Below are 57671 nucleotides of genomic sequence, written 5' to 3' on the forward strand. Positions count from 1 at the left end.
TGAGCGACTGGAAAAAGTATACGGCGATCAGGCCTACAACGGTGTATTCAAAAAAGCACTTGGGGAATGGAGTATTGATTTTGAAAAAGCTTCGCGAGCGGAGNCAGCGAAAGGGTTTGTTCCAGTGGCAAAACGGTGGGTGGTGGAGCGGAGTATTGCTTGGACAAACTTCTTCCGTCGGCTAGTAAAAGACTACGAACACACGCTGAGTTCATCAATAAACTGGCTTTATTTGGCTAACATTCAGCTCATGCTACAGAGAATACCCTCAGAATCAAGCACCTAATTCCCCAACACGCTCTAAATCAACAAATCCATGAGAATCAATCTAGTAGTAGCCCTTGTGTTAACCATTCTTGGCGGTAGTGCCGCTATGGCGCAGCCTGGTCAGCGGAAGATGCTCCTCAATAGTCTGGGTGGCATCCTGCCGGTTAAAGCTCAGGTATCCGTAGAGACCTACCTGGGTAAAGTCAGTGTACGCGTGGTCGATTCAGTTATGGCCAACAATACGGCTGGTTCGGAAGTAACCCATGCCAAAATCCGCAATCAGCGTTTTCACAACGGCAGCATTGAACTAGAACTGGCCGCTAAGCCACTGGCTACGGCGGGTGAAGCTGCCCGGGGTTTTGTAGGCATCGCCTTCCGCATGGCCGACGACGAGTCCAAATTCGAGTGTATCTACCTGCGCCCCACCAACGGTCGGGCCGAAGATCAGGTTCGGCGGAATCACTCGGTGCAATATGTTTCTTACCCCGACTATCCCTGGCAGCGATTCCGGAAAGAAACGCCGGAAAAATATGAGTCGTACGTGGACTTAGTAGCGGGCGAATGGACGAAGATTCGGATTGAGGTGCAGGGCGATAAAGCCCGGCTGTATGTACACGGGGCTAGCCAACCTACCCTGATTGTCAACGACCTAAAGCATGGCCCCAACCAGGCGGGGGCCATTGGTCTGTGGATAGGCTACGGCACGGATGCTCATTTTGCGAATTTGGTTGTCACGCCAAAGTAGTAATTATCAACTGTCTTATCCGGGACTTATTGGGACGTTTTACCGAACGAAGACTTGCTCGGAGCGGGCTACTAGAATGATAAATTAAGTTGGTAAGCCCTGCAGTCGCCATGGTATTAAATGGAGTCTATTCTAGGAAAGCTATCGTTAAAAATAAAGCGGCAACGTTGCTTCGCTACCGCTTTAGGAGACTGGCCAGGGACCACCCACCTACCGGTGGTCGACTTTTTTCGCTTCGCCACTAATGGCCCGACCCGTTGCTTTGGTCGCTTTCGTAACAGCGCTTCCCGTTGCCTTTGTACCCTTAGTTACGGCTCTTCCGGTGGCTCTGCCAGCGGTGCCAACCGCGTGTGCTCCATCAGCAACACCGGTTTCCACTTTATCACCAGCGCGCCGAACATCTTGTCTGGTTTTTTCCTTACGGGCCGCCCGTGTAGCGGCATGATCATCCTGGGCAAATGCGCCGGTTGTTAATACCGCGCAAAGAGCAAGTGATAAAAGCAGTTTCGTTTTCATAACTTTTTTGTGATGGTAGCGGAGCCTTACTCCAGATACGTTGATTGCGTTGGCAGAATAACGTTTTTCGTTGGTTGTTTGTTTTTTGAGCTAAACTAGATGGGTATTGGAGGTATCAATTGTAGACTTACCTTATTGGTTTAGCGTCCATTATGCAAGGCGTTTACCCGCGTTCAGCAACGTTTCGTCGTCTTTGGCGAAGCAGAAGCGCAGGACCTTGTCCTAGTTTTTCCGGTTGTAAAAAACCGATACTGGAATCGATGCAACGTCAATTTCCCGTGTCAGACAGATGCGCTGCGCCTGGGCCAGCTTCCGGCGGGTGTGCTGCTGCGGGTCAGTACGTCCACCCAAAACCAGACCGTGAAGCTGCTCAAAGCGGAGTAGAAATTATCTTCGACAGACTGGTTCACCAAAGAAGCCGCGCCCCTTTCTGGGAACGCGGCTTCTTGGTGATTCGGACCTTTAATTGACCGATTGCAACACTGACCCGTCCTAGGTTGTATTGACTGTTGTCCTCCCCTAAACCTGACCGGCCTTTACTTGGCAACTAAGTAAAGCATGATCTGGTCTGCTATCCAGTTAAAGGGAGCAAGTATAATAGAGTAAGTGTAGCCTACACTAGACACACGAATAGACCTGATAGTATCAATAGTCCGTCCAGATAGGCATAATACCAATAATCAGATACCCAATACGGAATAGACTGAACAGTTCCAGCTAACAGCAACATGGGCGTACCTATGCCTATTATAGATCGAAATGTCATTCCATGTAGATACAGCATCACTAGTGACACCGTGAAGCAGCCCGCCAAACCATAAAATATATAAAGTGCCCGCTGGTAGGTCATCATCGACACGAGAGTCAGCCATCTCGACCGCCTGTCGTCATCTCGATCCCGGTAATCGAACCAAAAGCATAGACAATAAAGGAATAAAAATCTGTTTATCGCCCACAGGCTCATCGTAGCAGTCCAGGCAGTAGTAGCCACAAGAAGTGGTAACACCGCCGTCACGAAGGTCCAGACAAAAGCCAGGTAGGCTGTTTTGAGAATAGCAATCTGACGCAGATATCGAAATGGACGGTGGTTAATTTTAGGTGCCGTATAGAGAAAGGTAGCTACGATAACAGGCATAAAATAGAATAGATAGGGTAGCAATTGACTCAACAAAGCCAGCAAGAGCACGGAGGAACCAATAAATATCCCCAGTAGGGTAGGCTTATGACGCCTATTCCATTGGTTGCGCTCACGCTGGTTTAACGCTGTGGGCGTCAAATACCAGTGCAGGGCATAGCTGCTTAAGGTACCTAGGAAAATAAAGAGCAGGAAAAGAACAGGAAGTTTGAGGTGAAACAAACGGGCCGTTATCCAACACATCACCACCGCACCTAGGGCTATATAGCTATTACTAAACAGAAAAAGCTGAAGAAGGGTAATAGAAAGTTTACGCGCTTGCCTGAGCATTATTTTTTGTTGACGATAGGGGAACATTAAACGGGCGTTTTACACCTTTTCCAGTTACGTTTAGAGGAGCGTATCAATACGTATTAGTACCAGGAAACCAGTTTGATCATTCGTTTCCGCTCAACGTACCTTATTTCCAAGGCGTCTGCTTCCTTTTCCTGGCATAGGCAAATCGTTTGCTTAGGAAGTTTCTGACCGAAATGTGTTTTTCCAGGTGCGTGTATTCACGCAAACCCATCTGATAGGCTGAAAACAAATCAGTGTAATCGAGAATACGAATAGTCGACTCGTCGGCCGACACAACCGTCAGCATATCAACCTGTTTACGCGTCATTAGATCAATGGCGTCCTTCAATGAACTGGTAGACGAAATAGACGGGTACTGCCTATCGGCCATCACGACGTGCAGAGGGGCGGTTTGATCGGGGTACGTGATGAGGGCTGACAAACTCACGATGCCACGGATGTGGTGATCGTTATCCATTACGGCAAACCGCTGGCATTTAGTGGCGGCTTGCCGAAGGTATTGATAGACCTCAGGCAGGGTACTTATATCGGCAAAGAAAACCTCACAACGGGTAGCCACATCCCCGACGGTCCATTTTTCCAGCCAGTCGGGCTCGTATGAATCAGGCGTTTTTGTGCCCCGTCGCGCTATCTTCTCGGTCATGATGGTATTCTCCATCATCAAAAATGAGATACTGTACGAGCCGACACAGGCGGCCAGCAGGGGCAGCAGACTGTTGGTCTGCCGGGTTGTCTCCAGGGCAAAAATAATGGAGGTCAGCACCGCCCGGCTGGCTCCGGCAAACAGGGCCGACATACCGACCAAAGCGGCCAGGGGCAGGTTGATATCAAGGCCAGGGAATACCAGTTCGACGGCATGACCCGCCAGCGCTCCTATAGCCCCGCCAATGGTAAGCAACGGGGCCAGGGTACCGCCCGATGTGCCGCTACCCAATGAGATGGCCCACGAAAGGAGTTTGAACAGACACAAAGACAGCACAAGGGATACGGGCATTGTCCCCGACAGAATATCGCTAATATTACGGTAGCCTACTCCCAGGGTTTTAGGAGAAATGTAGCCAATAAGGCCTACCGCCAGCCCACCCAGCGCGGGCCACCACATCCAGTGAAGGGGTAATTTTTCAAACCCATCTTCAATAAAATAGACCAGCTTGGTAATAGCTACCGATAGAACGCCAATCAGCAGGCCAATAGCACTGTAGGCCAGCAAAGCGGCATTGCTGGCTTCGGGTATGATTTCGGACACGGCAAAAACCGGCTCGGTGCCAAATAGCAGGTGATGACCGGCGGCTCCTGTAATACAGGCCAGCGCAACGGGAATGATTGACCGGGCCGAGAACTCGAATAACAACAACTCGATGGCCAGGAAAATAGCGGCTAAGGGCGTACCAAAAATAGTGGCCATCCCAGCCGTAGCCCCGGCAGCCAGCAACGTTTTTCGTTCGCTATCGCTGATGGTAAGAAGCTGGCCGATGGTGGACCCCAGGGCGCCACCCGTCGCAATGATGGGACCCTCTGCTCCGAAAGGTCCCCCTGTTCCAATGGAGATGGCCGCTGAGAGGGGTTTTAAAAAAGCGATAATTGGTTTAATCCGGCTTTTATTGACCAGAATCTGTTCCATGGCTTCAGGGATGCCATGCCCCCTTATGGCTTTGGAACCATAAAAAGCCATCAGGCCCACTAGTATCCCGCCCACTGCCGGTAAGGCAATGACCCACAGGCCCAGTGTTGCATCAGCCGGGCTGCTCTCGGCCAATGACCACCGCCCAAAGAACGAAAGGTTGGTAACTAAATTGATAAGGCCAACCAGCAGGCGGGCAATCAGCGCTACACCACCCGCCAGCCCTACGGCCAGCATAGCTATGTATAGAATGCGCTTTTTTGAACCGGTTCGCTTTGGTTTTAGCGGCTCCCCATTGAGAAACTCTCTCAATGAAGTAGAAATGGGAATGGGTGCTGGCCCTATATGGTGGTGATGCATATGCGAAAATGACAAATATGATTTATATCATAGTCAATTCATTAAAGCATAAAATAGTTTGCCTAGATTTGTGATTTGAATAATACTACAAATAAACCTATGCTGAAGCTGATAGCACGGAGGCAATACCGGATCGTTCGGTATGTGCTGTATCGTCAGACGTTAATTGAACCCGCCGATCATTTCTGGACATTCGTCGGGGCGTTTACGGCCATTGCTTCGTTTGGATTATTGAATAAGTCGCAGCTGCTTCCCCAGGATGGCGTGTTTCTGATTGGGTCGTTCGGGGCCTCCTGCGTGTTGATCTTTGGAGCCACTCATAGTCCGCTGGCTCAGCCCCGAAACCTGGTAGGGGGGCATTTGCTGGCTTCGGTGATTGGGGTGAGCATCTACAAGCTGCTGCCCGATCAGCTCTGGCTGTCAGCCGCCCTGGCCGTTTCGCTGTCCATTGTGGGTATGCAGATCACCAAAACCATGCATCCACCGGCGGGCGCTACGGCGCTGATTGCCAACATTGGTTCCGATAAAATAAAAGCCCTGGGTTTTTACTACGTACTGACACCCGTGTTGATGGGGGTGGTGATTTTGCTCGTTATGGCACTAATCGTTAATAATATCCCCCCGAACCGGTCCTATCCCAGCCAGTCTATTCGCCTGACAAGACGCCTGGGCCGGTGGCATAAGCCGCTGAAAAACCTGCGCCACCGGGCAGCTTCCCGGAAACGAGCGCGCGCACGAGCCCTGTCATGAAAACGAATAAGATGCCTTGTGATTTAAGCAGTTGCCTCCTCTGTAAAAACAGTCTGGCAGGCTGGCTTCCTCTGATCGATGGAAATCGGCAGATGCTGTCCTTCAAAAAAAAGGAAGTGATTTTTTCGGAAGGGAGTCAGGTGGCGGGGGTCTACTTTGTGTATGAGGGTACCGTGAAAATTCACAAGGCGTGGAGCCAGCAAAAAGAACTGATCCTGCAGTTCGCCCGAAAAGGCGACATGATTGGCTATCGGGCGCTGGGCAACGACCAGATTCTGCCCATCACCGCCACCGCTTTAGACGAGGTTACCCTCTGCTTTGTAGCCTTACCTTTTTTTGAACTCTCCCTCCAGTCCAACCATTCGCTCACCTACGCACTGATGAGGTTTTACGCCAACGCCCTGCAGGAAGCCGAAAAACGGATGCGGAATCTGGCCCTGATGGACGTAAAAGGCCGGGTAGCCGAAACGCTGCTGATGCTGCAGCATAAATTTGGCGCGGACGAAACGGGGCAGATCGTGATGAACCTGACCCGGCAGGATATGGCGGCCTATGCCGGCACCACCTACGAAACATTTTTTCGTACGCTTAACGAGCTAAAATCCGAGGGGTTGATTCAGCAGACCGACAAGAGTTTGATCCTTCTGAATGCCGGGAAACTGGCTATGCTGACGCATACGGACCCTTAATCCCCGATGCTGCTTACCGGGGTTCTCGTTACAAACGGGCGGATTTATACGGTAAGCAACCGCTCCAGCGGCCTGGCGCAGCCGCGGACGGTGGGTTTTATAGTTAAATAGGTATGATTTGATAATCAGCGTCTTATCAAAAAAATATCTGAAAAATGAACCAAAAAACCGCCATTCTGACTAATCTACCTGGGTAGAACAGTTTATCAAATAGGAAATCCTTATTGATAAGCACTATTTTAATGTACTGATAATCAACTTTCACCAAGACATATAGTTGCTTAGCGTACAAAGCCGGCCGTTTGTAACGAGAACCCCGTAAGTGGACATCATTAAGAACCTAAACCGAAAGAGGCTATAAATTTTAACCTGATATGCTTAAGAAACGGACCTTCTCTCAGGAGCCGTTGGCTGATGCCCTCCTAGATGGGGTAGCCTGTGGGGTCATTATTTGTCAGCCCGTACCCGGAGCTACTCCTGATTACGTGATTCGCCTAATCAATACGGCCGCTGAGCGCGTAACGGGTTATAACCGAATGCTAGTAAAAGATCGCCCACTGACGCTACTTGTCGATCAACAGCAAGTCAATACATTGTCGTTAGCGAGTTCATCTGCCTCCAACTCAACCCACTTCCTTCCGATCTGGCTCAAACATCGGAATGATCACCGGTTTCTGCAGTCTGTAGCTATTGCCTGTCAGGATGAACAACTAACGCTGACGTTTCCTCTGGTCGGTCAGGAGTTTAGCTTGTTCGATGTGATGGCAGGTGTTATTCAGCAGTCTCCCAATGGTATCGTCGTTTACCGGGCTAAACGTGATGGGGCTACACAGGCCATTGTAGATTATCAGACCATCTTTTATAACGCTCGTGTCCTGGACATAACCGGGTACGAAGAAACGGAACTTCGGGAGTTAGGTCTTTTTGAGCGTCAGCCGGATGCACGTCGGCTAGCTGCCAGTTTTCAGGCCCTCGTCGAGCAGGGGGAACCGATTGACTGGGAGTATTATAATCCACGCCTTCAGCGCTGGTTTGAAGTGCAGTGTAAGCCGATGGGTGATGGTTTTTTCACCTTGTTTCGCGACCTTACCCAGCTTAAGGAAGCCCATAAGCAGCTGCAGCAGCAGGCTGAATTGCTGACCCGGATTCTGGACACATCCCTGAGTGGTTTGTTGGCTTGCGAAGCCTTACGCGATTCGCAGGGAAGGATAGTTGATTTTCGACTGACGCTGGTAAACCAGGCAGTTCGCGCTATGGTGCCTACTGGCCAATCCCTCGAGGCAGGACGCCGGTTATCTGACTTTTATCCAGCCAATGAGCAGCCGGCACTCTTCGACCGGTACGTACAGGTCGTTGAGACGGGCGAACCGTTTACGGCTGAGTTACATTACAAAGTCGTCAATGAATGGTATCACATTGCGGTGGCGAAACTAGGCGATGGCTATGTAGCCTCCCTGACCCAGTTGACGGCTAACAAGCAAACCGAACAACTGTTGCATCAACAGGCCCAACTGCTACAGAGCGTTCTTGATACAACTTCCACGGCGGTAGTTACCTATTATCCCCTCCGGGGTGAGGAGGGGCAGATTGTTGATTTCCACTTTGGACTGGCAAACCAGGCTGCCTTATCGATCCTCGGCCTGACTCATGCCCAATTACAGGCTCGTACGCTTCTGGAGTTAAGCATGGCGCTCGAGAGTAATACTGCCTTTGTCGACTATATAGGAGTGATTCAAACAGGCCAGCCATTCACTTTCGAACGGTATTTCCGCAACCGCTGGTTTCTGACTACCGCTGCGCGCCTTGGGACTGATGGGCTCATAACGTCTACTATCAACATCACCGCCATTAAACAAGCGCAGGAGCAGATTGAGCAACTCAATCATCAGCTTCAGCATTCCAATGCCCGTCTGAATCAGTTTGCATCCGTGGCTTCGCACGACCTGCAGGAGCCGCTTCGCAAAATCAATTCCTTCGGCAATATCCTTATCGACCAGTACGGCCCGGCCCTGGGCGATGGGCTAAATCTGTTGATACGGATGCAAACAGCCGCCAGCCGAATGCAGACGCTTATCCGCGACTTATTAACCTACTCGCGGCTGTCGATGGGCTCACCGGTTGACTATCAGTCCATTGATTTAAATCGCATCCTGGGTGAAGTACTTGTTGATCTGGAAATTGCTATAGACGAAAAAAATGCAGTCGTGGAGGTGGTTGACCTTCCTACGATAACGGGCGACGCACTGCAACTGCGGCAGGTATTTCAAAACCTGTTAAGCAATGCCCTTAAATTTACCAGGCCCGGCCAGCAGCCCCGCGTAACCCTGATGAGTAAATGGGTGAATCGGGAAGATTTACCTCTGGGCCTTCCTGTTAGTGGCTGGAATCCTAACCCACCTGCTTACTGGCAGATTACGGTGGCCGATAATGGCATTGGCTTTGATGAAAAATATCAGGACCGCATTTTCAGTGCCTTTGAGCGGTTGCACAGTAAAAGCAGCCCTTATGGTGGATCAGGTATCGGCCTGGCTATCGTACGGCAGGTAATGGATAACCACCTGGGGGCCGTGAGGGCGCATAGCGTTGCGGGTGAAGGAGCTACATTTACCTTGTACCTGCCTGCTTGTCCCTAATCAGAATAAACTATAGATTTCGATAGGTCTTAATGGTCGTAACAGTGCTACGGTCCAAATCCTTGGTTGATGTATAGCTCTTAACTTGAGGAACCGGGAATATTCGTACGGGCCAGCTCATCGACAATGACCAGTTCGGGGTGCGTGTTGATAACGGCCTGCACATCCATCTCGTCGAGTTCCCGCCCTTTGTAAAACAGTTTACGTCCTTGGATAACCGGAAGTCCCGCTACCAGGGCCATCGTTTCGGCCCGGTTGTGCGTTCGATAAAGCCAATTTTTACGTCGCTACCACTCCATAGCAGCGCATGAGCCTCCTGCAACATCCGGTAAGATTTTCCCACGCCCGCGCTCATGCCTTGAATTTGCCACGTCGGGACTCGCGAATCAGGGTCAAAAATCGATCAGCGTTTTGATCGTTAGGATTCATGGTTTTTCTAGAATACAGGATTGCACTGGTACGCCGAAGCAGGAGGTTAACAGCTATCCCGCTTCGGCGACCAACTATGGAGAAGATGCTTCAGAATGAAACAGCTAAACTCGTTGTTAAGCTCGTGTTTTGACGACAAAAACCACTGGTTGTTTCAAAAATAGGGGTCTTGCTGTCATATATTTTCCCTTCAATGCGAAACAGGGCCTGTGGTAAAATGTAGTAGTCGTAACCCAGCGAGTAGCCCATCGACTGAAAACCGAGAATGTCAGTAATCACCGCTTTTTTGTCATCGTAGTACTCAACTCGTCCGTTCAGGTAGCTTCGGTCCGATGTCTTGTACCGCGCAATCACGACGGGAGAATACCAGATATATGCTGCCCCGCCCTCAACCCGGTCCACACTGCCCGTGCGCACGACCGGCTTGCGGTCACTGCCAATGTCGAAGCCCAGAATCACGCCAAACCGCCCGGCGGGGTTAATGATGGTATAAAAGTTGTTGAAGAAGCGACCCTGCTTGAGCGAGTCGGGCCGGTCGCTGCCCAGAAATGTGCTCCAGTTCAGCGTCACCTTATCGGAGGGCCGGAACTGCACCTGCGTACTAACTGACGGTCCGCTGTAGCCCGACACTTTGGCGATGCGCTGCCAGCCGTTGAGCACTGACCCTAGCAGGGTCCATTTTCCGTTGGTATAGGTCAGTTTGACACCGGTCAGGTAATACGGTGAATTTTCGGCCAGGATGCTGCGCGTCAACGTCCAGCAGTCTTTGGAAACGGCACTCTCAAAACCGATGTGCGAGCCAAAAACGCCCGCATTGAGCCATAAATCGTGGGTTCTACTCAGCTTTACGCCGACGCTCGCTTCGTACACATTTTTCAACAATGGTTGCTCGGCGGCATAATTGTATTGCGCGTAAGTACCAACCTGTAGGGCCAGATTCCCGCGTACCCGGTCGGTAACATATGCCAGTTTGAGGTACGCATGATTGATGTTGAATTCCCGGTTTCGCTTGTGGTTGTATAAGAAAGAGGGCCGCTCCTGGGCCGTTTTGGGGGCCGTAAGATCGAACGTATAAAAGGCTTCTACGTAGCCCGTCAGCGTCAACGCCGGGGCTGTAGGTGCCGGGGCCGTGCTGCCCGTACTATCAGCAGACTGGGCCACAGCTACGGATGAAGCAGCACAAAGGCAGGCCGCAGAAAAAAATAAAAGCTTGTTCATGTTCGTGATGCGATACCCTGGTCCGGACCTAGCCGGGGTTACTGACTAGTTTAAGGCGTCGAGCGCAACATTTAACTTGAGAATATTGACGGTTGATGGACCAAACAGTCCCATCAGCGGACCTTCGGTTTGTTCATCAAGGGGTTCTTCTTCCAAATGGGCGGATTTATACGGTAAGCAACTAAAGGCTTAGTTTTGATTAAAGAGTTGGAAGAAGAACCCAGTTACTGGTGAGTAGTAAAGGCCGGTTGCCCCTCGCCATGACCACAATCTTGGCATTGGGGAAGGCTAGTTCTTGCTGGGCATTGATTTGTTCGTACTGTAACTGCTTATCCGACAATCCAGTCGATAAAATCAGCTGGTAATCGGCAATACCCCGCGCTTCGACGCGTTTGCGCTTGGCTCCCTGGCGCTCTTTCTGCAACACAAACTGCATCTTCTGAGCGTCCTGCTCGGCGTTAATCTTGGATTCGATCGCCTTCTTGACCGAGACGGGTAGGTCATTGTTGCGGATGAGCAATTGCTCGAGCAGCAGACCCCGCTTACGGAAATCCGCTTCTATGGACTGATAGATCCGGCGTTGAAGCTCATCGCGTCGGGTCGAATAAAGGGCTACGGCATCGTAATAAACCGCATTGTCCCGAATCCGGGCCCGGGTGATGGGCCGCACGATCTTGTCGTAGTAATCCAGGCCCACTTCCCGGTACAGTCGGGGGGCATCGGCGGCCACAACCCGGTACAGGACAGTTAAGTCAATGACCACCTCTAGCCCATCCGCCGTCAACACGCGTATGCCATCATCCCCCTGTTTGGCTCCTTCATCATGAATAACCGACATCGTGTAATTCTGGGTTTTTATATCAAATTCGTTTATCTGGGCCAGGGGGTTAACCCGTTCAATCCAGCCGGCAGGGCGCTTGGACCCACCTGACCGAAAAGCGAAACGACCCCGACCCGACCCGTTGATACGGGTCGGATGCTGGCGGTGATTAGTCCCCCGGCCATCAAAACAAGGCCAATCACTTTGCTGGGGCCCGAAAAGCGCGAGATGCTCAGCGAAGGCGTTTGAATGGCGAAACCAGCCAGAGGGACCAATAAGCCAAGAATAAAGAGGATCATCATGGTCTATTAGCGAAAGGATTATCAAAAAAAGCCTTTCGGGGGCTGGTTAGTCCCTTAGGTGGTAAGTCGTTTTAAGGGCACATTTTCAACCGGGCGGATCACCAGAGGCACCTTCTCTACTTTCACCGAACTACTGTCCAGGCCAAACCACCGGTCTTCGGGCGTAGTGAAGCCTTTAACGGTGAAGTAGATAGTCATGATGAACCGTTCATAGACAGACAGTTCGTTTTCGTAGGAAAGAAACTTCTCGAGCACCACAAACCGGAAATCGCCGATCACGTTCTGGCGGCTGAGCGATTCATAGCGGCTGGTGATATCCACCTCTTTGTTCCTGACCATGTCCTCGATCACCTTCCGAAAGAACAGGTTAATGCGCTGCTCTACCCGAAATCCGAGTTTGAAGGTCACTTTGTAGGCATCGTCCACGGCAATGGTGTTCACTTTATACTCCATCGTGTAGGGGTCATCGGTGATGTCGACGTGCACGAACCAGTAGATGTCGGCCCGTTTGGGGCGCTTTTGAAAGATGGAATAAATGATCTTTGACTCAATCTCGGACTGCCGGGCCGCATTGCTCATAAACACCAGGTGGGTGGCGTACTTGGGTACGCTGATGTCGCGACTGAGTTCTTTAATGGACTGCGTATACTGTTCGATGCGCACGTATTCGGTCAGTCGCAGCTTAATCTGGAAGGCTTGCAGCCAGATATACATGACCCCTCCAATGGCCGAGCCGATCAGAACAGAGACCCAACCTCCATGGGGGAACTTAATTAGGTTGGCCACTAAGAATCCTCCTTCCAAAGTTAGATAGAAGGTCAGAAACAAAACAACCCCCCACGCCTGGTACTTGTGGGTATACAGGTAGTACGACATCAGCATAGTCGTCATCAGCATCGTCAAGGTAATGGCCAGCCCGTAAGCCGCTTCCATATTGGCCGATTCCCGAAAATAAAGCACCACCCCCACGCAGCCCCCCCAAAGCAACAGATTAACACTTGGCACATAAAGCTGCCCCTTTAGGGCACTTGGATAGCGCAGCCGAACCTTGGGCCAGAAGTTGAGCCGGATGGCTTCACTTATCAGGGTGAAGGAGCCGCTGATCAAGGCCTGGCTGGCAATGACGGTGGCGGCCGTGGCGATGATAATACCAATCGTTAGGAACCAGGGCGGCATGATTTCGTAGAAAGGGATGCGCTCGGCCAGACGCTGTCCTTCCTGGCCTAACAGCCAGGCCCCCTGGCCAAAATAGTTGAGCAGCAGGCATGTCTTGACAAATACCCAGCTCAGGCGGATGTTACCCCGCCCGCAGTGGCCCATGTCTGAATACAAGGCTTCGGCCCCCGTGGTGCACAAAAACACCGATCCCAGCAGCCAGAATCCACCCGGGTACTGGGTCAGCAGCCACCAGGCATAATACGGGTTCACGGCTGAAAGGATCTGGGGAGTCTGCACAATCTGAAGGGCACCTAGTGTGCCCAACATGATAAACCAGACCAGCATAATGGGGCCGAAGGCCGTGCCTACCACCCCCGTACCAAAGGCCTGAATCAAAAACAGCACCGTTAGTATGGCAATGACGATCTCAATAATGAGTCCGTGGGTAATGTCGGGATACAGCAGGCGGAGCCCTTCAACGGCTGATGAGACCGAGATGGGGGGCGTAATGATGCCATCGGCCAGTAGGGCTGCCCCCCCGATAATGGCCGGTAGGGTAAGCCAGCGGGCATGCCGACGAATTAGGGCATAAAGCGCAAAAATACCGCCTTCCCCCCGGTTGTCGGCCCGCAGAATTAAAATGACGTACTTCACCGTCGTTTGTAGGGTGAGCGTCCAGAATACGCAGGAAATCGCTCCCCGGACGAGGTCGGCCTGGATGACGGTTGACGTACCAATAATGGCCCTGAGGGTATACAGTGGAGAGGTGCCAATATCGCCGTAGATGATGCCCATGGCGACCAGCATGCCGGCCGCCGTTACCTTATCAAGGTGTTTTTTATCACTCATAAAACAGGATGAATCAATTAAAGAAGGGATGAATAAAAAGCCCCCTGGAGCCTGCCTAGTTAAGAAGGGACGCCAACCAGGGGAACAGGGACACCAAGTGGCGGGTGTCAACCGGATGGACGCCGAATCGCCTCCATCACCAACAGCACGGCTAAGGCCAGCAGATTGGCGGTAACGCCGATGGTCCACCGTTGCTCGCTGCGGGCAAAGACCATCAACACCGTGGCCAGCAGGTTGACCCGAATCACCACTAGGCGAGAAAGGCTGTGCAAGAGGCCCAAAGCCACGGTTGGCCGGTTGGCGGGAGCTGGTTTGGCCTCTTTATGCGGGCGGGGTAAAGGATCAGGAATTAGGAGGTAGACCCCAGCAGCTCCAAACAAGGCCAGTAGCACCGGCAGGTAATCACCTGTCTGGTAAACAGTCCTGGCAATCAATAAGCCAAGCAGGCAGCCGACGAAAGCGGCCGATAACAGGTAAATCCGGATATACCGCCAATCCTGCTCGCGAAGGCCTAGGCGTTTACCCAGCAGGGCCAGCGCCCCGCTTCTCAGAAGAACCAGAATAAACAAGACACTAAGCAGCATACCCAGCCATTCGGGCCGGGAAGCGAACCGATCAGGTTGATGGTCGGGACCAACGTGCACCGGTAGGCGAGAGGGCAATTGATGCCACTGCCCCCAAACCCATAGTAGGGGTCTGCCCAGCAGTAAGCTACTCATCAACCGGTAAATGGTTTTCATAACAACGACCCAGGTCATTAGGGCGGAATGGGGTAAAAAGCCGTTAGGCCACAGCTAGCTGGAAGAAGAACGTGGCGCCACTCCCCCCGTCGGGGTACAGGCCGATCCGGCCACCCATGGACTGGATAAATTCTTTGGATATGGACAGGCCCAGGCCCGTTCCGCTGAAAGAACCCGGCAAGCTCGGAGCTTTGCCATAGCGCTCAAAGACGCGCTCATGAAACTCTTCGCGTATGCCGGGTCCATAATCGCGCACCCGGAATTCAATCTGGTCGCCAATCTGCTGGGTCGTTATCTCAACCCTCGATTGATCGGGGCTATGGCGAAGGGCGTTCGATAAAAAATTAATCAATACCCAGGATGCCTTGTCGGGATCGGCCTTGACGGCGGGTAAGTTGGGCGACAGGCTGACCGCGAAGTGAATGTCTTTTTGCTCGGCCTGCATGGTTAGGGCACTGGTGGCGGCCCGGACCAACTCGTCGGGGTTTACCGCCTGCATGTGAAGCTGGATCTGGCCCGATTCCACCTGCGCCATATTCAACAGTTCGCCCGTAATAGTCAATAACCGATCGGCCGAGTCCCCTACGTGGTTGACGAGTTGTTTTTGTTCGGCATTCAAGAGACCCACCCGCTGATCCTGGAGTAGCTTTAAACTCAGCTTGATGCTCGATATCGGTGTTTTAAGCTCGTGGGAAACTGTAGCAATAAAGTTAGTTTTGGCCAGGTCACGTTGTTGGTAGGAAGTGACATTCTGCAGCACAATCAGGTAGCCCGCCGGCATGGCATTGGTTTCCCCCGGCGGGGCTACCTCCACTGCGTGAATCTGTTTGACAAAATAACTGTCGGGGCCGTTGCCACTCGCCGGATCGGTTATCTTCAGCAGGTTATTACCCGTTGGGGGGCGGGGTAGCCCCTCCGTCATAATGTCACTGATCAACAGGCGCATCAAATCGTTAGTGGCGGCCAGATCGGGCGCGTACTGACCCACCGCCCCCTGGCGGTCTACCCCCAGGAGCCGCCCCGCCACTGGATTGATGAACAGGATGCGCCGCTGTTCATCGAGGCCGATCAATCCGTCGGGCATTATCTCGACCAGGGTATCGACTCGTTTTTTTTCAAACAGGACCCGGGCCAGGCTGGAGTGTTCGAACTCGTGGAGCTTTTGGGCCATGGCGTTAAAGGATTGAGCCAGTTCCCCCCACTCATCCCGTGAGCGCACCGTCAACCGCTCCTCAAAATTGCGACTGGCAATCTGTTTGATGCCCTGGGTTAGCTCGCGCAGCGGATTGGCAATGTAGCCCGGTATGCTGATGACGAACGAGAAAACAACCAAAAAGCCCAGTGTGCCCATAAAACCAAGCCAAACCATGGCATCCCTGGCAGTCTGATCAGCCGTGTGGCTTTTGCGCACGATAGCCTGCCGGTTCAACTCATTAAGGGAGAATAAGCTTAGTTGCATCCGGCCCAGAATCCGCGCGTCCAGGGCCTGCCCTTTGAGTCGGTTAAACTCGCGGCGGATGTCGCTGGTCGCTTGCTGTTCACCCACCTCGGTAACATTGGCTTCCTGTTGCTGGAGGCTGGCCTCAAAGTCCGTCAGGGCATCGGGTCTATCCAGCTCGGTTAATGCCTTTTGCATGTCGCTGACGAGTTGAAGGGAAACCGAGTTGTCTTTTAAGATGGCCCTTGAATCCCGGGCGAGCCGGTTGAGATAAAAGGCACTTAATCCCCCTAACAGGAGAATAATGCTAAACAGGAAACCCAGCGAGAGGGCTATTTTGGTTTTGAGCGTCATTACATTATCAGACCAGGGGCCCTTCACGAGCCCAACCCGCTTTTAGGAGTCGTTACCTTTAGGATTGATAAAGCATGGACAAAAATTCATCCAGTTTTTCTCTTCCGGGCCAATACAAGGAATAACGGTCTAAAAGACAATTCGTTACGACATCTCTTTAGGCGGGAAATTCAGGAGAAGGTGCCCGTGAGGATACCATTTTGACACGGTCAATTCTCAATTTGACATGGTTGGGGGTTACAGTCCGTACTGATCGACTTTTCGGTAGAGCGTACTCAGGCCAATCCCGAGCAGACGGGCGGTTTCGGTTTTGTTGCCATTGGTATGACGGAGGATCTGGGCAATATGCTTTTTTTCTACCTGGGCCAGATCAAAAGCCCGCCCGTTGGTTAGCGTCGCTGACGACTGGACATCCAGCGGTAGATGTTCGGGTAACAGTTGGGGTCCGTCGTTGAGGATTACTGCCCGTTCGATGACATTCTTAAGCTCGCGGATGTTTCCTTTCCAGGAGTAGCCCATCAGCACCGCTAAGACTTCTGTGGTTAAGGACATGGGCTTTTTGCCAATTTTTGCCGTATCCTGGCGGGCAAACTGCTCCGCCAGCAAGGGTATGTCCTGGGGCCTCATCCGAAGGGGGGGCAATTCAATTGAAAACACCGAAAGGCGGTAAAAGAGATCGAGCCGAAACTGACCCCCACCCGCTTCCTGTTCGAGGTACTTATTGGTGGCCGCTACTACGCGCACGTCTACTTTAGTAGGCTTGGTATCGCCTACCCGGGTGAATTCCTGGGTTTCGAGTACTCGCAACAGTTTGGCCTGCAAATCCAGGGGCATATCCCCAATCTCGTCTAGAAAGAGGGTTCCTTTATGGGCCTCGTCGAATAAGCCTTTCTTGTCCCGCGTTGCACCGGTAAAGGCCCCGGCCCGGTAGCCAAAGAGTTCACTTTCCAGCAGGTCTTTGCCTAAGGCACTGCAGTTGACGGCCACAAAAGGGAATGTCCGGCGGGGGCTTTCCTGATGGATGGCCTGAGCAAACACTTCTTTGCCCGTACCCGTCTCCCCCGTCAATAGAACGGTCGTATCGGTGACAGCCACCCGACGTGCCAATTCAATCGCCTGTTGGATTACTGGCGACTGGCCGAGTATTTTGTCAAAGGCATACCGGCGCTGTACCTTTTCTTCTAAGTGTTTGATTCTAAATTGCAGGTTGGCCTTCACAATGGCCCGACTAACCAGGGGTATGATTTTATCGTTGTCATCACCTTTGGTAATGTAGTCGAAGGCTCCATTCTTCATTGCCTTTACCCCATCGGCAATGGTGCCGTAGGCCGTCAGGACAATGATTTCAGTGGCCGGGTAGCGTTGTTTGATCTGGGCCGTCAGGTCAACACCATTGGCGTCGGGTAACTTTACATCGCAAATGACAAGTTGAATTTCCTGATCCTCCAGCAGGCGCAGGCCACTGTGAGCATCATCGGCTTCGAGCACTTTGTAGTCTTCCAAACTCAGGATCCGGGCCATTAACTGCCGGAGTTTGGGTTCGTCGTCAATGATTAGAACTGTGTTGGGCATATACGTCCAGTAATGGTAGATAAAGGATCTATGTAATAACGATGATTCGTGTCTTATTATAGTTTATTTATAAAAAATGGACTTGCTACCTTTTATTGGACAAAAAGCTAAGAAATAGTAGTCCAGTAAAAGGTAGCAAGTCCAATCTTTTCATGATGATGAAATTTATAAATCAATTTACAAATGAAATCAAAATTAATAGGTGCATTCTTATGCTCTATGATTAAAGTGAAAAGGGTGCTAGCGTAGGCGAGCATCAATTCAATCCGTCGCTTACATTCGTTAGAAAGTGGCGCTTGTTGCCTAATGGGGACGAACTGCCGCTGGCAGTTTTACATTTGAGTCGGGCTTTACCGTAGTAGGTCGACCCATTTTTTACTACGTTTGTAGAGCCGCAGTTGGGACTGTTATGTTGGTGCCCGGGTGGACATACCATTGCGGGTCACGGTGCTGGGTAACCCAGTCCTGGGCGAGCGGGTCACGGTGGAAATCCAGGGGGCGGAAGGCCAGCGGCTAGAGCTGGAATTGGGCGACGAGTGGGGCCACCGGGTGAGTGATCAGGTAGTAGAGCGTGCCGGTTTGGTGGAGCGGCAGGTGCTGTCGCTGGGTCATCAACCAGCGGGTGTTCTGCTGTTACGGGTAAGTACACCTAGCCATCATTAAACCATAAAGTTACTTAAACTGGACTAGTTGCCGTGAGCGGCCTTTATTTCTGACGATCATTGCAAAGAAAGTTTTGCTTTAAAAAAGGCACGGCTTTTTGCTACATATGCTACGGCTGCAGTTGACAGTTGTTAAAAGATGGTAAAGCCAAAATCAGGTGATTGGAACAACTCGGAAACGGTTTGTCACCGGAAGAAACACAATGGCTTGACAGCGGGTATCATGGATGGTATGTAACCAGCGAAAGCTGATTTAATCAGCCCAGTCAGTGGCCCTTACTCGGATAAGCTGAACCAATCTACATGCGGTTCAATCCTGTTGTCATCCATCGTTTTTGGTCAGTTGGGCTTTATCTTTACCCGGGTAGATGCCGGCCAATCGGCCCAGATTGGGCTATTTGTGTGTTTAAGTGCCTAATGATTGTGTTCATGTAGTAGACACTATCCCAGAAATTCGGTCGGTTTAGGCCAAGTATTACCAACATATCTTGACTAACTTTCTGTTGACAACTGAGCGGAAATAATATCGTTTAATCAGTGACATCATGCCCATTATCATCCGCTAAACAGGCACAGTCTGCTTGAGATACATCGTTTTGGTGAGCAGTACGAAACACTAGATCAGGTGGTTTTAATAAGTCAACTCTCACCAGTAGTATACGGATGGGAGCATACTCAACGTATTGAACAGATCCGGGGGTCAATTTTTGATTATTGACCGTGTGATCCCTCAGGCTCAGCTGGTAACTTAATATTCTTAGCCGTGTACCGAACCACAAAAAAGGTCAGGGTATCCTTACCGGTATTGACCAACCCGTGAAACTTCCACGGATCAATGTACAAAACATCCCCTGCTTTGGCCCTTGATTTCTTTCCGTCAAGGCGCCATTCCCCTTCTCCCCGTACCAAATACAAGTATTCTTCCATCGCATGACGATGCTCAGGGTGTGCACTTTTTCCGGGCAGCACGTGAGCCAGCGCCACCAGACCGTCCTTAGTGCCGTAGCTTTCGGCTTTATCCGTATAGAGCAGCATTTGCCCCCAACTGTTATTGAGCACTTGGGCATCGCTTTGGTGCATGATCTGCGTTTGCAGTGTTCCTGATTTTGCCTGCGCGGTAGTATCAGTAGAAAATAAAAGAGAAATGCACCCAATCAGGTAAAATACACCAGTAATTCTAAATCGAAATTTCATAAAACAGAAGTTGGGGTTCAGGGAGAGAACACTCGTTAAATCAGCTTCTAAAGATATAGAAAACGCTGCCAGCTCCGATTTATAAATCAGGATCAGCAGCGTTTTTTAACTAGGGCGGAGTAGTCAACTGAATACTCCGCACAGGCTCACCCGTAGCCTTACACGCCCCTGATTTCCCACCCCTTACGGTACGTACGACGCAGGTACTTGTCAGCAGCCGGATAGTTAGAGAACTTCATCCGGGCGGAATCCCATGTCAACAATTGGCCCGGTACCCGTATGGCCACTGTACCCAGCAAAACGGCCTCTGCCATTGGACCCGACTGCGCAAAATGCGATTCTGTTTTTTCACCGCCCAGGCAGGCATCCACAAAATGATGGTAATGGTTTCGCTCTTCTAAGGCAGGGTTGCTATGCGCTTTCATGGTGCCCGTCGGGATAATCACGGGCATTTTTTGGTGGGGAATCAGCAACGCCCCTTCGGTACCAATCAGCATGGCCGATTCGGCCGGGTATTCCCCTGCGGTGAATAAATCCCTGATTTCCTGGGGGGGATAAAATTCCCCATCGAACCACTCCACCGGTAAGGTATCAGACTCGGTTAGCTCGTTGCCCGGAAACACCCAGCTAATGTGGTTACCCTGGGGCCAGGTATCAGCCCGACGTTCGGTAGACGCTTCCCATGATTTTTGTACTTCGGCCTGCACCGACAGGGGAGCTTTCATGCTCAGGCCTTTCCAGACGGCGTCAAAAATATGGCAGCCAATATCCCCCGACCAGCCCGTACCGAAGTCCTGCCAGGTGCGCCAGATGGCAGGGTGATAGATGTCTGGTGCATAGGGCCGGACAGGGGCAGTGCCAAGCCACTGATCCCAGTGCAAATACGCCGGAACCTCCTGACCCTGGGCCGGGCGAGGGCCCACGAGCCGATACTTTGCCACCGCTCCGGGTCGGTTCGAACATAAATAGGCATGCTTTACTTTACCGATAATACCCTGCCTAAGCCATTGTACGGCGGTTCTGTCGCCAACGCTAGACGCTACCTGAGTACCTAGTTGCGTGATTACGCCAGCTTTCACAGCCGCTTTGGTAAGCTCCCGCACTTCGGCCACGTCATGGCACATTGGTTTTTGACAGTACACATGCTTTTTTAGCCGGATAGCCTGGTAAGCAATGGGAAAGTGATTGTGATCGGGCACGGTTACATTGACCGAATCAAGGGCATTAGCTTCCAGCCGGAGCATTTCCCGCCAGTCGGTATACGTCCGGGCACCGGGTACTAGTTCAGCGGCTCGTTTCAGGTGATTCTCATCCACGTCGCAGAGCGCTACAATGTCTACCTCCGGATGTTTTTTAAACTGGTTCAGGTCTCCCCATCCCATACCGCCTACGCCGATACAGGCATGTCTGAGTTTGGCAGTACGGCCAGAAGCCTGTGCGGAGGCACTTAGTAAGAGCGGAGCAGCCATGGCGGCCGTAGCGGCCTGCACCAGAAATTCGCGACGGGAATCCTGACTAGATTTATAGTTCATTGATCTACAAGGTTTAGGTAAATCGTTACCGGGCGTTTTTCCATAAAGGAAAAACGCCTGGTTTTATCCTTACGCCGTTCTGATAATCAGTGAATTTTGGCTTTTTAGACGTCGTATAAAGCCAGTCCCTTGTCCTAACGTAGTGCCGGATAGTATTTCCTAAGGATAACGGTCGTGAGCTGGGCACAAAAAAACATCAGGCTATTGAAGTAGCCTGATGTAAACACAAAGTTCAGTAGAAAAGCTTTACTCAGATATCCGAATACTCGGTAGGATACAGGAAGTACTGCGTATTTTTAGACGTGTTGTTTTTGTATTGTTCGTCGGCTATCAGGACTTTCCATTCCGGTGAATCGACAAAGGCTTTCCAGTGGGCATCGCGATCGGCCTGGTTGACGAAAGTAGTCATGTACATCAGGTTGGGCATGTGGCTGCCGGTAATCACTTCACCATAAAACACCGCATTGAAGTTCAATCGCTTAAAAAGGGCGACTTCGCCACCCGTATTAAACATTTTCACCTTATTCAGGTAATATTTTTCTGTGGGTCCTTCATAGCTGCGTAGCTCGTAGATACGATCGCTTTTCGGGCCGTTGAGATTGGGTAGCATCAACTGAGGGGCTTCGCTAAAAGCCAGTAAAATAATGGACTCAAAACGGTCGTAGGGCTTGTTATCAAATTTAGCGTTGATATACGCATTCCCTGCCTGTTGATAGACTGCGTCGGCATCCAGTTTTTTAGTAATAGTCAATACATGGTTTTGCGACTTCAGTGGCGTGAGAACATACACTTTTTTACCGGCATCGTCTGTAGCTGATCTCGGCTTGAACACCCCGATCGTTTTAATTCCCTGCCTGTGCAGGGCCGGAATGTAAGCATCCTTCAAATAGGCGTCCAGGGCCTGTTCCTGGGCAGAGCTACTGATGGTATAAATCTTGATTTCGTAAAATTCTCTCTTGGCGGCCTGAGCAAAAACTACGGTTCCAAGAACAAAAAGCAGGGAAAGCATAAAAGATTTCAGGACTGGTTGATGGTTATTCATACATGAAGTTTTTTGTTAATTGTCAATTTAACAAGTAGAAATTTAGGGAGATTGCATGAAAGTGCAAGTTAGCCATCTTTGTCAGATGGATGTAGCCGAATTCTTTTTTGAAGTAGATGATCCGTGTCAAAGTGGGATGAGTTACCGTGTATCATTGGACATCACCATGATCGTTTTATGTGGTTATTTGGCTAATTGTGAATTGTGAAGGATTTGAAAAGTGTATGCTACTGAATGTGTCGAACAGATCTTAGAATCAAAAAGTGGCGATTGAAACACCTCGGAGACTTTACTATCCAAGAAAACCACAGCAGCTCACATTCGCCTTGGTTTGGCAGCTGCGATTCTACTCCCTGTTTCACTCAACCCCTAGCCTATGGTAGAATCTGGTTTCAGTTCCCTTTGTCAGGCGTTAAGGCCGTCGGCGCTATTTTCCACATAAAAGCTGTTTTTGCCCCTTTTCTGCAGCTGGCCCCTCCATTATCCCAATGAGAAAATACTATCCCATTATCCGAACGCTACACCTGTACGTCGGTTTAGTCAGTAGCCCATTCATTCTTATTTTCAGTCTAAGTGTCCTGGTCTTTAACCACATTGGCTTTTTTAACCGCTTTACTCCGGTACAGGAACTCCCACCTATAAAAACCAGGCTAGCCAGTTTTCCGCTGGATACCAACAATTTAGCCATGGCTAAAGCCATCTGTACCCAATTGGGTATTAACGGCGAGATTGACTTTATCGCCAGAGATGCCGACCATATTTCCTTTCCCGTCGTTAAGCCGGGCTTAAGAACGATAATTAACGTGAACAGTCACACCGACAGCGTCGTAATTACCCGGCAGCGGGAGGGAACCCTGCGGGCGCTGAGTTTCCTGCACCGGATGCCGGGGCAGCATAATGCGGCCTTACGGGGTAATTCGATCTATATGAAGGTGTGGAAAGTCATGGCCGACGGCGTGGTCTATCTGCTTTTATTTCTAACGACCAGTGGTATTTTTTTATGGTGGTTCCTCAAAGCAGAGCGTCGCCTGGGGTTTATAGCAATTGGATTGGGCGTTTTCATCTTTTCAACCCTTCTCCTGCTTATTTTTTACTGATACATGCCTACCAACACCTCGACTAAATCGTACCCCAGCGGGTTTACTCACTGGAACCGCAAGCTGCACATCCATGTGGGATTATTCTTTGTTCTGTTTGTCTGGTTATTTTCCTTTACGGGTCTGTTACTAAATCACGGTGGGTGGAAGTTTGCCAGTTTTTGGGAACAGAGACAGCAAAAAATGACGCAAACACCCGTTCAACTACCGGCCAGCCGGGATAGTGTTGTCCTTCTCCATAGCCTGATGCGCCAGTTGCATCTTGCCGGGGAAGTAAGCGAGGTGAAACTAAGCCCTGACAGCCTTGATTTTCGGGTTACCATTCCGGGGCACGGCCGGAATTTACACATTGACTTCGCCCGAGGGATGTGCACCCAAAAAGAATTCCAGTTCAACGTGTGGGGAAAAATACGGACCCTGCATACCTTTAATGGGGTTAACAAAACGCAGCCGGATGCCGGCACTAACTGGCTAATCACCCACCTGTGGCTTTGGACTATGGATGGTCTGGCGGTCGGTCTGGGGGTTTTGTGTATGAGCAGCTGGGTAATGTGGTACAAGGTGCGAAAAGCCTATAAGTGGGGAATGATAGCCCTGGGACTGGGATGGATGGGGGCTCTCTACTTTGTGTTTTTAATCGGCCTGCGATAAACCCTCGTTTGAACGTGGACTTGCTACCTTTTATTGGACAAAAGCTAAGAAATAGTAGTCCAGTAAAAGATAGCAAGTCCAAAAGGATAGGTCTCAGCCTTCCAGACAAAATTACCAGTTGTTCTGGCGGGTATATTGATATCGGCCTTGAGTTTACCCTCCTCCTGCTTTTAATTGGGGAAGCTGACACAGTTGGGACGGACGGCCGCTGCCGTAAATCCGCCAGATTACTGGACATACATCCATTGGGGTGTTAAAAGTGTTTGAGCGATGGATTCCAAGTAATGAATGAACATGGTTAAAGACTTAACATGCCGTCGCAAACATGTGATGCCTTGTCGAAAGAACGAAACGGACAATAAGCGGCTTCTATTTTGATACACTTTCTTCTTTAAGGAGCAATATTTGTTCTGGCCTGTTCCCCAAAGTGAAATGGATGCGAACCCTATTCTACAGCCAAAAAATAAAGGCAGGTAATCAACCTAAAGACTTCAATCAAATGATACAAAGAATAAAAATGCAGGCTCTGTCTGCTCTGTTTTGCCTGATCAGCCTGTTGGCACTAGCCCAGCAGCAAAATCAAGCTTTCTTCTTTATCCAGATGACCGACACCCAATTCGGATTTTTTACCGATAACAAGAGTTTTGAGAAAGAAACCCAAAACTTTGAAAAGGCTATTGCGGCGGCCAACCGGTTGCATCCCGCCTTTGTCGTCGTTACAGGCGACCTGATCAATAAGCCCGCAGACAAAGCGCAACTTAAAGAGTACAAACGAATTGTAGCCTTACTTGATCCCACCATACCCATTTACCACGTGGCAGGAAATCACGATGTGACCAATGATCCTAAGGAAAGTGATATCGCCGTTTACCGCAAAGAACTTGGGAAAGACTATTATGTAATTCGATATCAGGGAATGCGCGGGATCGTATTGAATTCGCTGTATTTTAAAAGTCCTGCAGGGGTTGAAAAAGAAGCGGCTGCGCAGGCTAAATGGCTGAACAAGCAACTAAAAAAAGCCGACCGTTCGTCAGCCAAGCCGTTGCTGGTATTTCAGCATCACAGCTGGTTTTTGACAGACGCCGGTGAAAAAGACGAGTATTTTAATATCCCGACCGTGACGAGGGAAAAATACCTGGCAATGTTTAATGCCTATGGCGTCAGCCACATATTTGCCGGGCACTACCACCGCAACGCATTCGGTAAATCGGGGGACATGGAAATGGTCACAACCGGACCGGTAGGAAAGCCGCTCGGAAAAGATCCGTCAGGCTTTCGGATCGTGAAGGTATCTGGAAGCACCGTCAGTCACCAGTATTACGAACTTGACCAGGTGCCGGAGCGGATCGTTTTGGATTAATAGGCTATCCACTCTTTCTGTAAATTGGTGTGTATCTAGTACAAGTGCGATTATGAACCGTAAAGAAACATCTCAATGAACGCCCATTTTGTCGGGACGTTGTAACAATTTCTCTGTGATGATGGCCAGTTGCTTTATTGCATTCTCAAATTGCCTACTCACAAATCAAGGTTTCATTTAAGCAGACGGGATGGAGTTTGTTCGACATTAACAGGTGATTATAGGTTTACTGTAAACTTTACAAAAAAGGTAGGTCAGAACAATCTGGACTCGGCTTTTTTGTGTAGTTAATCGTTCGGTATAAGCGATTGAAAGCAATGATGAAAAATTAGCCCTCCTCGGCCATCTAGAGTCTTGTCAGAGAATCATTTGGAGCTTTTTCTGAACTAATATAAAAATAATTGTAAATTCAGTTACAAATTTTTTTACAGAAACTGTCAAATATAATCCGTAGCATACGGTCATAAGGACGAACTAAATGTGTTGTCGCTTCAAACAGCCAAAAGGCCCTAACTAGTAGCCAGGACCTTTTCACTCCCCGAGTAATAGGGGCATTAATTCACTTTCAGAACCCTGACGGTTTGTAATTGGCCCTCGCTGCTGGCCCGTAGTAGCAGAGTGCCTGGGGGCAGATTCGATACATCGAACCGATAGTGCTCACTGGCACCCGCTCGCTCTGTACGTCTTTGGTCAATAAGGCGTCCCTTAATATCAGTTAAGGACACATATAGCGTCATATTATTACTACCCGTTACGTCAACTTCAAGGGCCTCACGCACCGGATTGCCCAGTATCTTCACCTGTAGTTTAGCTGTCGGCTCTGTGCTCACTCCCATTCGGGTTGAACTACCCCCGTTACAGGCGGCCAGCCAGTTATAATTAAAACTGGCCTCACCCGGTGTGCCACTTTGAGTTGCCTTCAGGGTGATGGTGAGGTTGTCCGTATAGAGCCGCAGGGTATAGGGGCCGGGGCTAGTGGTGGGTAACATCTCATTGACTACGGAGAAACTGATGGGCTGGCCGTTCAAACCCGCGTACTGGGGAGTCAACATCACCCGTCGTTCGGTCGTACTCACGGTTTGGCAGTTTACCGTGGCTCCGGTGATAGCGAAGGACGAGGTTGGTGACGGTGGGCAGAATGATAATCCCCCCTGGGTAGCGGCATACACCGTCGAGCCAACTACATACACACTCTGCACCTGATTAGCCCCCAGCCCATTGGCGATGGTCCTGGTGGTAAAGGTGTTGCCTCCATCGGTTGAAATCGATAACCCACCCAAAGTAGCGGCATACACCGTCGAGCCAACCGCGTACACATCAAGCACAATACCTCCTCCCAGCCCATTGGCGGCAGTCCTGTTGGTAAAGGTGTTGCCCCCATCAGTCGATATTGCTAATCCGCCACCAGCTATACCGGCATACACCGTCGAGCCAACCGCGTACACGGCAAGCACATTATTACCCCCCAGCCCATTGGCGGCAGTCCTGTTGGTAAAGGTGCTGCCCCCATCGGTCGAAATCGATAATCCCTCCTGGGTAGCGGCATACACCGTCGAGCCAACTACATACACGCCATTCACAACATTAGCCCCCAATCCATTGGCAATGGTCTTATTAGTAAAGTTGGTTCCCCCATTAGTTGATATTGATAACCCACCCAAAGTAGCGGCATATACCGTCGAGCCATCTGCGAATACGCCCTGCACATTATTACTCCCCAGCCCATTGGCGGTATTTCTGTTGATAAAGGTGTTACCCCCATCAGTCGATATTGCTAACCCACCATTGGTAGCGGCATACACCGTCGAGCCAACCGCAAATACGCGCCACACATTATTACTTCCCAGCCCGTTGGCGGTATTTCTGTTGATAAAGGTGCTGCCCCCATTGGTCGATATTGCTAACCCACCATCGGTAGCGGCATACACCGTCGAACCAACCACGTATACTCCCCGCACATTATTATTCCCCAGCCCGTTGGCGGTAGTTCTGTTGGTGTAGGTGTCACAGGCGGGACCGTTCTGATCAACCGGGGTGCTGCTACAGGAGGCTAACCAGTTGTAGTTGAAACTTGCTTCACCTGCTGTGCCACTCTGGGTGGCTTTAAGGATGATGGTGGGATTATCGGTGTACAGACGCAGGGTGTAGGGGCCAGGGCTGGTGGTGGGTAGCATTTCGTTGACTACGGAGAAACTGATAGGCTGGCCGTTCAAACCCGCGTATTGGGGCGTGAAGGTCAACTGGCGCTCCGTGGTACTCACCGTAACGCACCGCACCGGGGTCACGCTCGCGATAGTAAAGCCAGCAGGCGGGGCGCAATTGATCAGTATCGAGAGTTCATCAGCACTGGAACCGCCTGTTGAAACTAAGTCGGGTCGGCCATCGCCATTGAAGTCGCCTACGGCTATCCGACTGAAAGTCCTGCCAACAGGAAACCTAGTAGCCGCCCCAAAGCCGCCACTGCCATCACCCAGCAACACCGAGACGTTATCAGGTAATGGGTCGTTGTTAGAACGTCGGATGGTTGCAGCCAGGTCAGATCGGCCATCGCCGTTGAAGTCGCCCACGGCTACAGAGCCGGGAGAAGCATCAACCCCAAAATTAGTGGCTGCTCCAAAGCCTCCATTGCCAGTACCCAAAAGCACCGAGACCGTGTTTGAGCTTCCGATGGTTACAGCCAAGTCAGCTCGGCCATCGCCATTGAAGTCGCCCAATGCTATCCCACGGGGAGACCTGCCAACAGGAAATTTAGTAGCTGCTCCAAAGCCGCCACTGCCATCACCCAGCATCACCGAGACGTTATCAGGCAGTAAGGGGTCGTTATCAAAATGTAGCATGGTGACAGCCAGGTCAGATCGACCATCGCCGTTGAAATCGCCTACTACTATTAAACTGGCATTAGCATCAACCCCAAAATTAGTAGCTGCTCCAAAGCCTCCACTGCCAGTACCTAACAGCACTGAGACGGTTTTTGAACTGTAATTAGCGGTTGCTAGGTCAAGTCGGCCATCGCCATTGAAGTCGCCCACGGCTATTGAAGCGGCATTGCCACCAATAGGAAAGTCAGTAGCCGCCCCAAAACCACCACTACCAGTACCCAACAGCACTGAGACATTGGTAGAACGATCATTGGCCACAACCAGGTCAAGTTTTCCATCGCCATTAAAATCCCCAGCGGCTATTGGATCCGGCTGATTACCAACACGAAATTCAGTAGCCGCCCCAAAGCCACTGCCATTGTTTAAGCGCACTGAGACGGTGCTGTTACCTACGCTCGACGAAGCCAGGTCGAGTTTTCCATCGCCGTTGAAGTCACCTACGGTTACGTCAAGAGTACCCGGCTGAGCATATAGGGTTGTCCTATTGAAACACTGCCCCAAGCCCACCGTACTGAGTCCGGTGAAGAGCAAAAACACCAGCCACCAGCAGGGGACTACACCAACGTTAACTGGCTTACTGGATAAATTGTGGTTTCGTCGGCCCAGGGGGCTGATGGGTAGAGAAGAATTCATAGGAGGGATGGAAGTTTAAGATAACTACGCTAGTGTCACACACTCATTAACCACGGACGAGCAACCAAATCTGATCTTACTTTAGATAGCGACGTTGGTAACTAATCGGCTAAATTGACCTCATGGCAAACAAGGTCAAAACAACGTACTGTAGTAGCAGGCAATCCTAGTGCGCCGCCGCATCGGAAAGATGATAGTCGTGTGCGCTGGGTAGCACCCATGGCTATGACAATAATACTGTAAATTAGGAGGATACTTATGCGTTTTTATCTAACGGTAATTAGCAGTGGGCAACGATGAGAATCGTACGCCACTAATTGTTGTTTACAGTTATTAAAGTTTTGCGCATCGGATTCAGATTAAAGTCGGACGTTTTTCTGAACGCTGTCTGGACAGGTGAAAAGGTAAGGATAAAGAAATATTTTATATCTGTTCAGTGGTCCGCCACCACGGCTCTATCTTCGACTACACGGCCTACCTCGACGTCCTCTAATTGAAGGAGTGGCTACTTTTGCAGTAGACAAGGAGAGTATGAACATTGAACAGCCTGGCTTTGTTAGCTTAGTTCAGGGTGATAACCAGTCGTCCATAGCCCTATTCGTTGACTGAGTCGGACCCTAAGGGGTATCGACCAAAATCCGGGCTAAATCGTTTAGCCCCGCATAAACTGAAAGCGAATGCTGCTAGGTATGCCCCAATGGGCGCAGGCCGGCCTCTGGGGGCTGGTTTCAGGGAGCGCCTTGCTCATGGGCGCCCTAATGGGCTACTTCCTCTCCGTGCCACAACGGCTTATTGCGGGCGTGATGGCCTTCGGCAGTGGCGTGCTGTTTTCGGCTCTCTCGTTTGAGTTGATGGATGAGGCTTACCACACAGGCGGATTTGTAGCCACCGGGGGTGGGTTTCTGGGGGGAGCCCTACTGTATTCAGGGGCTAATTACGTTCTATCCCATCGGGGGGCTAAACACCGTAAACGCTCGGGAGAAGAACACCCCAAAGAGAGCGACCAACCGGGCAGTGGCTTGGCTATCGCCGTGGGGGCCTTGTTAGATGGTATACCCGAATCGATTGTGATTGGGTTAAGTCTGCTGGGTGGAAAAGGGGTCAGTATGGTGGCCGTCATTGCGGTCTTTCTGTCGAATATCCCCGAGGGTTTATCCAGTGCGGCAGGCATGAAAAAAGCGGGTCGATCCATGGGGTATGTGCTGGGGGTGTGGCTTGGTATCGCCCTGATCTCGGGCCTGGCCGCCCTGCTGGGTTACAGCGTTTTTCAAGACTACCCCAATGCCGTCATTGCGGCTACCACCGCTCTGGCAGCGGGGGCCATCCTGGCCATGCTGGTCGATACGATGATCCCCGAAGCCTTCAGCGAAACGCGCGAGTTTGCGGGTCTGTTGACAGTGCTGGGCTTTTTAGTGGCATTTGTGCTCTCCAAGTGGGAAGGGTAGTGGGTGATGGTATTTTCCCCTCAGGTAGTCGGCTACCTATGATGTCAGTTCTGTTGGGGCCCGAATCAATCGGTTACCAGATGAGCCTTACTCTCGACTGAATCGGCCGTTTTAATGAACCTTTGCCGGGTAAAAGAGGTGTTCCTGACGCGTTGCCTGATTTACTAATTGTCAAGTCTTAGCTTAGCGTACGGGTGCCTTGTCTTGAACTCAACTAGAGGTTTATCTGAACCGAAACAGAGAGACAGGGTAGGAAGAAGATCCTTTAAAAGACAATAGAACCCCTTCGTCAAAGGGCTTACCGTTAGTAAGACCGTGGTGGTTTCCTTCAGTAAGTTGGGCTTGCCGTCGGTAGACGGGGATCGATGGGGTAGGGCTCGATGCGCACTACCCTACACTCGCTTCGAGCCGCATGCAACGGGTCTAACAGCACATTACGAGAAGGCGAAAGCGGCACTACCGCCGAGGGTAAACCTAAACACAGCGTCTGATGCCGCCCAAACTGCTCCTGGGCAAAGCTCGCCAAGCCCGTTGGGGTGGCGTAAGGATTATCCCAGCCGGCCGGTAACTGATCGACAGCCAGCAAGGTGAGCGAATCGTCGGGCACGACAATCTCACAAAGAATCAGCGGGGGCAGATCGGCCAGTGAGGTACCCTCCAAATGCACCATGTACTCCAAAAAGCATAACTCGGGTGTGGTAGCGGTATAAACCATTGGCCGACCTTTGGCGTTCCAGCGGCCTCCCCGTAGTTGAGCACCAATGCCGTCTAATATCGTGTCGCGGTGAGCGTCGGTCTGAATCCGGTATAGTGTCAGCGCCATCAGCTAAAGACCCCATACTCAATCCTGCCCAGAATGTCTTCCACTAATTGAATCCCGGTCGGGCTATCCATCAAGTCCAGGGGCGAGCGGTCTACCAGTAGGCGTAACGGACGGCGCAGCCAGCGACTAAATTTAGCCTGATCCTGAAAGACGGCCGAGCCATAGGTAGCCAGTCGTCCTAATACTAAGAGCCGTTCGGAGGTAAGGGCATCCAGCCGACCGACCTTGGCCTGCCGGTGAAAGGTAGCCGTTGATTGGTTCAACAAGCGGGCCATCTCCTTATCTGAAATACTGAGCAGCCCAGCGATCCGGCTCGTTTCTGTACCGGCCAGTCCTTGTCGGGATCGGTCAATAAGTTGAAGCGGAGTGAGGGGGATGGTAATCGTTTTCGTGTCAACGTTTACTGGCTGATGGGCAACGATCGGAGTAGGTATCATATTTACTCAATGATTCGGGTGTAAAGAATCATTTGATTGCAATATAACACGCTTTTGATTCTATTTGTTCCGGACAGAAACAAATTTGATTAGACCCGTAGTCTTCCCATTGGTATACACGCTACGTATGGCATAACCTAGATTTAACAATTCATGAAAGAAAGTGGTAAAATGTCGCTTGTGGAATATAATGCGTGGTCGAGCCATATAGTGACTATATAGTGGGGCTCTAGGAAGGTGATCAGCTGAAAAGAATGGAAAAGAGAAACGAGACACAGTTTTTACGTCCCTTCCCAAAATAGTTTGTCGCGTAATTAATGAGAGGTTTTCATGGTCGAATTTTCTGATTGCAAAAATACAAGATAAGCTGCTGACAATACCAAGCTTATCTTGTCCAATAAATGGCAGACAACAGCCTTTTATTGGACGAAAATAGTGTGATCGGTTCTGAATTGTGTTGACCGTTGTCCGATCCAGCCCCTCCCAGGGTCCATAGGTATAGGACTAGCCTTGGTCAAGCAGATTTGCGATCGATACGGAATGCCGCTGACCTATCAGTATGAACAGGCCAACCAAGAACATACATACCAGATCGGATTCGTAAATGCAAAAAAGGAAAACTTCAAATTTGCTTCATAATTGATGCCGAAACTTACCGGTAAATTTTCTAGCTGATGAAACAGTTTATTCTTTTTGCGTTGCTTACGCTGGCAACCGCGTCGGTATTCGGCCAGACGATCCGAATGGTTCGGGTGGAAGACAGCGCCACGCATGAACCCATTATTGGGGCAACTATTCGTACGCCTTCCAGCGTAAAACCGGTCACTGGCGCCGTCACGGATGTAAAAGGCGTTGCCACAATGCCGAATACACCAGCCAGCGTCACGGCGCTTACGGTGAGTGCGGTTGGCTACGAAACCGAATCGTTCCCGCTTACAGCGGGTAGCGATACGCTCGTTTTTCAACTACATAGCCAGGATGAGTCGCTGGACGAAGTAACCGTTACCTCGACACGAACCAACTCGCGCATCGAAGACTTGCCCATTAAAGTCGAGGTGCTGGGACAGGAAGATATGGACGAGGAAAGCGCGGTCGTACCGGGCAACGTGAGCAGTATTTTGGGCGATATTTCCATCATTCACGTCCAGCGAACCTCGGCCGTCAATGGCAACCAGGCCATTCGGATGCAGGGGCTCGATCCTAAATACACCCAGATTTTGCGTGATGGGCTGCCGCTTTATGAAGGATTTTCCGGAAATCTGGGTGTTTTACAAATCCCACCGCTGGATTTAAAGCAGATCGAGGTGGTAAAAGGTTCCGTATCAACACTCTACGGCGGAGGAGCCATTGGTGGTATGATTAATATCGTCTCGAAAAGCCCTCACTCGGAGACCCCCGAATTTACGGCCCTTCTGAACCACTCCAATCTGAAAGAGACCAACCTGAATGCGTACTACTCGCAGCGCTACGGAAAAACTGGTTTGACCCTCTTTACTGGCAATACCTACCAAAAGGCGGTCGATGTAACGGGCGATGGGTTTACCGATAGCCCTGGCATTAAGCAGTTTAATTTCCACCCCAAGTTTTTCTGGAACCCGACCGATCATACCAAACTTGATATCGGGTATGCATTCACTACCGAAAATCGTACCGGTGGGTATCTGCCGGCTCTTGAGGGTACAGAACCTGGTTCCTATAAAAACGTTACCGATCTACAGCGCCATACGGTTGATTTCAACGCCAGCCACAATACCTCGGAAACCAACGCGCTAACGTTCAAAGGGGCCGTCAGTACGTTCCATCGGCAGAACACGGATTATCAGAAACTGTCCGATGGTCGACAGTCGTCCGTGTATCTGGAAGCCAATGATTTAGCCCGCTTCGGTAAACATCAGCTGATTGTGGGGGCTAACCTAACCCTCGAAGCGTTCCGCAAAAATCCTGATAGTACCCGCCTGGTCGATTATACCTACAATACCGTTGGTGGATTTGTGCAGGACGACTGGCAAGTGGGTGAAAAAGTCGCGATCCAGGCGGGACTTCGGTTCGATCACCATAATACGTTTGGGAGTTTTCTGCTCCCTCGCTTATCGGTTAAACTCAAACCATCCGATCCCTGGACAGTGCGGTTAAGCGTGGGAACGGGTTACAAAACGCCAAACTTGTTCGTCAACCAAACACCAGGGGCCTTAAATGTTAGTTTGATCTTCCCCCGTTTACTACCGATTGACGTTTCCACGGTGAAGGCAGAACGATCGGTGGGCACTAACATTGATATCGCTTATTCCAAAACCTTTGAAAGTGGGTTTTCGGTGCAGGTCGATCAGGCGCTTTATTACACTATTGTCAACTCCCCCGTGGTATCGGCATTTTCCAGTTTATCGAGTAATCTGGGGGCTTACACTCAGTTGATCAATGCGCCTTACAATATCTTCAGCGTTGGAACTGACACCTACGTTCGGCTCGAATACAAAGCGTACGAGCTGTATTTTGGCTATAACCATACGCTCGCTCGTCGGAACGGCCCAACCGATAATACCTACCTTCCATTAGCGCCCCAGGATAAATTCTCCACGACGGTAGCCTGGGAAAACGATCACTTCCGTTTTGGTGTCGAAGCCAGCTACGTGGGTACTCAGTATCTTTACAACAACCAGAAAGTGCCTAATTATACCTTCTTTGCCACAGCCGCTGAATACCATTACAACGACCACTGGCGGCTGGTGCTCAACGGAGAGAATATCTTCAATGTGAAGCAAGCTAATTACGAAACGGTTGTACTCGGCACCAACCCGACGGTACAACCCACCTTCCGGCCTATCTGGGCACCATTGGAAGGGCGTATTGTGAATCTGGCGCTGAAGTTCACCTTATAAGCTCAACGTTACCGTATACTAAACTGGCTCCTAGATAGTTGATCTTCAGGAGCCAGTTTAGTGAGTAGTCGTTTGGGGAGGTGAATAGAAAAGCTAAATGTCAAACTTTTCCAGCTTGCCTTTTCGATAGACATAGACTTCGTACGTATGTTTACCAATACCGAAGACTTCCTCCACCACGACGTGATCGGCTCCCTGGCTGAGTTTCTTCGCGTCAATTTGCTTGTCTGAAGGAAGTTCACTGAGCGGAATCGACAATTTCCTCTTTGGCCATCCCGTAGCGCAGATAGAATCGGTCAAATAACAGACCAATCAGCGCTAAATAGCCTTTAGGTAAGGAATGAATTACGTCCAGCTCTTTAGACGAGCGAAAAATCAGGGTAAGGTTGGCCATCAGAAATAAGCCCATCATAAACTCCAGATAGAGCGGGTTAATATAGGTCAGTAGCTTGGCACCTATCCATACGGCGGGTAAGGCAGGGGGCACAAACCATACCACTACGTCCAAGCGAATGCGGGACCAGAAGGCAATGATGCGGGAAATGGAACTGGAAACTGTGCCGATGGAAAGTGCCGCCGGAACCTGGGCACCAGGTAATAGGGAACCTACTACAGGTAATAGTAAAAGCCCTGCCCCGCCTCCAAAAACCGCGCTGAGTGAAAAGCCAATAGCGCACAGCCAAATAAAAGCAAACTGGACAAAAACATAAGAATACTGATTAGTAAAAGCAATGGGTGTACGTTAGCCAACATTGGCTGAATGGGTAGTCCGTTGCCACTCGGTAAGTACAATGCCCACAATCAGCCAGCAGGCACCCAGTAAATAGCCGCCCAGCACATCGCTCAAAAAATGAACGCCTAAATAGATTCGGCTAAACCCAACCATTAGGATCAACCCGACGGCACTGAATCCCACCAGCCACCGGTGCCGAATCCGACGACGTCCCCGAACCAGCCAGTAACCCAGTAATCCATAAAGAGTCATGGCCGTGGCCGAATGACCACTGGGAAATGAGTAGCCCGTTTCCGCATAATAAGCAACCTGAGCAGGGCGCTGCCGGATAAATGTTCGTTTCCCAACCTGGACAAATAAGCCGACACCCGCCATTAAAATCCACAGAATTACCATGTTGCGCCCCTTTTTTTGACGGTACAAAACCAGTGATCCAATGAGTGTCAGACCAATTGTTACGTACGCCGATCCCAGCCAGGTTAATGCATAGAGTAGTTGGCTGATTGTCGTACTCCGCTCCTGAAAAAGCCAATGCGTAAACCCCTGATCCACCTGGACCATAGGCTCAGCGTTGACCAGATTCTCCGCAATTTCGGAGAGCACCATCACGTTGATGATCAGCAATCCGGCCAGTACTGTCAGGGGTAAACCTCGGAAATGGTCGGTCGACAATCGTTCGGCTAGCCAGCGAACAAGGCTTGGGTAGCGAGTAGCCAATCGGCCAAAGCGATGGTGTATATGATATTGGAGCTGGTTTGTCGTCATTCGGTAAGGGCTCACTCAAGTGCGAGGATAATGAGTACAAACTAACGATGGCATTCTGAAGATACATTGAAGTTGCTCGTTATCGGGTTAACTCACAGAATCAACACCAGCGTGCCGCCAATAATCAGGACCGCCCCAATAGCGGCCTTCCAGGTTAAAACTTCGCCCAGAAACACAACCGAAAGTAGAATGGCGATGGCCACGCTAAGCTTGTCGACAGGTGCCACCTGCGAAACCTTGCCAAGCTGTAACGCTTTGAAGTAGAATATCCATGAGAGTCCAGTTGCTACACCCGACAAAACCAGAAACAGCCAGTTCTGACGACTAAGCGCGGGTAATGTATTAAAACCTCCCCGCCAGAACACCAGCCCCCAGGCCACAACTAAAATGACGACCGTTCGGATGGCCGTTGCTAGATCGGTATTTACCCCTTTGATGCCTATTTTAGCTAATATGGCTGTCAAAGCAGCAAAAAGGGCTGAGAGTAATGCGTAAATCCACCACATAGATAAGTAGTTTAGAGAGGTAGAAGGCAGTTGGCGAGTACACTGCCAGATGCAGAGTAGCTAACCGCTATGACCTGTAAAATGCATAGACAACCTATTTATTTTGCCGAGTAGATATTGTAGTGCCCCCCGCTAGTAGAATTTAGGGGGGCATTTTATAATAGCGATTCTGCGCTTATTACTTCGCTGCATATTCCAGCACCATGAATGTTCCCGGCTTCACCGAAGGTCGGGGCTTTGGGTTTTCTGACGTGGCGGCTGGGGCGGGTCCGTACTCGGCGGTTATTACAAAAATGTGATGACTTACTGGGTCGATGGTAATGGTTCGGGCACCGCGCTGAGTCGTTACCGTTTGAACGGCTTCGAATTGGCCCGGCTTTACTTCCTTCACCACCGTTAACGTCCCTTCGCCGTTGGAACTGATAGCCGAACCCGTCGAGGTGTCGAACACGGCCCCGTCGGTTCCACTTCCCGTTGGTACTTCCGCCAGCACTTTACCCGACTGCGAATCCAGTACCACCATAACCTTGTTGCAGGTGCTGAACAATTGGTGATGCGGTTTGTCAAAAGCCAGTCCGGTGGGTTCTTCGCCCTTACCTAACTTCCAGTGATGCTTCACCGCCAGCGACTTGGCATCAAAAACGGCGATCTCGTTGGTGTCTTCCAGATTCACGAAAATCGCCCCGTGGTCATCGCTGACGGCTGCTTCGGGTGCCCCGCCCAATTCGACCGTCCCCGCTATGTTGCCAGTAGTTGCATCCAGCACCGTTGCACTATTGCCTTCGTTGTTGAAGATGAAGACTCGTTTCGAAAAGGCGTCGTACATAATGGCGTCCGGCTTTTTACCCGTCGGGATTTCTTTGGTGGCTTTGAAGGTCTTTGTGTCAAACATGGTGGCCGTATTCGGGCGGCCATTTGTCGTGTAACCAACATTGGCACCGGGCACAACGGCAATGCCATGAATACCCGGTGTCGGTGTGATAACCCCCAGTTTTTCGTGGCTTTTCAGGTCAAGAACTTCTACTTGCGTCCCGTGCGAGACGTAGAGCCGACCGCCATCCGCATCGGCCAACAGATAATCCCAACCACCTTCACCCCCGATGGTGGTTTTCTTGACGAGATGATAATTCGCCGACTGGGCGAAGAGAGCGCCCGTTAAACACAGGCATACGGCAGAAATCCAGAAAGTTTTCATAATCATCCTATTTAGTTTATTGGTTTGTCAATCAATTGGTTAACTGGTTTGTCTTTGTACGCTAAGCGTAATAGACCCGGAAAAATCAGGAGCAATAGAGGCAGGGCGGCACAGAACCCGCCGATCACGGCAATGGCTAACGGCTGGTGAAGTTGCGCGCCCGTGCCAATGCCTAAGGCCAGCGGCATCAGCGCGATAATGGCACTGGTAGCGGTCATCAGTTTAGGTCGAATCCGAGCAGAAATGGCAAACTCGATAGACTCCGCAACCAGGGCTGTCTGGTGGTGAATAGCGAACTGCTGAAAGGTGAAAATGGCGTTCTCAGCAATGATGCCCACGATCATGATAATGCCCGTATAGCTGCCCACGTTGAGTGGGGTTTTGGTAATGAACAAGGCAATAAAGGAACCCGAAACGCCCAGTACCGAAATGAACAGAATCAGTCCGGCGGCTTTCAATTCGCGGAACAGAAAAAGCAATACGATGAATACCAGCAGCGAGGCTGAAACCAGAATGAGCAGCAACTCCCGAAACGATTGTCGTTGCTGGGCAAACGCTCCGCCGTACTCAATGTGCTGACCCGATGCCAGCGTTATACCACTGCTTACTTTCTGCTGAATCTCGCTCATCACACTGCCCAAATCGCGATTCGCCAGGCTGGATGTGATGGAAACCATCGGTTGCAGGTTTTCCCGCTGAATCTCGGCGCTACCCGAATCGACTCGTACGTTGGCGAAGTCGGATAGGAGACGGCTCCGACCATCGGCAGTAAAAACGGGGCTTTGCTTGAGAAGCTGTAAATTTCTGCCCATGCCCGGATATTTGAGCCGCATTTTGATGAACTGACTGCCTTCCAGAATATTGCCGACCTCGTTGCCCATCAGCCGGGTCGTCAACTGGTTTTGTAGATCGAGGGGTGTCAGCCCATATTGAAGCAAGGCACTGGATTTTGGGGTAAATACTACCGATGGCCCAGCGATGGTAATGCCGTTGAAGACATCGGCCGTTCCGGGAACCTGGGTCACGATGCCACTGATTTTATCAGCCAAAGGGCGAAGTTCGCCGGGTTGATTGCCAAACACTTTCACTTCGACGGGGTTAGGTTCGCTCATTAAATCACCGAGCATATCGCCGATGACCTGCCCAAAGTCAACGGTTAGGCCAGGCTGGGTCGCTTCTATTTTCCCCCGCAACTCATCGATAACTTCGTTGGTGGAGCGGCTGCGGTCTTTTTTAAGCGAAATCAGGTAATCGCCCCCGTTGGGTTCGGTAATAAAAAAGCCCATCTGCGCACCCGTCCGTCGCGAATAAGCGGCTACTTCCGGCATGGTCTTGATCTGTTTATCGACCTCGGTGAGCATGACATCCGTTTCCGCCAGCGACGTGCCGGGTGCGGAATGATAATCGAGGACAATGGACCCTTCGTCCATGTCGGGCAGAAAACCCGTTTCTAACTGGCTGTAAATCAATCCTACGGCGAGGGCCATTGCTCCCGCCAGCCCGAGTGCGATCCAGGGATAGTGAATGAAAATGGACAATATGTTGCCAATGGCGGGGTGGGTCGCGGTATCTTTCTTCTTTTTCTTGCCCGAACCAAACAGGCTGTAAATTACGGGCAGGCCCAGCCACGTAATCAGAAATGAGCAGGTGAGCGTAACGACCATTGTCATGGCCAGCACCTTGAAGAACGCGCCCGCCACCCCACTCATCAGCGAAAAGGGGATGAAAATGACGATGGTGCTGAGCGACGAACCAACCATGGCCGGGAAGAGGTAGCTGATCGCTTGCTGAATCGTTTGGGCATCCGATTTCCCCTCATACTCTTCTTCCACTCTATGAATTTGCTCCACAATCACAACGGCATCGTCGATAATCAGCCCTATGGCCGCTGCGATACCGCCCAGCGTCATAATGTCGAGCGTGTAGCCCATGACAAACAGGACTAAAATGGAAGCCGCCAGAATGATGGGGATCGTGATCAGAATAACGAAACTGGCTTTCAGCGACCGCAGGAACAAACTGGTGACGATGATCGCTAATATCAGCCCGATGAAAATGCTGTCGGTCACACTTTTCACCGCATCGCTCACGAAATCGGCCTGTACGTAGGTGGGTGTCAGGGTGACATCGGCGGGAAGCAGGTTTTTTAATTCGGCTACTTTCTGGTTGATGCCATTGCTCAAACTAATCAGGTTGGCCGAAGGCTGCTTGACGACATTGACCAGTACCGTTTCTTTGCCGTTTGCTTCAATTTTGGTGTATTCCTGTTGTTCATGCAGTTCGATCGTCGCTACATCAGCTAAACGAAGCACTCGTTGCCCATCACTGCGAATGATGATGTTCTCAACATCCTGTCGGGAGTGAACTGTCGCGTCGGTGAGGGTCAGATATAGGCGGTTGTAATCTGAAACCAGCCCGTCGGCCTGAATGAAATTCGTTGCCGCCAGAGCGGTCGTGATGGCCGCTGGGGTTACGTTGATGCTGGCCAGTTTGTCGGGTTGGAGAATGATCCAGTACTCTTTGGTGCGACCGCCCATTACCTGCACGTTCGACACGCCCGTTACCCGACTCAGATACGGCCGGATGGTGTAGATCGCCAGCTTGCGCAGCTCAATCAAATCGCGGCTATTCGAACTGAGCGCGAAATCCATCACGGGCAGAATCGATGGCGACATTTTCTCCACCGACAGCACCGTGTTGGGCAGTAACGTATTTTGAATCTGGTTGATCCTGGCGTTTACCCGCTGTAATGACACGTCCATATCCACCGACCAGTTCAAATAAATCGACAGTTCAGAACTGCCCCGGCTGGTGGTACTGCGCACCATGTCAACGCCTTCCACCTGATTGACAGCATTTTCCAGCGGTTGCGTAATGGCCACCATCATCAGTTCCACAGGCTGTTCACCCGCATCGGCAATGACTTTGATTTTGGGAAACGTTCGGTCAGGAAATAAAGAAACCTGAATACTTCGGTACGCGAAAATGCCACCCACTAGTAGCAGCAGAAGCAGCCCCAGAATTGGCTTACGAAAGCTAAAGAAACCGGGTTCTTCAGTGGGCATTGGCGATGCGGTTTATGGTGATCGATGCGGTGTCGGCCAGGCCGTAGCCGCCTTTACTGACGAAGCGGTCTTTTGGCCCAAACCGTGGGCTGAGAATTTCGATGTGAGTTTCGCGCTGGAGGCCAATTTTGACCGGTACTTTTATCGCGGTGGTATCATCAATGAGCTTCATGACCCAGAAATCGGTCTGAAGTTCATTTGCCAGAACCGCTTCTTTGGGCAACGACTGCGCGTGGTTATGTTGTTGATCAGTGAAGGTTATGTTGAGGCCCAGTCGGGCGGGTAGTATCATTGGTTTGTCTGGCTTGACCACGAACCGCTCAGTTTGTGAGAGCGAATCGGCCATGGCCAGCGTCTGGGAGATCTTACCGGTTATTTTACGCCCGTTGGGGAGTTGAATCATGCAGGCACTCCCGATATGCACCGTTGAATCCTGCTCGGCAGGTACTTCAATTAAAAAAACAAACATATCCGGGGCCGAGAAACTAGCCAGCAGTGCACCATCCTGTATGTACTCGCGCTCCTCGGCCTGCACCAGCGTTACCAGGCCCTTGTCAGGCGCGCGGATAATCAACTGGCCGATATTTTTAAGCGTTGGGTCATTGAGGTAATTTTTACCACCCAGCGCGTAGGCCTCTTTGGTTTCCAGCCCAAATAAGGGCGCCCCTTTGCGAAGCTGGTCACCAATTTTAACGTACACTTTGGTCACGTAGCCTGCAATGGGCGATTTTATGTCGCCACTGGTGAGGTAGTACGTCATGCCCCGAAACGTTTTTTCCACCCGAAACGTATCGGCAGTTACGGTCGTCACCTCCACGGGTGTTTTTGGCCTGGAGACGTCGGCTGTCTGGGTACTGGTGTCGCTGGTTGACGACGAGCCGCAGCGGGTCATCAACAGAGATCCGATAAGTCCTAGCAGATACAATTGTTTAGTCATGGATTGGGCCAACGCGTTAAAAGTTGCGGTAGTTGAATGTGTTGATGAACCGCTGCCGCTGGACTGTTAATTGATTCAGGGACAGTTTGATATTCAGGTATCGCTGCACGATAAGTAGGTAATCAATGGCTGATATATCGCCCCGGTACAGCCGGGCCTGACTGATTGTCAACAAGTTTTCGACGTCCGTATTTTGCCTCTCGGTGATGGTGATCAGGTTCTGATTGACGCGTAATTGTTCATTTACCGTTCGTAGTTGCAGATTGAATCGGTTGAGGTACTGATTACGGTAATTTTGGATGGTGAGCTGCGTGACGTCAAATTTTTGATATTGCAACTTTCGCTGGTTCCCGTTGTAGATGGGCATGATGAAATTCAAGCCCAGGCTATAGCCAAAACGCCGGGTAATCAGATCGGAGCTAATCGCGTTTGTACCTGCGTTGGCCACTACGTCCAGCGAGGGCCGGTAAAAAATGTCGACAACCCGGCGGTTTCGTTCCACAATCACGCTGTCGTAGCGGTAGCGTAGAAAATAGGGATTGTTGTCGAGGGTAAAGCGGGCCAGGGGCGTCAGGGCCGGCTTTTCGAGATATACCAGGCCCGTTTCGGGAATATTACAAAATGTATTGAGGGTCAGCATATCCTGCAAAAACTGAACCTTGGCTCCTTCAAAATTTACTTCGCTCTGCTGCCAGTCGACCCGAAACGTCAGATAATCCGACTGATTGAACAGGGCTTTCCGAAGTAGCTCTTTGAGCACTTCATTCTGGCGGGAGAAAATCTGATACAAATCGCCAAAAATGACCATCTGCTGGTAATCCTGGTAGACCGTCAGGTAGAGATCGACAATGGCTTTTTGGAGATCGTTCTGATTGATACGAACAGTATTGACCAATGAATCACGGTGGGCAGCGTTTAGGTTATTCTGAATCCGTAGGTTCCGGCGGTAGAGCAGGTTTCGATTTGCCTGAATCAACCCCGTATAAGCGCCACCGTTGGTTGTATTCTGGTCGTAGCCCCAGTTGGCGCCAGCTGGTGCGTAGAGATACTGACCGATGGCCTGCACATAGGGTTTGTTAATGGCAATGTTGAGCAGGCTGTCCAGCCGATTTAACGTAATGGCATTGATATTATCCTTCAGCAGGGGACTGTTTACAAGTCCCACTTCCAGGTAATAGTCCAGCTTTCGGTGAGCCAGCGTGTCCTGCCCAAAGCCGGGAGTGGCGTAAAGCAGTAACCAGATACTTACCCATATTAGTCGTTTATCTAGTCGCATACGGTTTTTTTAGGGGGCTTCATTGCGTAATACTGGATATTAAGCGTACGTGAGCATTTGTTTATAGTATTGTTTGGCTTGCTTTTCCTGCCCCTGAAGGCGGGAGAATCAGATACGCATAGGCCCGCACGGGTTCATCCCGCACCGAGCTGCGAATCACTTCGTCGGCCAGAGTTTGTGCGGCTGATCGCTGCCCTTTTTCCAACGCGTAGCGAGCCTTTAAAAGCGTTCCCATCTGCTGATAGACCACTGCTGAAGCCGCCATCAATTGAGTAATTTCGTGGGGAATGGCCTCTAACTGGTGCGTGTTGAGTAAGGCTTCTGCATACTTGTATCGCCAGTACGGATTGTCGGGATAACTAATAACCAGGTGTGCCAGAGAGGGCAGTGCATCAGCTGGTTTATTTTCGTAATCCGTCAGTAGATGGGTATGATACAGGATGGCCTCTGTTCGTACGAACAGGGCTTTTTGGGTGGCGATCTGAAGTTGCGACAGGCCCAGTTTTTTATCGCCGGACGTCATGACCCAGGCCACAGTTTTATAAAATGGGTGAATTTCCGGATAGATTTCCCTATAGAAATTGTAGAGTCCTGTGGAGAGATAAAAGTCCGGGTATTGCTGCTGGAACGTTTTGCCTTTCTGAATATACGGATAGGCGTTCTTAGCGTGCCGAATAGCCGCGAACGGTTCATGTTCGAGATGACTGATTTTAGCCAGCATAGCCTCGGCGGTGAAGTACAAAAACATCGCTTCAGGCCGGTCAGTCGCACTGCGGTCAGTCGTACTGCGGTCAGCACCATCCGTTTTTTTTTGCGTATTCTGCCAGTCGTCGGCTTTTTTAGCCGCCAGTTTGAGCTGTTGAATGCATCTCTGCTTCAGCTTTGCATCGGTGCGGGCTGGAAACCACTGGTAATACAAACGAACGCCCCGAAGCAAATCAAGGGACGGATGATTGGGCGCTAATTTCGCTAGTTGAGAGAAGGTTGCTTCAGCTTCCGGAAATTTATTATCATAGACTTGGTTCAGACCCGTCGTTACTAGCGCCCGAGCGGCTGGATTGCCATTAATAGCTGGGTATTGTGCCAGCGTATGATTGGATACCAGAAGAAGCAGACCGCCAAAGGCAAAAAGCCTTTTTAGACGAAATTGAGCTTTTTTTAGGTCAGTCATTTTTCTAAATATTAAGTCCTATCTCTAGGCATCTTCGCCCACACTCAACCTAATGAGGGGTGATTTTATGCCAACCCAAGTTGCGTTTTAACCACGGATAGACCCGGTAGGCGACTTCAGTGGACAGCAGACCAATACCGGCTCCAACCAGTACGTCCGATATCCAGTGTTTATCATTGGTCATCCGTAAAATTCCGGTCGAGGTGGCCATTGCATACCCACCAATCGGAATCCAGGGGCTGACTCCCCCAAATTCCCGATCCAGCAAACTCGCTCCCGTGAACGCATTGGCCGTATGTCCCGATGGAAAGGAGAGGTAATTGGACCCATCGGGCCGAAGCTCATTCGTGGTATGTTTCAGCCCCAGCACCACCACTGAGCTAATACTATATGCGAGCACGCCGATTAATACCCGGTCAACGGGCTGCGATCGGCCTTTCACGCCCGCCAGACTCAAGCCCGCCCAGGCCACGGCTGGTCCGTATTGCAGGTAATCATCTGCATGGGTACGAAAATGGATTTTATCCTGAATCTCACTCCGAACGTAAAAGCGGTCGAAATGACTATTCGGATAATCAGGCGATAAGGCCAGGCCAACGGGTACCAATACGACTGGAGCCATCCATCGGAACGTAACGGGACGCGTTGGAACAGTATCCCAGAATGCCCGCTGAGAAACGGTATTTAGCGGTTGCCCAACGGCTGAGAGTAACGAAAATAGAAAAATCCAGCAGCCCAGCAGCCAGGAAACCAATTGCTTGTTTTGTTTCATCAGTTAATCATCCAGTGAATTGCTTCTAGGCCCAGTACGGGTGCCAATTAATAAGGGTAGGTCCCAAGTACGTGAAAGAGGACGGGCATGGTAAAGGAACGAAGTAAACCTAAAGAGAATCTGTAGTTGATCAGGGAGGCAATGGGCCACTACATAAGCGCCTTACTTCAAAATGTATTCAGTTTTGCATTGCAACTTTGGCGAAATAAGCCAACAGCGTGACCATGAAAATTTTGCTGATTGAAGATGAACCCTCGCTACTGGTGGCCATACAGCAGTATCTGGAAGGTGAACACTATAAGGTATCGACGGCATCTGATCTTCGTACAGCCTCGGTGAAGGTGCATGATTATGACTATGATTGCGTCGTGGTGGACATTACCCTGCCCGATGGAAACGGGCTGGCGATTGTAAAAGAACTGAAGGAGGCTCATTCCCAGGCGGGTATTATCATCGTGTCGGCCAAAAACTCGCTGGATGATAAGCTCTCCGGGTTGGAGTTAGGGGCTGATGATTACCTGACCAAACCGTTTCACCTGCCTGAGCTAAACGCTCGCATCCGGTCATTAATGCGACGACGTCAGCATGAGGGTGAGACGCAACTCAGGTGTGGGGCCATTACGATTGTGCCTCATCGCAAACAGGTTCTTGTGGCCGATCAGCCGATGGAAGTAACGGTCAAAGAATATGAATTGCTCCTGTTTCTGGTCACCAACAAAAACCGACTCTTATCCAAAGCAGTCATTGTTGAACATGTGTGGGGAGACTACATGGATGGCCTTGATTCGCATGACTTTCTGTATACCCATGTTCGGAATCTACGCCGAAAACTGCTGGATGCAGGTAGTCCGGATTACATCACCACGCGGTATGGGGCCGGGTATATTTTTACAGTAGGCGAATGAAATTGCTCCATAAAACAACGCTTTACCTGCTCCTGGCGGCCCTCCCCATTGCGCTGGGGGGTGTTTTTCTGCTGAATGCGTATATCCACCGGGATATGCTGTATGAAATCGACGAGTTGCTGGCCAGTGAACTCATCCAGGTAAAAGAGCAACTTCGCCAGCATCCGCCCAATACCACCAACTTGCCGTACTGGGATCCAAACGTACGGATTACTCGGACTACCTCAAGACATCCAGTAGCTCCAGTTTATATGGACACAATAGCGTTTGACCCAGTCGAAAAGGAACGGGTTCCGGTTCGTTTGCTACGCTCGATGTATTCCGTTGGTGGTCAGAATTATACGATAATCCTTCAGCAATCGTATCTGGAGTTTGACGAAATCGCCAGTGCGGTATCAGTAGGGGTTATTGTTTGTTTTCTGGTCGTTGTGCTGCTACTGGTGCTGGCTGATGTGCTGGTTACCCGGCGGATCTGGCAACCCTTTTACGGAATCATTCATCAATTACACCAGTTTCGGGTCGATGGCCCGGATGAGGTGGCCTTTCCAGTAAGTGATGTGGCAGAATTTAAGTTGCTAAGTCAGTCGCTCGATGAAGTGAGTCGCCGAACCCGCCAACAATACGCCCAGCAGAAGCAGTTTACCGATAATGCATCGCACGAAATGCAGACGCCCTTAAGTGTGCTGTCGGTCGAATTAGATCTACTGCAACAGTCGGCAGGGTTAAACGAAGCAGACCTGGATCGGATTCATCGGTCGCAGCAGGAAATTAAGCGGCTCTCAGCCATGAATCAATCCTTGTTATTGTTAGCCAAGATTGATAATCATCAGTTTGCCCAAAATGATTCGGTGGCTATTGGGGAACTGGTCAATCAACTCCTGGATAACTATTTGGATTATGTGGCCCACAGAGACATAACTGTTAACCGGATGATTAAAGAAGACCCAACCCGATATCTGAATCGGCAATTAGCGGACGTACTGTTTTTAAATCTGATCAAGAACGCGGTCCGCCATGCCGACTCGGGCAGTTCTATTTTCGTGCAAGTGGGCGCAACTAGTTTTATTATCACCAATGAAGGTGACCCGTTGCCTTTTCCTACGGAACAACTGTTTCGGCGGTTTGTTCGTAATCAGGCGTTGCCCCAGTCCACTGGCCTGGGCTTAGCCTTAGTGAAGGAAATTGCCGATCAATATGGCATGACAGTAACATACAATTATGCATCGTCCATGCGTCGGCACATGTTTCAGGTTGATTTCTGAAGAAGGGCTACCGACGGCTACAACTTCAAAATTACTTTAGATTCAGAGGGTAGGTTTAATGCGGAAACTAAACCCATCTGGAACAATGAACAAGACCTTATTAGGGAGTGCCCTGGCGTTAATGGCTTTAGCCAACACAGTATCAATAGTAGCTGCCCATTCCGTAGAAAATACCCATACAACCGTGATACGAACTAATATTGTTGTGCCAGCGGCTGTCAAGGCCACAGTGGCCAAGCTCTATCCGGGTGTAAAAGATGTGAAATGGGAGAAAGAAGACGGAAATTATGAAGCGGGGCTGACCCATAACGGAAAGAAGTTGTCGCTGGTGATCGACGCAAAAGGCAATGTTCTCGAAACGGAAACCACTATCATGGGATCAGCACTGCCCGCATCCGTTCAGGAGTATGTTGCCAAACACTATGCAGGTAAAAAAATTAAGGAAGCCGCCGAAATTGTGGATGCGAAAGGGAAGAAAACCTACGAAGCCGAAATTGGTGGTAAAGACCTGATCTTCGATGCTAAAGGTCAGTTTATTAAATAAACCAATTTATTACATAACGTGGTGGCCTACTTATCAACTCAAACGAAGCAGGCCACCACGTTATATTCAACCAGTCAATATAGCCTTTCAACCAGTTATAAAAGGTATAGGGCACGTTTGTATTCTATTCATCAAGGGCCAGTGGCAAGTTTGTACGGCCTGGCAACTCTCTTTTTTTTCAATTTCACGTTATGTGGATTAAATCTACGGTACTTCTTTTTTTATTGACTACGTGTATCGCGCTGGCACAAATACCAACTGGAGTTCTCTCACAACCGGCGGCTGCTCAATCCAGCCAGCCAGTAGTAACCTCAACGGGAGAAATTACCCAAAAAGGCAACGCTAAAATTTCAGGGTATGTCGTCGATTCTTCATTGACTAAAGCGGTTGAATATGCCAATGTCGCCGTCTATAATACCTTAACCAATAAACTCGTTGATGGCACTATCGCGGACGATAAGGGTAAATTCAGCCTCGCAAAATTAGCGCCCGGTACCTACAAAATCCTGGTTTCCTTTTTGGGCTACGATGCCAAACCGATTGACAACGTCGTGCTGGCCAAAGGGCAGACCAAAGACCTGGGTGTTGTCAGGCTTAGTGCCAGCACGCGCACCCTCAATGAAGTCACCGTAGCCGGAACCAAAGCCCTTGTAGAAGACAAGGTTGACCGGTTGGTCTATAATGCAGATGTCGATTTGGCAGCCAAAGGCGGTGACGCGACGGATATTCTCAAAAAAGTGCCGATGCTATCGGTGGATTTGGCGGGCAATGTGTCTTTGCAAGGAAGTTCCAACGTGCGCGTCTTAATCAACAATAAGCCTTCTTTCATTTTAGCGGGTAATCTGGCCGATGCACTGCGACAAATTCCGGCTGATTTAATTAAAACCGTGGAAGTTATTACCTCACCCTCGGCTAAATACGATGCCGAAGGTTCGGGTGGTATCATCAACATCATCACCAAGAAAAATACCTTGCAGGGATTACACCTCGATGTAGATGGGGGCGTGGGTAACCGGGCCTCGACCCTGGGCTTGAATGGTAGTTTCCGCAAGGGTAAACTGGGCGTAAACCTGAACGGTAATGGGCGGGGGGTGTACAATAAATCGGGGTCAGATTTGAATCAGACGACCTTTCTGGGCGAATCCATCGCCCCTGTTCGGACGAGTCAGCATTCGGATGGCTTCGATAGGGGATTATTTGGGCAATATGCGCTGGGACTAGACTATGACATCGCGAAAAATCAATCGCTGACCGGTGGGGTTCGGTTTGGGGTGCGCAACTTAAGTCGGGATCAGCATCTGGCCACCAGTTTATTGAATGGGAACATCGTAAAGGCACCGTCGAGACGAGACGTGAATAGTCAGGATTTGTCCAATTCGGTCGACATGAACCTCGATTACCTACATACGTATCCCGGAACTGGCGACGGGCCTCAGCGGGAATTAAGCATTTCCACCCAGTATAGCCAGAATCACCTGACCAATAATTTTGACGCCAACAATCTGGATACGCTCGGTATCATGAGCACTCGGCAGCGGAACCTGAATTTCAATACCAGTCAGGAGTTTATTCTGCAAGTGGATTACCAGACGCCTATCAGTCAAACCCAACAGCTGGAATTTGGCGCCAAGGAAACCTACCGTAAAGTAAATAGCCAGTATCAGTACTTACTGGCGGGACCAGTCTCCGATTTTGTGAATGACAGCCAGCGTCCAGATGGTTCCTTGTTGTATGATCAGAATATTGGGGCTGCTTATTTATCGTATACACTGACAACACATAATAAGATCACGATTAAGGCGGGGACTCGTTATGAGTATACTGGTATTCAGGCCCAGACTGGAGGGTCCCGGACTGGAGGGTCATCGGCAGGCGGACAAGGCCCCATTTCCATTCCGAACTACGGCAAACTGGTTCCGAGCATCAATCTCTCGAAAAAGCTTAACGAATCGACCACGATTAAACTGGCCTATAATCGCCGGATTCAGCGCCCGAACGTTCAGGATCTGAATCCTAATTTCAACGCGGCCAATCCCTACAATATTTCCATCGGCAATCCGTATTTAAAGCCGGAAATAACTGACCGAATTGAATTTGGCTATAGTACCTACGTCAAAAAAACGTACCTGAACCTGACGCTGTATACCCGACTCAATCGGGATGATATTCAGTCGATTAGCCAACGATCTGATACCCTAATCGGTGCGGTGGTTAGCCGCCGGTCAAACATTGGTAAGGAATATAACTACGGCACCAACCTATTTGCGACAATAAACATTACACCCCGCTGGAGCATCAATACGAACCTGGATATCATGTACCGCTATATTAGCGGGGTGACCCTGGATGTGTCGGGACTATCCATCCCGCTCAGTAATACGGGTATTCGCTGGGGTGGGCGGTTCGATAGCCAGATACAATTTGATAAGGGCTGGGCCATTCAGGCTAACCTGGGGTACCGGGGTAAGGATATCGCGTTGCAGGGGTATCGAATTGGATTTGCCCAGTACTCGTTGGGCGCTCGTAAATCATTCACCAATAAACGGGGTAGCTTAGGCTTAGCCGCTGAGAATTTTCTCACCAACGGCATGGGCTTCACCTCGGTGCTGAATTCGGCCCAGTTCAATCAAGATTTTCGCCAATATATCTATAACTCCAGTATCCGCCTGACATTCAGCTATAAAATTGGCAATCTGAATGGGGCCAAAGTGAAGAAAGGCAAATCGGCGAGTGGCGACGAGGAAAACTGAATAAGTCGCTAGGTGGTGGGTGTCATCGTCTGTAGTAACTTTAAATCAAATGGACGTTTTTCTGAACGGTGGCCAGGTATGGCTAGGCGGCCTAAAATAGCCCTTATCAGCGTTCAATAAAACCGTTCATTCTAGTAGTTCAGCGATATTAATCGAGTTGACGTTTTTTTGAACGATTACTACCAAAAGGAGAAGTAAGATTCAACATAAAAAAAATAATCTGGTAAAATAACCTTGAACGGGTAAGGAACAAACCAAGTTAGTCGCTAATGATTGTCTAATAATAGTGCCTGACATTATACTTTTTGTTGGATATTTTAGCTTTATTGAGCACTTATCCATCTAACCATGTCTGCTCAACAAAACCTTACCCGTACCCTCAAACTTATTCGGCTGCTAAAGCAGCGGCCCGGCAAAACCCTCAACCAGCTAGCTCAGATTCTCGATTGTAGCCCGCGCCACGCCCGGCGGTTTATGGATGCGCTGAACGAGGCCGGGTTCATTATCGATAGCGAAGGAAAACGACCCCCTCGTTTCTTTTTGTATGAGGACGAACGCAGGCAACAGGCTGATTTCACAGAAGAAGAAGCCCAGTTGCTCAGGCAGGCGCTGGCGACATTGCCCGATACCCTGCCACTGCTGGCTCCACTCCGGCAGAAGATCTATCAGCACTCAACGCTGTTTCCCCTTTCCGATACCCTGGTCGATCAGCACCAGAGTCTGGTCGTGAACTTGCTGGCCGAAGCCATTCGTAACCGCCAGCAGGTGAAGTTGCTTCGCTATTACTCCGCCAATAGCAACACCATTGATGATAGGTTGGTGGAGCCTCATGCGTTCTCGGATAATTTCTCCCAGCTTACGGCCTACGAACCAGGCTCCGATACGGTGAAAACCTTCAAAACACAGCGTATCGATGATGTGATTTTGCTGGATACTTTGCAGACGAAACCACCGGCCGAAGCACCTACGGACCCCTTCGATTGGCCAGGAACGCCCGTTCGCATTTCACTCCGGTTGAGCCCAATGGCTTACCGGCTATTGATAGAAGATCGTCCGCTTACCCAGCCTGACATCCGGCTTACTCCGACCGACGAGGCATTTCCGTATACCTACACGGGTGAAGTGCGTAGCTGGGTAGGTATCGGGCGGTTTGTGTTGGGATTGCCTGGACAGATAATAATCAATGGCCCAGACGAATTTCGGGATTACGTGCGGGGACGGGTCAACGAATTTAGCCCATGAAGTAAGGTTACGCGGGTGCCCAGCTCAGAAAATCAAATGGGGTTACAATAGATACAGTCAGGTACGGATGCAGTACCAACAAGTCTTGATCACCCGTGATGATACAGGTAGCAACTCCGTCAATGGCCAGTTCAAGAAACTTATTGTCCTTAGCGTCACGGCAATCTTTGATTACACTACTAACATCGACAACGGTTGCTTTCAGACTATATTGATTGATGAACAAGTCTGCTTCAAAGGAAGTCAGGTAGCGGGCAAACTTAGGGCGATGTAATACCTGATTAAGCTCGGCTAAGCAACTCTCAGATGTTAGGAGTTCACCCCGATCTAAGGCCGCATCAAACGCCTGACGAGGAGCAGACTTGACAAATAAGGCCGCACTAACGAGGGTATTGGTATCCAGAACGAATCTCATTCTTCATCCAGTAATTGCTGTAGGATATCGGGCGTAAGGCCACGCTGGGTGGCTTTAAAGCTGACGTAATCCATGACATCGGTCAAACTGGTGGGTTCGGACAGGCAATCCGCCACTAACTGTGAAACCAGCGTTTGCTGTTGGGCAGACAACGTTTGAAAACGTTCAGCGGTAGTTGCGGGAACGGGAAGCTGAAGAATAGTCATAGATGCGACAGGTTTTGGACGAAGATACAAAAGAGTAACAAAATAGATTTCGGTTTGGTGACAGACTGTGTCACTTTACGGTAGTTGATTTGCTAACAGGAAAAACGACGAAAAGGTATGGATGGTGTAAGCTTTCAACGTAGTACTGAGATTCTATATCAATGCAAAGTCGTGCTACAGTCAGATGAATCTCTACCTGCTAATATGCAGAGTGAAGAAAAGTATTCAATGTACTGGTTTGGAATAACGAAAATCATTCTTCAGATTTGTGACAAGCAAGTTTTGGTTTTCCTTTATATCCTTTCCAATATATACAAAAATCTAAGGAGAAGTAAGTTTGAAATAATATCTTGGACGGATAATCACTTGCGAATAACAGAAAAGCCAACCAGTCTTTGCGAGGGACGAGGGTTGGCTCTCTGGGTTTTTCACCATAAAACTGTTATTCTATGGTTAACAAATTTAGGCTTTTGCGACCGTACTACAAAGCGGTTAGCCCTGATGTACTCATCAATCGCGAGAGGGACGATCTTCTCGGGTGCTCTCACTGCATCTTGTGCACCTTTCTCGAAGAAGGTTTTTGCACTGTTTGTAATCACCGATTTTACTGAAATCTGTAGTCGTGGTTCTTCAATTCATGTTTTACACTTGAACTGAAGAATCACGGCTATAAATCACACCGCAATGCTACAAACCCAAATTAGAATAGGCCAGCAACTCAGTCTGGGACGAGGAGATTGGGATGATATTCTGGACGCGCCAAAGATCGAGACGGAAACCAAGAAGGGTGATCCCATAACGAACTACGTCATACCATTGATTTTCGACTTAGATGCGCACCGGGTCGATTTTGGAAGTTTATACGAATACGACCCCGACGAGTCGCCAGGCCGGTACTTCAATGTCAAGATTCAGGGTGGAAATAACAAGGCTGTCTACACCTGTGTCGAATGGAAAAAGCTGGAGCAACTGCGTAAAGCTTTCTTTGGTATTGTCGACAAAAAAGGAGCTGAACCCGACCGGGGGCAGTTCACCGATGCCATTGAAACCGGCTTTGCCGATTTGCAAGGGACACCACTTTATGAGGTGTTAACCGAAATCTTCAAACTGCGTCCTGAATTTGAACGGCGGTTGGCTTTACTGGATAATGCCAAACTTGCCAATGCAGAAAAAGAAGAACTCGCTGAAGAAGACAGACAGTTTTTGAAAGCGGTTTCGCTGCGACCATCGGAGCGGCTCGTGTTGGTAGTGGCACAAGTTATCTGGTCTGAAAAAGGTTATACAAAGCCAACGCTATTCAGTCAAATCGACGGCTACCAAATGTTTCTGAAACGTAAGTTTATCGGTCAGGAATTGACACTTTCATCAGGCGAAGCCACTGAAAAAATTTGCTATGCAACCGGTGAGCGGTCACTCGAGGTGGGAGAACTAGATATTTCGGCTCGATACAGTCTGAATAAGATGTTTGTTACCACGACTGTCAATTACGCGAGTGGTTGGGAAAATGGGGCATTTCAAAAAAATTACCAAGTCGATAAACAGACGCAGATGTATCTGGAGCGTGGCTCAAAATACCTGCTTGAAAACTACAAAACACGCATTGCGGGTATTGACCACTGCATAATTCCTCAGCTTTTGAACCGGGATGAATCCGACATAGAAACTACCCTCCGTAACCTGAGTCGCAAATCTGATCTGTTGTTTCAGTTCAGTACCTATCAGGAAATTGTCGGTGATATTGACACAGAGACGACTAACCCTTACTGGATTACCTTCTTAGGTTTTGAGTCAGATGGTAATTTTTTCAAAACTATCAATGTCATAAAAGACGTTAGCCGGACGCATTTTGAACAGTTAATTACAGCTTTTCTCAAACTCAATAACGAATGGAAATCAATGCCGGGTGTCAATTGGACGAGCATCATGAGTATAGGGAAAGAACAAATTCTACTCGACTTCAACCTGTTCACCGTTTACACGCTTATCCCCGTTCGAAAGGATAAGGAAAAGAAGAATGAAGCCCTTAACCTGTTCAAACAGGTACTTGAAAAACGACCCGTCGAACGCGAAAAGTTATTCAGTTACTTCAAAGAATTAATCCTCTGCCACTACTACGGCCGATACGCTGGCTACACCAACATTCGCGAAAATACCGAGTTTGATTTTGCTGTTCGTAACGCGGTGTTCCAGTACCTAGCCTTCATCCATATTCTTAATCAGTTTAACCTTATCAACCCAATGGAAGAAAATCAAACCGATGATCCTGAAGAGATTACGCTCGATGCCGCGCCGGAAGAGCAAGTGCTGCCAGAATACCAGCAGAAAGTAGAAGAGTTTTTTGTGCGGATGAATTACAAGCCGGAACACAAGGCACTTTTTTACCTCGGACGAGTACTTAACACCGTAGCACAAACGCAGTACAAGAAAGAACACAAGACCAAGCCGGTGCTTAAAAAGCTGAATTATAACGGCATGGACCGGGATGACATTCGCCGGTTGCACCGCGATCTAGTCGAGAAAACTCAACAGTATAGCATTCACCGGTATACCGAAAGTACGCTGAGTCGTTTCATGATGCTTTTTAATCACGAAAACTGGACCATGAAACCTGATGAAGCTCTATTCTTTATCTTATCGGGATACTCCTTTTTCGCCGGTACCAAGAAGAAATCTACTAACAACGAATAACCTAAACCACCCCACAACAAATGGCAACGATTACGAAGAATGCTGATTTCCTGTTTCTGTACGATGCAACGCAGTGCAACCCTAACGGCGACCCCGATCAGGAAAATAAACCCCGTATGGATTATGACACTGACACCAATCTGGTGACCGATACTCGCCTGAAACGCTACATCCGTGATTACCTGAAAATGACCGGAACCGAAATCTTTGTCGACATGGAGGACGGCCGCAAAGTAAATCCCGAACAGAAACTGGAAGCGGTTGTAAAAAGGGCTTTAGCAAACGACGAAACGATTGGCGAACTGTTTGCCGAAAATGCAACTATGGGCGATGCTCTGGCTAAGATTACAGAAGCAGAGAAAACGCCCGAAAAGATTTTTAAGAAGTTGCAGGCGAAAGAGAACCGGTCGTTGAGTGTCTATTTGCTGGCGCAAATGGTCAAACAGAAGTTTGTCGATATTCGCTTGTTTGGTAGTGCCTTTGCCGTTGAAGGATTTACCCGTGCTTACACAGGACCTGTGCAAATAAATTGGGGCTATTCACTACACAAAGTACAATTGATGGAATCGAGTTCGATTGTCACGACGATGAACGACGATAGCAGCACCTTTGGGAAAGATTACCGGGTGCATTACAGTTTGCTAGCATTTAATGGCACCATCAATAAGTTTGCCGCCCAAAGCACTGGTCTGACTGATGCTGACATTACTACATTCCGGGATGCCATGTGGCAGAGCGTGCCCGCTATGCCCACCCGGTCAAAGCTCAATCAGTATCCCAAACTCTATGTCGAAATCACGTACAACGATGGTTTTTTCAATGGCAACTTTGGCGACCTGCGCAACTATGTAAGGGTTGAACCGAACGGGAATATTGAGGAAAAGCAGATTAGACGTTTTGAGGATTTACAACTTGATTTATCGGCACTTCAAAAACTCCTGAAAGAGAATACTGGTGAAGGAAAGGCCATAAAATCGGCCTATATCAAATCGGCTACTGGTATTGAGTTATCGGCAAACTGACCAGACATATGGAAGTTTTGCAGATAGATGTTGGCGGTAAACTCGCCCACTTTCGCAAATATTATGCGAACAATACAGCCATGAGTTTTAGCATACCACCCCGTACCACCCTGATGGGTATGCTGGCCGGTATGCTTGGCCGCCCCCGCGACAGCTATTACGACGAACTGGCTTCGGAGCGAATTCGGATTGGTGTGCGTGTCATGCAGCCTATCAAGAAAACGTTTCACCGGCTCAACTTGCTCAAAATTGTTGGTAAGGGTGATTTCGACGGGTCGAATGGGCGGATTCAGACTCCGTTTGAGATAGTGAGCGGGCTGAGTATCAGCCGTGGTTTGGTTGTGTATAGGATATATGTAGCTGCTCACGAAGGGGGCAATGAAACGTTTCAGGCACTGAAGCAAGCCCTGTTAAAACGTGAATTTCAGTATGCGCTAACATTCGGTACCGCAAATTTCACCGCGTCTTTACTCTCGGCAACGCTTATCACGGATGCGAAGCTAGTTGACTCAAACGGTTGGGTACTGGTTCATTCAGCTATGCCTTCTGATGCCGTTGAGCAACTGGATTTTGACCGACAGCGAACGGAGGATACACTACAGTCAATCGAAGAAGAATTACTGCCCGGTGATTTTGTGGGAAACTTCGACCGCGAGCTCCGGCGTATGGACCGGGTGCTGTTTTCAACTACAGCATCGGGCGTGAAAGTAAAGCTCAATAAGCCTTACTACGCATTAACCCAGGCTACCGAAACACAACATATCCTCTTCATGGAATGACAACGTTCTACTCCCATAGCAAGCAAAACGAGGACGGTTCCGTTTACGGTTCGAAGCATCTTGTCAACCACACAATGGCGGTTACAGACAAAGCTTTACAATCATTTCATGGACACGTAACGATGCAAACTGACCTACCGCTGACTGATGTTTTGCGGTTGGTTGGTATGTATCACGACCTCGGCAAATACACGACTCACTTTCAAAATTATCTGCTAAAAACGGGCACGTTCGATCAGGAGTTGAAACAGCACGCAAAGTTTGGTGGCTTTACGCTCTACCAGAAATATCGGTTGCAGGGTTTCGATACGCTGGCCTTATGGGCAGCGTATTTGATTATTCACCACCACAAAAGCCTGACAGATATTAATGACTTGAAAGGCTACGTTGTGGAGGAGAGTAAGGATGAGTTCATTTTCTATCAACAGGCTAAAACGATCGTCCCCGTATTAGCTCAGATTTCCAATGAACTTAATGAGCAAAACTTAGAGAATTACATCAGATACCCTGATAGAACGCTCATAAAAGCTATCCGGGAGTTGGCCAAAAAGCCAGATATTCATAATTACTTCCTGATAAATTATCTATTCTCGCTCTTGATTGAATCCGATAAATTAGATGCTTCCGAAACCGTTCTGTACACTCGCCAATCACTGTCCCCAACTTTGGTCGACCAACGGATTGCTCCCGTTGTGTTTCAGCCCAGAACAGCGGATGAGTTGACAAGGCTTGGTCAGAATGAGTTACGGAATTATGTGCGTGGTGCGGTCATGCAGAAGTTGGATCGAACAGATATTCTCGAAAAACGGCTGTTTACGTTAACAGCTCCTACAGGTATAGGTAAAACATTGGTT

The 57671-nt window shown here is 49.8% G+C and carries 47 protein-coding genes and 2 pseudogenes (1 of these 49 running past the window's edge); 19 read left to right on the forward strand and 30 right to left on the reverse strand.

The genetic code is table 11. From position 1 onward, the window contains the following. Positions 1-316: 316 nt before the first annotated feature. Positions 317-1012 carry a hypothetical protein gene (locus B156_RS0119665; protein ID WP_018621492.1) on the forward strand — a complete coding sequence of 232 codons (696 nt, stop codon included), beginning with the start codon at positions 317-319 and terminating at the stop codon, positions 1010-1012. Between the two features lie 210 nt (positions 1013-1222). On the opposite strand, the gene B156_RS0119670 is transcribed toward B156_RS0119665, so the two are convergent. From B156_RS0119670 to B156_RS0119680, 3 genes are all read right to left on the reverse strand, one after another. After that, positions 1223-1528, reverse strand: coding sequence for a hypothetical protein (locus tag B156_RS0119670; protein WP_018621493.1), 306 nt, complete (start codon positions 1526-1528; stop codon positions 1223-1225). Between the two features lie 613 nt (positions 1529-2141). After that, the gene (locus B156_RS0119675; RefSeq protein ID WP_018621494.1) at positions 2142-3020 is read right to left on the reverse strand and encodes a UbiA prenyltransferase family protein; all 879 of its coding nucleotides are present in this window, start codon (positions 3018-3020) and stop codon (positions 2142-2144) included. 103 nt (positions 3021-3123) lie between these two features. Then, entirely contained in the window at positions 3124-5001 is a 1878-nt protein-coding gene (locus tag B156_RS0119680; RefSeq protein ID WP_245563787.1) for a chloride channel protein, read from the reverse strand. 99 nt (positions 5002-5100) lie between these two features. Between B156_RS0119680 and B156_RS29495 the strand changes: the two genes are divergently transcribed. The 3 genes from B156_RS29495 (at position 5101) to B156_RS0119705 (ending at position 9073) form a co-directional block, all read left to right on the forward strand. Continuing rightward, positions 5101-5751 (forward strand): HPP family protein, encoded by a 651-nt coding sequence (locus B156_RS29495; protein ID WP_018621496.1) that lies wholly within the window; start codon positions 5101-5103, stop codon positions 5749-5751. Next, positions 5748-6440 (forward strand): Crp/Fnr family transcriptional regulator, encoded by a 693-nt coding sequence (locus B156_RS0119690; RefSeq protein WP_018621497.1) that lies wholly within the window; start codon positions 5748-5750, stop codon positions 6438-6440. The genes B156_RS29495 and B156_RS0119690 overlap by 4 nt, the downstream gene beginning before the upstream one ends. 374 nt (positions 6441-6814) lie before the next feature. Further along, positions 6815-9073: a PAS domain-containing sensor histidine kinase gene (locus B156_RS0119705; RefSeq protein WP_018621500.1), complete on the forward strand. Its 2259-nt coding sequence runs from the start codon at positions 6815-6817 to the stop codon at positions 9071-9073. Between the two features lie 83 nt (positions 9074-9156). Here the strand turns inward: B156_RS0119705 and B156_RS30950 are convergent. The 10 genes and pseudogenes from B156_RS30950 to B156_RS32640 all read right to left on the reverse strand — a co-directional run. Continuing rightward, a pseudogene (locus B156_RS30950) lies at positions 9157-9502 on the reverse strand (sensor protein KdpD); the annotation flags it as partial. A gap of 90 nt (positions 9503-9592) precedes the next feature. Next, on the reverse strand, positions 9593-10720 hold the full coding sequence (locus tag B156_RS0119715) for a porin (RefSeq protein ID WP_018621502.1): 1128 nt from the start codon (positions 10718-10720) through the stop codon (positions 9593-9595). Between the two features lie 45 nt (positions 10721-10765). Continuing rightward, positions 10766-10861, reverse strand: a pseudogene (locus B156_RS30955) (potassium-transporting ATPase subunit C); the annotation flags it as partial. A gap of 58 nt (positions 10862-10919) precedes the next feature. Further along, complete coding sequence (locus tag B156_RS29500; protein WP_425423312.1) at positions 10920-11558, reverse strand: prohibitin family protein; 639 nt, start codon at positions 11556-11558, stop codon at positions 10920-10922. A gap of 32 nt (positions 11559-11590) precedes the next feature. Further along, on the reverse strand, positions 11591-11842 hold the full coding sequence (locus B156_RS32500) for a hypothetical protein (RefSeq protein ID WP_342664438.1): 252 nt from the start codon (positions 11840-11842) through the stop codon (positions 11591-11593). A gap of 54 nt (positions 11843-11896) precedes the next feature. After that, positions 11897-13849, reverse strand: coding sequence for a KUP/HAK/KT family potassium transporter (locus tag B156_RS0119730; RefSeq protein WP_018621504.1), 1953 nt, complete (start codon positions 13847-13849; stop codon positions 11897-11899). Between the two features lie 107 nt (positions 13850-13956). Further along, on the reverse strand, positions 13957-14589 hold the full coding sequence (locus B156_RS0119735) for an SdpI family protein (RefSeq protein WP_157627104.1): 633 nt from the start codon (positions 14587-14589) through the stop codon (positions 13957-13959). 43 nt (positions 14590-14632) lie between these two features. Then, positions 14633-16381 carry a sensor histidine kinase gene (locus B156_RS0119740; protein ID WP_018621506.1) on the reverse strand — a complete coding sequence of 583 codons (1749 nt, stop codon included), beginning with the start codon at positions 16379-16381 and terminating at the stop codon, positions 14633-14635. Positions 16382-16618: 237 nt separating this feature from the next. Further along, complete coding sequence (locus B156_RS0119745) at positions 16619-17953, reverse strand: sigma-54-dependent transcriptional regulator (protein ID WP_018621507.1); 1335 nt, start codon at positions 17951-17953, stop codon at positions 16619-16621. Positions 17954-18209: 256 nt separating this feature from the next. Then, positions 18210-18389, reverse strand: a complete 180-nt coding sequence (locus B156_RS32640) for an IS1/IS1595 family N-terminal zinc-binding domain-containing protein (RefSeq protein WP_425423313.1) — start codon at positions 18387-18389, stop codon at positions 18210-18212. Between B156_RS32640 and B156_RS0119750 the strand changes: the two genes are divergently transcribed. Further along, positions 18377-18616, forward strand: a complete 240-nt coding sequence (locus tag B156_RS0119750) for a hypothetical protein (RefSeq protein ID WP_157627105.1) — start codon at positions 18377-18379, stop codon at positions 18614-18616. The genes B156_RS32640 and B156_RS0119750 overlap by 13 nt on opposite strands. 710 nt (positions 18617-19326) lie before the next feature. On the opposite strand, the gene B156_RS30415 is transcribed toward B156_RS0119750, so the two are convergent. From B156_RS30415 to B156_RS0119765, 3 genes are all read right to left on the reverse strand, one after another. Then, the gene (locus B156_RS30415; protein WP_018621509.1) at positions 19327-19809 is read right to left on the reverse strand and encodes a cupin domain-containing protein; all 483 of its coding nucleotides are present in this window, start codon (positions 19807-19809) and stop codon (positions 19327-19329) included. 158 nt (positions 19810-19967) lie between these two features. After that, positions 19968-21341 carry a Gfo/Idh/MocA family protein gene (locus tag B156_RS0119760; RefSeq protein ID WP_018621510.1) on the reverse strand — a complete coding sequence of 458 codons (1374 nt, stop codon included), beginning with the start codon at positions 21339-21341 and terminating at the stop codon, positions 19968-19970. Between the two features lie 250 nt (positions 21342-21591). After that, positions 21592-22383 carry an NIPSNAP family protein gene (locus B156_RS0119765; protein WP_052635778.1) on the reverse strand — a complete coding sequence of 264 codons (792 nt, stop codon included), beginning with the start codon at positions 22381-22383 and terminating at the stop codon, positions 21592-21594. A gap of 488 nt (positions 22384-22871) precedes the next feature. Here B156_RS0119765 and B156_RS0119770 point away from each other — a divergent pair, with 488 nt between their 5' ends. From B156_RS0119770 to B156_RS0119780, 3 genes are all read left to right on the forward strand, one after another. Then, positions 22872-23480: a PepSY-associated TM helix domain-containing protein gene (locus B156_RS0119770; RefSeq protein WP_018621512.1), complete on the forward strand. Its 609-nt coding sequence runs from the start codon at positions 22872-22874 to the stop codon at positions 23478-23480. A 3-nt stretch (positions 23481-23483) separates the two neighbouring features. Beyond that, complete coding sequence (locus B156_RS0119775; RefSeq protein WP_018621513.1) at positions 23484-24131, forward strand: hypothetical protein; 648 nt, start codon at positions 23484-23486, stop codon at positions 24129-24131. Positions 24132-24630: 499 nt separating this feature from the next. Next, a complete protein-coding gene (locus B156_RS0119780) occupies positions 24631-25491 on the forward strand; it encodes a metallophosphoesterase (RefSeq protein ID WP_211211239.1) in 861 nt (286 codons plus the stop codon). Positions 25492-26045: 554 nt separating this feature from the next. On the opposite strand, the gene B156_RS30420 is transcribed toward B156_RS0119780, so the two are convergent. Then, positions 26046-29003, reverse strand: a complete 2958-nt coding sequence (locus B156_RS30420) for an FG-GAP-like repeat-containing protein (protein ID WP_018621515.1) — start codon at positions 29001-29003, stop codon at positions 26046-26048. A 677-nt stretch (positions 29004-29680) separates the two neighbouring features. On the opposite strand from B156_RS30420, the gene B156_RS0119790 reads away from it, so the two are divergent. Continuing rightward, positions 29681-30448, forward strand: coding sequence for a ZIP family metal transporter (locus tag B156_RS0119790; protein ID WP_018621516.1), 768 nt, complete (start codon positions 29681-29683; stop codon positions 30446-30448). A 328-nt stretch (positions 30449-30776) separates the two neighbouring features. On the opposite strand, the gene B156_RS0119795 is transcribed toward B156_RS0119790, so the two are convergent. Further along, positions 30777-31271 carry an RES family NAD+ phosphorylase gene (locus B156_RS0119795; protein ID WP_018621517.1) on the reverse strand — a complete coding sequence of 165 codons (495 nt, stop codon included), beginning with the start codon at positions 31269-31271 and terminating at the stop codon, positions 30777-30779. Beyond that, entirely contained in the window at positions 31271-31708 is a 438-nt protein-coding gene (gene parS / locus B156_RS0119800) for a type II RES/Xre toxin-antitoxin system antitoxin (protein ID WP_018621518.1), read from the reverse strand. Before parS ends, B156_RS0119795 begins: the two co-directional genes overlap by 1 nt. Positions 31709-32382: 674 nt before the next feature. Here parS and B156_RS0119810 point away from each other — a divergent pair. After that, positions 32383-34584: a TonB-dependent receptor gene (locus B156_RS0119810; protein WP_018621520.1), complete on the forward strand. Its 2202-nt coding sequence runs from the start codon at positions 32383-32385 to the stop codon at positions 34582-34584. Positions 34585-34822: 238 nt separating this feature from the next. On the opposite strand, the gene B156_RS30960 is transcribed toward B156_RS0119810, so the two are convergent. From B156_RS30960 to B156_RS0119865, 9 genes are all read right to left on the reverse strand, one after another. Beyond that, positions 34823-35317, reverse strand: a complete 495-nt coding sequence (locus B156_RS30960; protein ID WP_342664437.1) for a TSUP family transporter — start codon at positions 35315-35317, stop codon at positions 34823-34825. 9 nt (positions 35318-35326) lie between these two features. Further along, a complete protein-coding gene (locus B156_RS0119830) occupies positions 35327-36034 on the reverse strand; it encodes a phosphatase PAP2 family protein (protein ID WP_018621524.1) in 708 nt (235 codons plus the stop codon). A gap of 140 nt (positions 36035-36174) precedes the next feature. Further along, entirely contained in the window at positions 36175-36588 is a 414-nt protein-coding gene (locus B156_RS0119835) for an EamA family transporter (protein WP_018621525.1), read from the reverse strand. 178 nt (positions 36589-36766) lie between these two features. Further along, complete coding sequence (locus B156_RS0119840) at positions 36767-37783, reverse strand: YncE family protein (RefSeq protein ID WP_052635779.1); 1017 nt, start codon at positions 37781-37783, stop codon at positions 36767-36769. Positions 37784-37794: 11 nt separating this feature from the next. Next, positions 37795-40848 carry an efflux RND transporter permease subunit gene (locus B156_RS0119845; RefSeq protein WP_018621527.1) on the reverse strand — a complete coding sequence of 1018 codons (3054 nt, stop codon included), beginning with the start codon at positions 40846-40848 and terminating at the stop codon, positions 37795-37797. Next, entirely contained in the window at positions 40838-41785 is a 948-nt protein-coding gene (locus B156_RS0119850) for an efflux RND transporter periplasmic adaptor subunit (RefSeq protein ID WP_040586024.1), read from the reverse strand. The genes B156_RS0119845 and B156_RS0119850 overlap by 11 nt, the downstream gene beginning before the upstream one ends. Before the next feature lie 16 nt (positions 41786-41801). Continuing rightward, positions 41802-43061, reverse strand: coding sequence for a TolC family protein (locus B156_RS0119855; protein WP_018621529.1), 1260 nt, complete (start codon positions 43059-43061; stop codon positions 41802-41804). Between the two features lie 61 nt (positions 43062-43122). Then, positions 43123-44232 carry a hypothetical protein gene (locus B156_RS29525; protein WP_245563788.1) on the reverse strand — a complete coding sequence of 370 codons (1110 nt, stop codon included), beginning with the start codon at positions 44230-44232 and terminating at the stop codon, positions 43123-43125. Positions 44233-44281: 49 nt separating this feature from the next. Continuing rightward, a complete protein-coding gene (locus B156_RS0119865; RefSeq protein WP_018621530.1) occupies positions 44282-45004 on the reverse strand; it encodes a phosphatase PAP2 family protein in 723 nt (240 codons plus the stop codon). A 224-nt stretch (positions 45005-45228) separates the two neighbouring features. Between B156_RS0119865 and B156_RS0119870 the strand changes: the two genes are divergently transcribed. From B156_RS0119870 to B156_RS0119890, 5 genes are all read left to right on the forward strand, one after another. Further along, positions 45229-45909 (forward strand): response regulator transcription factor, encoded by a 681-nt coding sequence (locus B156_RS0119870; RefSeq protein WP_018621531.1) that lies wholly within the window; start codon positions 45229-45231, stop codon positions 45907-45909. Next, the gene (locus tag B156_RS0119875; protein WP_018621532.1) at positions 45906-47171 is read left to right on the forward strand and encodes a sensor histidine kinase; all 1266 of its coding nucleotides are present in this window, start codon (positions 45906-45908) and stop codon (positions 47169-47171) included. The genes B156_RS0119870 and B156_RS0119875 overlap by 4 nt, the downstream gene beginning before the upstream one ends. Before the next feature lie 85 nt (positions 47172-47256). Beyond that, on the forward strand, positions 47257-47715 hold the full coding sequence (locus B156_RS0119880) for a PepSY-like domain-containing protein (protein ID WP_018621533.1): 459 nt from the start codon (positions 47257-47259) through the stop codon (positions 47713-47715). A 191-nt stretch (positions 47716-47906) separates the two neighbouring features. Beyond that, positions 47907-50465: a TonB-dependent receptor gene (locus B156_RS0119885; protein WP_026260939.1), complete on the forward strand. Its 2559-nt coding sequence runs from the start codon at positions 47907-47909 to the stop codon at positions 50463-50465. Between the two features lie 348 nt (positions 50466-50813). Then, positions 50814-51707: a helix-turn-helix transcriptional regulator gene (locus B156_RS0119890; protein WP_018621535.1), complete on the forward strand. Its 894-nt coding sequence runs from the start codon at positions 50814-50816 to the stop codon at positions 51705-51707. A 7-nt stretch (positions 51708-51714) separates the two neighbouring features. Here B156_RS0119890 and B156_RS0119895 read toward each other — a convergent pair whose 3' ends face one another. Both B156_RS0119895 and B156_RS0119900 read right to left on the reverse strand, forming a co-directional pair. Further along, the gene (locus tag B156_RS0119895; RefSeq protein ID WP_018621536.1) at positions 51715-52122 is read right to left on the reverse strand and encodes a putative toxin-antitoxin system toxin component, PIN family; all 408 of its coding nucleotides are present in this window, start codon (positions 52120-52122) and stop codon (positions 51715-51717) included. After that, a complete protein-coding gene (locus B156_RS0119900) occupies positions 52119-52328 on the reverse strand; it encodes a hypothetical protein (RefSeq protein ID WP_018621537.1) in 210 nt (69 codons plus the stop codon). Before B156_RS0119900 ends, B156_RS0119895 begins: the two co-directional genes overlap by 4 nt. A 684-nt stretch (positions 52329-53012) precedes the next feature. On the opposite strand from B156_RS0119900, the gene B156_RS0119910 reads away from it, so the two are divergent. The 4 genes from B156_RS0119910 to B156_RS0119925 all read left to right on the forward strand — a co-directional run. Continuing rightward, entirely contained in the window at positions 53013-55016 is a 2004-nt protein-coding gene (locus tag B156_RS0119910; RefSeq protein WP_018621539.1) for a TM1802 family CRISPR-associated protein, read from the forward strand. 20 nt (positions 55017-55036) lie between these two features. Beyond that, complete coding sequence (gene cas7b / locus B156_RS0119915) at positions 55037-56038, forward strand: type I-B CRISPR-associated protein Cas7/Csh2 (protein WP_018621540.1); 1002 nt, start codon at positions 55037-55039, stop codon at positions 56036-56038. 8 nt (positions 56039-56046) lie between these two features. Continuing rightward, the gene (gene cas5, locus B156_RS30435; RefSeq protein ID WP_018621541.1) at positions 56047-56817 is read left to right on the forward strand and encodes a CRISPR-associated protein Cas5; all 771 of its coding nucleotides are present in this window, start codon (positions 56047-56049) and stop codon (positions 56815-56817) included. 74 nt (positions 56818-56891) lie between these two features. Further along, positions 56892-57671, forward strand: the beginning of a protein-coding gene (locus B156_RS0119925; protein ID WP_018621542.1) for a CRISPR-associated helicase/endonuclease Cas3. 1602 nt of this gene lie beyond the right edge of the window; 780 of the gene's 2382 nt are visible here — the first part of the coding sequence; it begins with the start codon at positions 56892-56894; its stop codon lies off the right edge, out of view.

The sequence above is a fragment of the Spirosoma luteum DSM 19990 genome (assembly GCF_000374065.1).
GTDB classification, from domain to species: domain Bacteria; phylum Bacteroidota; class Bacteroidia; order Cytophagales; family Spirosomataceae; genus Spirosoma; species Spirosoma luteum.

Coding starts and splice junctions, on each gene's coding strand:
- B156_RS0119665 (WP_018621492.1), top strand. CDS start 317: ATGAGAATCAATCTAGTAGTAGCCCTTGTGTTAACCATTCTTGGCGGT.
- B156_RS0119670 (WP_018621493.1), bottom strand. CDS start 1,528: ATGAAAACGAAACTGCTTTTATCACTTGCTCTTTGCGCGGTATTAACA.
- B156_RS0119675 (WP_018621494.1), bottom strand. CDS start 3,020: ATGTTCCCCTATCGTCAACAAAAAATAATGCTCAGGCAAGCGCGTAAA.
- B156_RS0119680 (WP_245563787.1), bottom strand. CDS start 5,001: ATGCATCACCACCATATAGGGCCAGCACCCATTCCCATTTCTACTTCA.
- B156_RS29495 (WP_018621496.1), top strand. CDS start 5,101: ATGCTGAAGCTGATAGCACGGAGGCAATACCGGATCGTTCGGTATGTG.
- B156_RS0119690 (WP_018621497.1), top strand. CDS start 5,748: ATGAAAACGAATAAGATGCCTTGTGATTTAAGCAGTTGCCTCCTCTGT.
- B156_RS0119705 (WP_018621500.1), top strand. CDS start 6,815: ATGCTTAAGAAACGGACCTTCTCTCAGGAGCCGTTGGCTGATGCCCTC.
- B156_RS0119715 (WP_018621502.1), bottom strand. CDS start 10,720: ATGAACAAGCTTTTATTTTTTTCTGCGGCCTGCCTTTGTGCTGCTTCA.
- B156_RS29500 (WP_425423312.1), bottom strand. CDS start 11,558: ATGTCGGTTATTCATGATGAAGGAGCCAAACAGGGGGATGATGGCATA.
- B156_RS32500 (WP_342664438.1), bottom strand. CDS start 11,842: ATGATGATCCTCTTTATTCTTGGCTTATTGGTCCCTCTGGCTGGTTTC.
- B156_RS0119730 (WP_018621504.1), bottom strand. CDS start 13,849: ATGAGTGATAAAAAACACCTTGATAAGGTAACGGCGGCCGGCATGCTG.
- B156_RS0119735 (WP_157627104.1), bottom strand. CDS start 14,589: ATGAAAACCATTTACCGGTTGATGAGTAGCTTACTGCTGGGCAGACCC.
- B156_RS0119740 (WP_018621506.1), bottom strand. CDS start 16,381: ATGACGCTCAAAACCAAAATAGCCCTCTCGCTGGGTTTCCTGTTTAGC.
- B156_RS0119745 (WP_018621507.1), bottom strand. CDS start 17,953: ATGCCCAACACAGTTCTAATCATTGACGACGAACCCAAACTCCGGCAG.
- B156_RS32640 (WP_425423313.1), bottom strand. CDS start 18,389: ATGGTATGTCCACCCGGGCACCAACATAACAGTCCCAACTGCGGCTCT.
- B156_RS30415 (WP_018621509.1), bottom strand. CDS start 19,809: ATGAAATTTCGATTTAGAATTACTGGTGTATTTTACCTGATTGGGTGC.
- B156_RS0119760 (WP_018621510.1), bottom strand. CDS start 21,341: ATGAACTATAAATCTAGTCAGGATTCCCGTCGCGAATTTCTGGTGCAG.
- B156_RS0119765 (WP_052635778.1), bottom strand. CDS start 22,383: ATGAATAACCATCAACCAGTCCTGAAATCTTTTATGCTTTCCCTGCTT.
- B156_RS0119770 (WP_018621512.1), top strand. CDS start 22,872: ATGAGAAAATACTATCCCATTATCCGAACGCTACACCTGTACGTCGGT.
- B156_RS0119775 (WP_018621513.1), top strand. CDS start 23,484: ATGCCTACCAACACCTCGACTAAATCGTACCCCAGCGGGTTTACTCAC.
- B156_RS0119780 (WP_211211239.1), top strand. CDS start 24,631: ATGATACAAAGAATAAAAATGCAGGCTCTGTCTGCTCTGTTTTGCCTG.
- B156_RS30420 (WP_018621515.1), bottom strand. CDS start 29,003: ATGAATTCTTCTCTACCCATCAGCCCCCTGGGCCGACGAAACCACAAT.
- B156_RS0119790 (WP_018621516.1), top strand. CDS start 29,681: ATGCTGCTAGGTATGCCCCAATGGGCGCAGGCCGGCCTCTGGGGGCTG.
- B156_RS0119795 (WP_018621517.1), bottom strand. CDS start 31,271: ATGGCGCTGACACTATACCGGATTCAGACCGACGCTCACCGCGACACG.
- parS (WP_018621518.1), bottom strand. CDS start 31,708: ATGATACCTACTCCGATCGTTGCCCATCAGCCAGTAAACGTTGACACG.
- B156_RS0119810 (WP_018621520.1), top strand. CDS start 32,383: ATGAAACAGTTTATTCTTTTTGCGTTGCTTACGCTGGCAACCGCGTCG.
- B156_RS0119835 (WP_018621525.1), bottom strand. CDS start 36,588: ATGTGGTGGATTTACGCATTACTCTCAGCCCTTTTTGCTGCTTTGACA.
- B156_RS0119840 (WP_052635779.1), bottom strand. CDS start 37,783: ATGAAAACTTTCTGGATTTCTGCCGTATGCCTGTGTTTAACGGGCGCT.
- B156_RS0119845 (WP_018621527.1), bottom strand. CDS start 40,848: ATGCCCACTGAAGAACCCGGTTTCTTTAGCTTTCGTAAGCCAATTCTG.
- B156_RS0119850 (WP_040586024.1), bottom strand. CDS start 41,785: ATGACTAAACAATTGTATCTGCTAGGACTTATCGGATCTCTGTTGATG.
- B156_RS0119855 (WP_018621529.1), bottom strand. CDS start 43,061: ATGCGACTAGATAAACGACTAATATGGGTAAGTATCTGGTTACTGCTT.
- B156_RS29525 (WP_245563788.1), bottom strand. CDS start 44,232: ATGACTGACCTAAAAAAAGCTCAATTTCGTCTAAAAAGGCTTTTTGCC.
- B156_RS0119865 (WP_018621530.1), bottom strand. CDS start 45,004: ATGAAACAAAACAAGCAATTGGTTTCCTGGCTGCTGGGCTGCTGGATT.
- B156_RS0119870 (WP_018621531.1), top strand. CDS start 45,229: ATGAAAATTTTGCTGATTGAAGATGAACCCTCGCTACTGGTGGCCATA.
- B156_RS0119875 (WP_018621532.1), top strand. CDS start 45,906: ATGAAATTGCTCCATAAAACAACGCTTTACCTGCTCCTGGCGGCCCTC.
- B156_RS0119880 (WP_018621533.1), top strand. CDS start 47,257: ATGAACAAGACCTTATTAGGGAGTGCCCTGGCGTTAATGGCTTTAGCC.
- B156_RS0119885 (WP_026260939.1), top strand. CDS start 47,907: ATGTGGATTAAATCTACGGTACTTCTTTTTTTATTGACTACGTGTATC.
- B156_RS0119890 (WP_018621535.1), top strand. CDS start 50,814: ATGTCTGCTCAACAAAACCTTACCCGTACCCTCAAACTTATTCGGCTG.
- B156_RS0119895 (WP_018621536.1), bottom strand. CDS start 52,122: ATGAGATTCGTTCTGGATACCAATACCCTCGTTAGTGCGGCCTTATTT.
- B156_RS0119900 (WP_018621537.1), bottom strand. CDS start 52,328: ATGACTATTCTTCAGCTTCCCGTTCCCGCAACTACCGCTGAACGTTTT.
- B156_RS0119910 (WP_018621539.1), top strand. CDS start 53,013: ATGCTACAAACCCAAATTAGAATAGGCCAGCAACTCAGTCTGGGACGA.
- cas7b (WP_018621540.1), top strand. CDS start 55,037: ATGGCAACGATTACGAAGAATGCTGATTTCCTGTTTCTGTACGATGCA.
- cas5 (WP_018621541.1), top strand. CDS start 56,047: ATGGAAGTTTTGCAGATAGATGTTGGCGGTAAACTCGCCCACTTTCGC.